Genomic DNA, 43,800 nt, shown 5'->3' on the forward strand with positions numbered 1-43,800 from the left:
CGACATCCGTTACGCGACCGTAGACGCTTCCATCTCTCTTCGCGAAGCGAAAGTCGCGATTGTTGCGGACATGGGTTCCATCAACAGACTTCCCGCGATCATCGGACAAGGTCACACGAGAGAATTGGCTTTAACCGGTAAGGACATAGACGGAATCGAAGCCGAAAGAATCGGACTAGTGACTAGGGTTTTTCAAACGGAAGAAGAGATGATGCAGGCCGCGCTTGCGACCGCGAAAGAAATCGCGGAAAATCCGAAGATCGTCGTGTCGGGCGTTAAGGATGTGATGCGCTATGCGGAAGGGAAACCGCTCGAAGCAGGTTTGAATTATGTTGCGCTATGGAATTCGAGCTTTCTCGATTCCGCGGATTTTAGAGGAGCGATGCAATCTTTCAAGGAGCGCAAACGCCCCGTCTACAATCAAAACTGAAGTTTTGTCTTAAGCGTAAAGGTCCAGGATTCTTCTTTGTCCTTCTTCCTTGGAATTCTGGACACCCGCTTCCACAGCGAGATGCAACATCTTCCGATTTAAGTCGCTTTGAGCCTGAAAGATTTCCTTAGGTAGATTCGCTACCCTTTCCAAAAGTAAACTCTGGTTTGTGTTTCCGTTGATATTCATAAATTCCCTCTTCCGAGAATTTCGGGGTTTTCTTTCTTTTTCCCCCAATTCTATTCTCGGTTGATAAATAGAAAACTTGATTATTTTTTGAAAATTTTTAACCTGTCCAAACTGTGAGTTTCCCTACACTGATCAGATCTGCGATTCAGAGGGAGAATCAAAGAGAATTCACGAAAGCTTTCAACCTCTACAAGGAAGCTCTTTCCTTCACCAAAAGCCCGAAAACGATCCTTAAGATCCGCAATCGTCAAGCTTGGTGCCAATATCATATCGGGAACACGCGGGAGACGTTGAATCTCTTTCACGAAATCATCACTCAATATCCGAACGAACCGGGCAGTTATCTTTACTATTCCAATTATCTCATCAAGGTTTCCAACTTCAAACAAGCGAAGAAGATTCTGACCAAAGGAATCGAACTTTATCCGGATCAACTCGAGCTGTATCTGACCCTCGCTTCCCTATTGAAGGACACGGACCGTTCCAACGAAGCCATCGCGGTTTTAAAGCAGGCATTGGCTCAGGAAAAACTTTCGAGAGGAAGAGGAATTCTCCGCAAGGATATCTGGGCCGAACTCGGACATCTTTATTATCAAAGAGGCGATTACAACTCGGCTTTGGTTTCTTTGAAAACTTCCATGAGAATGGACAGCGACGAGAACTTTCTGCACTACGACATGATCGCCCAATGTTATCTGAAAGTCGCCGATCATAAAAACGCGTTGAAGTTCATCGACTTATACATACAATATTTCGGAGAGTCGGATTCGGACATTCTCATCATCAAAGCGAGAGCGCACGCGCAACTCGGAGAAAGTCATTTGGCGTGCGCCTCCCTTTTACAGGCGTATTCGATGGAAAACGGCCTGAAACTGAACGCGGAAGATATGGTGGACTTTGCCCCTTTGCTCCAGACCGGATTTTTTGATACGTTAGAGAACGTTGAAATAGAGGAACCCTGACCGTTTTTCCGAGAATTTCTTGACTCCATTCTTCGTTCATGTCTCATTTTAGGTCCGGTCCGGATACAATAATCCGAAGTTTGCGGAACCGGAAAAATCGGAATTTTTCCTTTTAGGAACCTCATGAAATCATCGGCCGATCGCAATACGAAAAAACCGAATATACTTAAGAAAATTATACTATTCTTATTTTTCATCTTCGCGTTCGCACCGAACGTCCTTGCCGAGGAACTCACACCGGAACAGGAAAGACAGATCAAGACGGTTCACCGGATTCTGGACGATCTGGAAGCGCTCGTTTTGAAAAAATCGAATCCGGAAAAGGACGACGTTCAGGTTTTGGTTCAGGAAACTCTGATCAAACTTAGAATGGGCGCGCTTCGAGTCGGAATTCGGGAAGATCTCGAACGGGATATTTTCGGTTCGGCCGCCTTTTCCATCCGTTCCAAAGAGGACCCCGATCCGAGCATTTACTTAAGTCCGTATATTTTGGACCTGTATCAAACGCATCCTTCGATCGTATTATCCGCTTTCGTTCACGAATGCCAGCATTCCAAAAGTTATTTCGACGATCCGGAGCGGTTCATTTCCCTGAGCACGACGAGCGCGCTTGAAAAATATCTCTACGAATTGGATTCTTATAACCGGGAGTCGCAGTTCATTCTAAAATATCTAAAGAAGAATCCCAAATACAAACTGACTCCGTTCGAAGCCCTCCTTTCCACGAGTTTCGAAAAGGACAACCTCGGTTATTTTTCGTACGCGGCCCTCGGCCACGACATGTCCCTCGCCGGTTATCTTTACAACGTCTCGAACTTTAAACTCACTTACGAAGAAAAGATTCAGCTGATCTCCAAAACTTTGGAACAGATTTTGGCGGAACCGATCAACGACAAAGCGGAAGCATGGGAACAATACAAACAAGTCGTTCCTATGTATTCGTTTTTACAGTTCGCGCCGCAGGCGATCCGGAACGTGGATACGTTTCACGATAAGATCGCCGATCAATCCAAATACGATCTGCCGAAACAACATCCGGATTTATACGCACGGCTCTTGGCTCTTGAAAAAGTTTTCGCCGATAATATCGGGAAATACAGGTATTTGCAGAAAACCTTGGACAAGCTAAAGCAGATCGATTAGCCGAAACGTTTTAAATCAATCCACGCGGGAGAATTCTATGAAATTGAAAATCACGGCGACGATTCTACTTTTCTTATCCTTCGGGTTGTTTGCACAACCTAGTCCGGAAGCGATCAAGATCGTCAATTCTTTGAAATACAAAACCGGAAAGGTGACGTTGGGAAACGGGCTCGCAACCTTGAACGTTCCCTCCAACTTTCGATACATCGACGGGGCACAGAGTAAACTCGTTTTGGAAAACGTATGGGGGAATCCTCCCGGAGCGGAACCGCTCGGAATGTTGTTCCTAAAGAACGAAACGCCTATCAGCCAAAACTTCTCTTATGCGATCAGCATCTCCTTTTCCGAAGAAGGTTATATCAAGGACGACGACGCAAAGGACATGGACTACGACGACCTTCTCGACGAAATGAAAGACGACATGAAGGAAGCCAACGAAGCCCGCAAAAAAGAAGGCTACGAAAGCGTCGAATTGGTGGGTTGGGCCTCTCCTCCGTTCTACGATGCAAAGACCAAAAAACTCCACTGGGCCAAAACGTTGAAGTTCGAAGGTTCTCCGATCGATACATTGAATTATAATATTCGAATGTTGGGAAGAAAGGGCGTTCTGATCCTGAACGTAATCGCCGACATCGACAAACTCTCCCTGGTCAACGGAGAACTCGACTCGATCGTAAACTCGACCGAGTTCAACGAAGGACATCGTTACGCCGATTTCGATCCGGGTCTGGACACGGTGGCCGCTTACGGGATCGGAGGTTTGATCGCAGGAAAGGTTTTGGCAAAGGCGGGATTCTTCGCTCTTTTATTAAAATTTTGGAAAGTGATCGCGTTAGCCGTCATCGGCGGTTTAGGCGTTTTGAAAAAGTTCATCTTTCGGGAAAAAGATTCGTCGGCGGCGGCACCTCCATCGGACAACAATCCGAGCGCGTGACGAAGAGACCTTAGATGCAAATTGCGGTGGATGGAAGCAAAACCGGAAACCGCTTTTACTGAGGAATTTTCGGTCCGAGTTCGATCACGAGTTGTTCTTCCGGAACGGTAAGATCGATCTTATCGATCTTTTCCGGCATTCTTCCGGACAAAACATCCTCGGTAAGATTTTTGATCTTGGGAAGAATCGTCTCGTCCGTGCAGTTCGAAATCGAGATGATATTCGGAAGATCTCTTCCCCAAGAAAAACGAATCCCGGGGCTATCCACGAAAAAGGATTCGGTAATACCGTCTCCTTCCTTATCGATCATGGTGAATACAGTGGAATCTCCGGTGACGACCACTGCCTTTTTGCCGTTTTTCATTTTCTCCGCTTTGACGCGCGTGTTCGTCATCTCGCGGTTCCAAAGATAATAGTATAATTTTCTAATTTGAGAATCGATCAGCTTGTCTCTCGCGGACTTATATAATTCCCCGTATTTTTTGCCGACCTCTTCCTCTCCTTTCATCTGACCGTCGAGTTCGCGCGGAGTCGTGGAATGAAGATAAAAATCGGGAACGCCGTTGATCGTATTCGTATAAAACGCCTGATCCTTTCGATCGCCCGGATACGGATTGGTGGCAGAGCCCGGATTCTTTAAGAATTGAATGAGAACGTTCCTTCTTTCGTTTACTTTCTTGCGAAGTTCCTCCGCGCGGAAACGAATCGAAGCCGTTTTGGGAGAATCCTTTCCGTAAAACCGTTCGGACCGTTCCAATTCTCCGCTGACCGCACGTTCGGAAGAATAACTTTTCAGAAGTTCCTCGTCGTATTTCAAAAGAAGATCGAGTTCTTTCGTCTTTTTCAAAGGCTCCGCGGAAGCCTGTCCCGCCTCGGCTCCGTTAGGCGATCCCCCCCCGATAGCGGAGGATGAAGGAGCCGCGGTGTTCGATCCGGAAACGTTCTGCGGGACGGAACCTTGCGAACCTTCGGAGGATTTGTTCGGATTCACCGTTCGTTCCGCTTCGGGAAGTCTGTAGTATTCCGATTCCAATTCCCGGAGTCTGGCATAATTAGAAATCTTCACGAGATATTCCTTTTCCTTCTCCCGTATCTTGTTCGGATCGTCGTATCCGTCCTTAAGCAACGTTAGTTGTCCTTTGTAGATGATCATCAAAGTCGCTTCGGAAGAATCTCGGTTGGGATTGGTCTGCGGAAGGGATTTTCCCTCTTTGTCCACGAGCTGTATAAAATGAAATGCGAGTCGATCGGTCCGAAAATCGGTGATATTGAGCAGATCGGGAGAGATCTGCAGATCGGAAGAAGACGATACGCTTCCCCCGAAAAAAAATAGGGCGAGAAAACAAATCGTGAGCGGCTTAGTTTTGCCGATCGGAAACAAGCGACCCATAAAATCGGATTTCATCTTGTTTCTAGTATCGGCTAAAAAACGTACGGAAAGAGGGGATCAGTTCCTTTTATGGGTTAAATTGAGAGAATATTCCATTCCGGGAATGCTTTCCGATAAACCGTCGAGCCTATATTCTAGGCTTTGAATATCATGAAAATTCTCGAAAACGGTTTTTTCCAGAGCGAGAAACGTGGAATCCAAAAGGGCCATCTTTTTACGGGCGATTTCCTTTTGTTTTTCTTCTTCTTTCATGTTCTGTTGAACGTAGGTATAATCGATTCTAAACTTCATTCCGGAAAGGATTTCCTGAAGAGTCGATTTTCTGAAATCCAGGATCAAAACGTTTCCGGTCTTCCAGATCGCCTTTACCGCGTATTGAATCTCGGGCAAACGCTTTAGGTTTTTATAATGTTCTCCCTTTCCGCTTTCGAGAGTCTTATCGAAATACGAGGATTCGCTGATCTCTCCGATCAAGGTCATCGTCTTGTGACGGTATTCCTCGTCTTCCAGAAGAACCTTTCTTTGTACGGGAAATACCTGACGTTCTCCGTCCGATCCGTAGATCGTGATCGTCGTTCTCGGATCTCTGTTTCCTACGTCGTAAAGGGAAAACGGAACGAGCGTGACGAAAGGGCTGTTGCCCGCGAGTATAAAGGACGTAAAAAATAAAACGACTCCGATCCAAGCGTAGGTTAGAAAGAGGGTTTTTCTGGAAACTCCGTCTTCGGTGGCGGTGCGGAACAGCCAAAGATATCCGAGATTGATTTTCACTCCCGCGGCTTTGATCGCTTCCCAAGCCGCGTCTCTGATCGCGATTGCAGATTCTTTAATTTTTTGCCAATTCATATCCCCGGATTCCTTCTACGATGCTTTTCGCTATCTTTACTTGCAGACTCTTGCTTTGCAAAAGTTTGGATTCTTTTTCATGAGAAAGATAACCCATTTCCACGAGAACCGCGGGCATGAGACTTCCTCGGAGGACCGAAAAATCCGCCTTTTTCACTCCCCTGGACAGAATTTGAGGCTGGAGCTTTTTTTTCATCTCCGATTCCAAGGACCTGGCCAAGATTCTGCTCCTTCTTTGGATGAGGGAGGACATCATTCCCGCCTGGATTCTTTTGACGGCCGAAGTTCCTTTGGGCTTAAGAATCCGGTTTTCCAATAAGGCCGTTTCCCGCGCGGATTCTGTGGATGCTGTCTGCGAAAGATAATAGATCTCGAAACCGTTCACATCCTCGTTGATGGAGGAATTACAATGAAGACTGATGAACAAAGCGCTTCCCTTTTTTTTGAGTTCCCGATTGGCGATCGCGGATCTTTGTTCGAGTTCGACGAACGTGTCGTCCGGTCTTGTTAATACGACTTCGATTTCCGGATAAACCTTCTCGAAGAACTTCTTGAGAATTTTGGCGACTTGAAGAGCGACCGACTTCTCGTTCGTTCCGTCGTTCGAGGCGGTTCCCGGGTCCTTTCCTCCGTGCCCGGCGTCGATGAGAACGGTTTTGATTCCGAGCGTTTCCGCGCCCGGAAGAACCTCCAACTCCAACACGTTTTCCTTATATTCATACCGCACGTCCTCGGACATGAGCTGTACGAACAAGGCTTCCACGATTTCGGGAGGAATCAGAAAATCCTTTTCCTTATACAATATCGGAACGGAGATCTTTTCGATCGTTTGGTTGAAGGTGTAAAAGGAGGAGCCGACTCGAAAACGGATTTCTCCGGAAGGATGTTTGATCGAACCGACAAAGGTCGCGGGATTGAACGAGGACTTTAAGGAAGGAAATTCCTTTTGAACGTCCTCAAAGCGCACATAACGTTCGGAAGCCTGCGTGGGGATGGAGACCTTGGCCGCAAGCCCCCACGCGTTGGAAAAGAATAGGATCAGCCCCCAAAGATAGATTTGATTTTTTGCCAAATCGAACCTTTTTTCTTTTTGCCGTCTTCTCGAACCGTATCGTTGATATCGAACAGATTCCGTTTGCTCTTATCGTAATTCTGACTTTGCTGATTTTGTCTGTTGCGGTTCTGTTGTTGATTGCGCTGCTGATTTCCGCCTTGCTGCGGACGTTGTTTGTCCTTATTGCCTTGGAATCGATGCTGATTCTTGTTTCCGCCTTTGTTGCCTTTCGGTTCCGAAGATAAAACGGAATCGGCTTTTTGCAGAAAGAATTCCGCTTCTTGAATCGCGGCGGCCGGTTTTTTCTTTTGGGAAGAATCTCTTGCGGGAGAATGAGAACGGGTGTGAGTTGCGTGACGTTTGTCCCCTCTTCTGTCCCGATCGTGTTTGTGCGGAGCGCGTTCCCCTCTTTCGTGAGGACGTCTTCCGTTTTGTTTGAAGTGGGTTTCCTTTTCCCGATCGTAGGAATCCCCGCCCACGAAAGGCTGAAAATCACCTGCAGGAAATTGAATGTATTCCTCTTGAACGTCCAGAACGTCGATCTTTTGTTTCAGATACTTTTCGATCTTTTCGAGTTCCACGTAATCGGACTCGGAACAAAAACCGATCGCCTTTCCTTTTCTTCCGGCTCTTGCAGTACGTCCGATTCTATGAACGTAGTTTTCCGTGTCTTGAGGAAGATCGTAGTTGTAAACGATGTCTATGTTTTCGACGTCGATTCCGCGCGAAGCCACGTCGGTTGCGACCATATAACGGTATTTGCCCGATTTGAAATCCCGGAGAAGTCTCAGCCTTTTTTTCTGATCCAGCTCGGAAGAGATTCCCGTGACGGGAATTCCGTATTTGCGGAGAGTATGAACGATCTTGGGAATATTCGCTTTATAATTCGTGAATATGATTCCCTGACCTTCTTCCTCCGAGTTGACGATCAGATTGGTCATATAAGGAATTTTTTCTTCGCGTCCCAAGTGAACGATTTTCTGATCGATTCTTTCGGTGATGATCTTTTCCGGATTGATCTGAATTTCAACGGGTTCGTTTAAGAAGCGATAGGCGAGACGCATCACTTCCACGGACAAGGTCGCGGAGAACAGCAAGGTCTGCTTGCGATTCTTACATTTATGAAGAAGCCAACGGATGTCCTGGATGAATCCCATGTCCAACATACGATCCGCTTCGTCGAGAACGAAGAACTCTACGTTGGATATGTCGATGGAACCGGACTTGATCATGTCGATCAATCGGCCCGGAGTCGCTACGATGATTCCTTTCAGTCCTTCCAAATCCTTGTTTTGGGATTTGTAATCGGTTCCTCCGATGATCGGCACCGCGCGGATTCCTTCCGAATGTTTCAGAAGTTTTTTGGCTTCGTCCGAGATCTGCATCGTAAGTTCTCTTGTGGGAGCCAATACGAGAGCGGAAACTCCCGGTATTTCTTTGGTAAGAATGGTGTGAATGACCGGCACTAAAAAGGCCACGGTCTTTCCGGTTCCCGTTTGTGCGAGACCGGTGATGTCTTTTCCTTCCAGCCCGTGAGGAATCGATCGTTCCTGGATCGGAGTGAGTTCGGTATAACCGATCTCTTGAATGGCTGAAAGTAATTTAGGATGTAGCGAAAGTTCTTCGAATTTCATGTGTGCAGCTTCTGAGCGATTAAGTGGAATGTATCACCGTAGCAGGTGAGGTCTGAGAGACGTACAAAAAGGCGGTGACTCAGTGTTTTTCCTCTCCAGCCCCGATCACGGGACGGGTGGTAGGACATCGGTTTCTTATACTCAGTCTTAAAACCGTATCCTTTCAACATTTTTTTCAAGGAGGCTGGGCTGTAATCCCAAAAATGGTCCGACGGATGCGTGCGGAACCATTCTTCGGGATTGGTTTGAAAGGTCGGACCGTATAAAGAAGGCAATCCTAAGAACAGAAACCCTCCCGGTTTGACAAGACCGGTTAACTTTTCGAATACGAAGTCCGCGTCCGGAAAATGTTCCACTACGAAGAAGGCCGCGACGACGTCGAAGGAACGGCCTTGTAGAACCTTCTCCCCTAAAAAAGAATCACAGAGAACATCGAGCCCCAAAGTCTTCCGGGAATATTCTACTTCTGCCGGAGAAATTTCCAAACCGGTCACTTGATAACCGACTTTCTTCGCTTCGTCCAAAAAGAAGCCTGCGGCCGAACCGAGTTCGAAAAGAGTGGAGCCTTTCGGATCGTGGAGCTGACCCAACATCCCGAGCCGTTTTTGGGCGAGCGCGCGGAGAGAAGCCTCGTCTTCGTAGTAGGTCTTTTGATACTGATTTTTATATTCTTCTAAAAAGTAAGAATCCTTGTATTCCCGGGTTTTGGCCGGTTTGTAAAAACAAACTCCGGTTCGTTTGCAGATCTGATATTGTTCGGGATACTGCGGATGAGGAATCAGCTCGAGTTTCGGATACATTCTCTGGATCTAGTGAAACCGGAGGGGAAAAGAAAGAAAATTCCTTTTTTCGAAACTGCTTGAAAAATCGAGTATGACAATCTTTTTGGAAGGATCTTCCCTATTCGGCAAGAAAGAAGCACATGAGCATTCAAAGCAAAATCGAATCCTTAGGTTACAAACTTCCTCCCCCTCCGCAAGCGATCGCGGCGTATATTCCCGCAAACCGTTCGGGAAATCTCGTATTCACTTCGGGACAACTTCCTCTCAAAGACGGTCAGCTGATGCAGGTCGGAAAACTGGGAGAAGGACTTTCCGTGGACGACGTCAAGGAAGCGACGATCCAAGCGAGTCTCAACGCGATCGCCGCCGCGGCTGCGGTTTGCGGAGGTCCGGACAAACTCGTCAAGATCCTGAAGATCGGAGTCTTTGTCGCTTGCAGTCCGAATTTTACCGAACATCATCTTGTCGCGAATCACGGAAGCAACTTTCTGCTTTCCGTTTTCGGAGAAGAAGGACGTCATGCGCGCTTTGCCGTGGGAACTCCTTCGCTTCCGCTCGGAGCGCCCGTGGAAATGGAAGTCGTCTTTCAGGTTGCAGATGCTCCGTAATCTTTGGAGAGACATTCAATGGAGTTTGCGTTCCGTTCCTCTTCTATTGAGAGAATGGCTCGCCTTTTATCTTTCGTTTACGGGAAGATTCACCGAGTTTTGGAAAGAAAAATCGGCCTCGGAAAAAGCGCTCTTTGTCGCGGTAACTCTTCAGTTATTATTCAGTCTTTCGACTTGGATCGAATACACGATCAATTTAGGCGGAGAAGAAACGGAAGGACTTCGTGTTTCGTCTAACTTCTATTTTATCTTTTTGTCGGCCGGGGTTTTCTTTTTCGGATCGTTCTGGCGTTCTCATTGGCTCGGTTCGTTATTGTTGAGCGTTCAATTTCTTTTGGGTTTGGGCGCGCTCGTGGGAATTTTTTTTCCGGAAGCCTTCTTTGTCAGTTTTCTCCGCGAAGAAGATTACGTTTTCAGTTGGAAGTTCTACGCGTTTTTGGGCGCCTGGGGAATTACGACTCTTCTTTCGCTCAATCAATTCTTTCAAAAAGATTAAAGTTGCGGGAGATCCTACATGGGGTGTTGCCGCGTTGCGGCCCGGGCTCGCAGCTTCGGTCAATAAATTGAATCCGTTTTTGAATTCGCGAAATGATTCGGGAATATCAATTTATTGACCACGCTTTGATCCCTAACACTTCCCCGTAAGGGAAGTGTTGCTGAGTTATTGCTGAGTTGTTTCTGAGTTCCGCTTCTCCGTAAGAAAAGCGGTATTGAGTTCTGCCGAGCTATTCCGGGTATGAGTTCCTACATTTGTGGGTATAACAAACATTCTCTTACGAGAAAAAGAATCCGCGCAAGTTGCACGACCCGTATGAGTTCCCACAATTTAAAATTTCACGACTGTTCCGACAAGAGATCCGGAAAAAGCTTGCATCAAACGGTTTTCGTACACTCACGCATTCACGAACAGATTTTGAATCACCGAAACCGAACGCAAACGAATCGCTAAAACGTCGACGCAATCCATTAAGGAAAGCTAATGTAATCCCAGGCGGCCTGTTGGGAAGAAAGCATCGTACAGTTGTGTTTGCTGTTCTCATCCTGACCTGCGCAGCGATTCGTAGTCAATCGTTGCGTTCCTCCGAACGGGGTGGCGCCACTATCCGCGTCGGTCAGAGCGCCGTTCATCCCGAAAGCGGTTTGCCAAGTATCCGTCACCTGATTCGAATTTCCGGAAATGTTAGCAACTCCGTCTCCGATATGAATCAAACCGAAAAATAACGTAGGAGAGGTCAGACCGTTCTGAGCCAACCAAGTCGCAGGAGTGGCCGAAGAGATATGATAATCCGAAACACCGCTGTAAATCGAAACTCTCCCGAGGTTCTTTAGCTTTCCTTGATACGCTGCGTGTCCGCTTCCCTGCGAATGACCGCCGAAATAAACCTTGTTCCAGTTTACCGAATCTCCGCTTAAGAACTGTCCCCAACCGTCGTTCGGACGTTTGACGACGAGATATTGAAGTAGTTTCAACAAGCGGCCGTCGATGGAATTGTTCGTATCGACGGAGACGACGTTCGTCTTATCGACTCCCGTAATAATTTCTTCTCTTGCGTTCCCGAAACAAGCGGGAGAACTTCCCGCACCGTTGCAAAGAACATTGATCGGTTCGCCGTTCGGATACATCAAACCGATGCTGTGATAACCTCGGGCCGCGCCTTCCTGAATGAGTTTGGAAACGCCGATCGGAGTTCCTCCCGAACCCGGTAAAAACACGGTAAGAATATTTTTTGCGGAGGAAGAAGGGACAAAAATCAGGTGGGGATCGTTGTATCGCGGCACGCAGGGAAACGTAAAACTCGGCAGAACGAAGATCCGGGTCAAACCGTCGACCGTATCCACGCGGGGCGCGTTCTGATATTGAGTGCATCCCAATACGCTCAACAATGCGTAACCTGTGAAAAGATCGGCATTCGGGTCTTCTTCTTTGTCTTGGATCCGTTTGCAGGCGATCGTCGACGAAAGAAAAAGAAAGGAAGACAAAAGAAGGGTTATGATCGTTTTTTTATATTCTAAATGATTCATATAGGCAAGTTGTTAAATCGACACTCCTTTTGAACTAAAAATCGTATTTTCGTTTGAGAATCGGCCCTGTTAAATCGCTCAGCCGGACTTTTTGAAGCCCGTTCTCGTCGAAATTATCGGGGTTTAACCATTTCAAAAACGCTTCTTGAATCGCGGGCCATTCCTCGTCGATGGCCGAAAACCAAGCGGTATCACGGCTATGACCCTTTAGAACATTCGCCTGTCTAAAAATTCCTTCAAAAGACAATCCGATCCTTTGTGCCGCGGTCGCGGAAGGGAAGTTGAGAGCGTTGCATCTCCATTGATATCTTCTGTATCCGAGTTCGAACGCGTTCTTCATCATAAGATACATCGCTTCCGACGAAACCGGAGATTGTCGCATTAACGGAGAATACGCCAGATGCCCGACTTCGATCGAACCGGCTTTCGGAGAAATCTCGGCGTAACTCGCAAGGCCGACCGCCCGATCGGAAGACAAGTCGAAGATCGTGAAAAACAACGGGTCTTCCGTCAGACAAGTATTCTTCATCCATTCCTGGTATTCGCCGAACGTTTTAAAAGGTCCGTAGGGAAGATACGTCCACATCGCTCCTCCGGCGTCCAAGGAATTGGCCGAGTAGAGCGATTCGGCGTGGCGTTCCGGATCGAGAGGTTCCAAGCGGCAGAATCTTCCCTGCATCGTTTCCTTTTTCGGAAGCGACGCAGGTTTCCAATCGGGAAGCGGGGTTCCGATCGGTTGGCCTAAAGAATTGGCAAATCGCGCTTCTGATTCGGAGGTTCGGATTTCTTTCATTTGGAATCGGCGAGGTTTCTTCTCCTTTCCTTCCATCCAACATTCAAACTTTATGATATTTGCAGTTCAGTCGAAAATTCCGAGATCCATCTTGGCTTCTTCGGTCGCCATTTCGCGCGGATCCCATTTCGGAACCCAGACCACTTCGACTTCCGCGTCGGAGATTCCTTCCACACGAAGCGCGTGATCCTTGACTTGTTGTTTCATTTGAGGTCCGGCGGGACAAGCCATCGAGGTGTACGTCATGTCGATTCTGGCCTTATCACCTTCGACTTTGATTCTATAAATAAGACCGAGTTCCGCGATGGAGATTCCGATTTCGGGATCTTCCACTTTTTTTACTTCTTCGTAGATCTGTTCTTCCAATGCGTTTGTAGGAGCTTCTAACATCTTCTCATTCTCCGTTTCTCTTTTTCATTTTCCCGACAAACCGTGTGGGAACTCATACAACTTACGTGGAAACTCAGGCGCTTCGTTTCGACGCTCGTTCCAAGGCGCGTTCCAAAGTGTTCCAGGGAAGAACCGCGCATTTGATTCTCGCGGGAATCTTTTTTACCGACTCCATCGATTCCAGATCCTCGAGTTCTTCTTCGAACTGCGGATCCTTATCTTCCAAAAACATATTCTTAAATCGGGAAAGAATATTCTCCGCTTGCGCCACCGTCTTTCCGCGAATCGACTCGGCCATCATGGAACCCGAAGCCTGCGAAATCGAACATCCTTTTCCGGTCACGCGAACGTCCGAAATCGTTTCTCCATCGAGATTGATCGTCAACTCAAGTTCGTCGCCGCAAAGGGGATTGATTCCGTGTTCGAATAGATCGGCCGGTTCGAGTTTGCCCCGAAATCTCGGATTTTGATAGTGATCGAGAATGACTTCTTTGTAAAGACTATCGCTTAAGGACACGGGAGAAAATCTCCTTTACCTTAATTAGACCCTCGATCAATCGATCGATGTCGTCTTTTGTATTGTAAAGGTAAAGACTCGCGCGGCAAGTTCCCGGAATATTCTTAAACGCCATAAAAGGCTGCGCGCAGTGATGTCCGACTCGGATCGCGATTCCTTCTTCGTCGAGAATCGTTCCCACGTCGTGCGGATGAACTCCCGGGAAATTGAAGGAAATCACTCCGCCTCGTTTGGAAAGATCTCTCGTTCCGTAAAGTTCGAGTCCGCCGAAATCATCGAGTCGATCGAGAGCGTAGGTCAACAATTCGACTTCGTGATTTCGAATCTCCTGCATCCCGATCGTTTCCAAGTATTCGATCGCAGATCCGAAACCGATCACCCCGGAAATATTCGGAGTTCCCGCTTCGAGTTTGGAAGGAAGTTCCGCGTATGTGGATCGTTCCTTATAGACTTGCGCGATCATATCGCCGCCGCCCATCCAAGGAGGCATCTCTTCCAAAATTTCTTCTTTTGCGTAAAGAACTCCGACTCCGGTCGGACCGAGCATTTTGTGCGCGGAGAATACGTAGAAATCGTAATCCATTTCCTTCATGTTTACGGGAAGATGGCATACGCCTTGCGCTCCGTCTACGAGCAGTTTGGCGCCGACTTCCCTTACGCGTTTTTGTATGGGGAGAATGTCATGAATCGTTCCGGTCACGTTCGACATTTGCGAGACCGCGACGAGCTTCGTTTTGTTCGTGATGATTTCGTCGATCCCGCTCAGATCCAACGTGCTGTCCTCGTTCAGAGGAATGAATTTTAATACTGCTTTCTTTTCCTGAGCGAGCATCTGCCAAGGAACGATATTGGAATGGTGTTCGAGTTCGTTGAGAACGATCTCGTCCCCTTCTTGAATTTGGGTTCTTCCCCAGGTTTGTGCGACGAGATTGATCGACTCGGTCGCGTTTCTCGTAAAGATACAAACCTTCGCGCATTGCGCTCCGATAAAACGGGAAAGACGGATTCTACTCAGTTCGTATTTTTCCGTCGCTTTTTGAGAAAGATAATAAATGCCCCGGTGAATGTTCGCGTTTTCTTCGCGATAATACTTCTCGATCGTATCGATGACCGTAAACGGTTTCTGAGAACTAGCCGCGCTGTCCAAAAAGACGAGAGGTTTCCCGTTCATCGTGGTTCCCAATATCGGGAAATCGGTTCTAATTCTTTCGGCTGAGAAACTCATATATGTCAATCCTCCAAGTCCACCTCGACGGAGTCACCCACGATTCTCACCGGATACACGGGAAGATCCTCGACCGCGGGCATACAAAGCGCCTTTCCCGTTTTTACGGAAAATTGAGCCTCGTGTCTCGGGCATGTGATTACGTCTCCACACAGTTCGCCTTCGGAGATCGCCTCTCCGTCGTGTGTACAGACGTCTTCGAATGCATATAGGTTTCCGTCCAAACTCGTGATCCCGATTCTATTATATCGGGTCTCCACTACTTTGACTTTCCCGTTTTCGATTTCGGAACGATTTGCGACCTTGCGAAAGCTCATGCGGAACCTTCCACCTTACGGACGATCAGCTCGAAAAGCTCTTGTTGTATAGAATCCGATTCAATTTCCCCAATCACTTGGCCCAAAAATCCGTCCACGATCATTCTTCTCGCCTCGTCTTCGTCGATTCCGCGGGAAGCGAGATAAAACAACTGTTCTTCGTCGATCTCTCCGACGGTGGCCCCGTGTTCGCACTTTACGTTCTCCGCATAGACTTCGAGTTTCGGAATGGACTCGGCTCTCGCGGATCGGTTGAGCAGAAGGTTGTTGTTGATTTGAATCGCGTTTACGTCTTTGCAGGAATTCGGGATATGAAGATTTCCGGTAAAGATATGATGCGCCTTGTCCTTGAACGCGCCTCTGTAAAGGATCGAACTTTCGGTATGACTTTCCTTGTGAACGATTTTCACTTCGGAATCTTGGAATTCTCTTGCGGACATCGGAGCCAATCCGATCACTCTGGCTCTCGCGCCTTTGCCGGAAAGCTGCACGTTGAGAAGATTTTTTCCCTTGTAACCGCCGGGAGTTACCTTTGCGATCTTTACGTCCGAATCCTCTTTTTGATCGGAGAATAGATTCTGAAAATGGAATACGCTCGAGCCGAAGGACTCGATTCCCACGTAGGAAAGTTTTGTTCCCGCGCCCGCATGAATCACGGTTAAACCTTGGAAGAATTTAAAGTCTTGCTCTTCGGGACATTCGTATCGTTCCGCCAGAAACGCTTTGCTGTGGTTGCCGATCTTTGCAACGACCAACGGAAGAATTCGATTCTCTTTTTCCAGACGAAACTTCACTTCGATTTCTTCTTTGAGAACTCGATCGGATTCGACTTCGAGATAGATCCCGTGCGTAAAGGAGGAAAGGCTCAACAATGTAAACCATTCTTCATTCTGTTTTTGGAATATAGTTTCCAGACTTTCGAGAAAGAATTCGAGTTCTTTTCCGGAAAGGGATTCTGCCTTTTGCAGTTTTACGGATTCGGGAAGTTTCCACGTAACCGCGTCTGCCGCGTCCGGAGCTTCGGTGAATTCTTCCGGATGAAAATTGGATAAGGGGATTTTTCTCCAAGACTCGTTTTCGGATCTCGGAATTTTTAAGGTTTGAAACTTTGCGAATACCTTCTTGCGAAAATCCTTTAGTGCCTGGGGTTCCCCGCTGCGGGAAAGCAGGTTTGAAAATTGAGTTTCCAAAGACACTTGGTTTTTAGTCTCCAGATTCTGCAAGGATCCAGTCATATCCTTTTTCTTCCAGTTCCAACGCGAGTTCTTTCGTTCCGGTTTTGAGAATTCTTCCCTTTGCGAATACGTGAACGAAATCGGGCGTGATGTAGTTTAGCATTCTTTGATAGTGCGTGATGAGCAGAATCGATCTCTCCGGAGTTTTGTTCCGATTGATTCCTTCGCTTACGATGCGGAGCGCGTCGATGTCGAGTCCCGAATCCGTTTCGTCCAACACGGACAACTTCGGTTTCAGCAAACTCATCTGGAGAATTTCGTTTCTCTTTTTTTCTCCGCCGGAAAATCCGTCGTTCACATAACGCGAGATAAACGACTCGGGCATGTCGAGGGCAGCCATGGATTCTTTGAGTTCTTTTCTGAATTCCTTGACGGGTAGTTCTTTTCCTCTTACGGATTTTACGATTGTCTTTAAAAAGTTTCCGATCGTAACTCCGGGAATGCTCGTCGGATATTGAAAGCAGAGAAAAATTCCGAGGCGCGCGCGTTCGTCGGTCGGAAGATCGAGGATGGATTTTCCTTCGAATAAAATATCTCCCGACAATACTTGGTATTTCGGGTGTCCCATGATGACGTTGGATAAAGTGCTTTTTCCGGAACCGTTCGGGCCCATGATGGCGTGAACTTCTCCGGGAAGAATCGTAAGATTTACGCCTTTTACGATCTCCTTGATTTCTCCGGAATCTCCGACTTGGATTCCCGCTCGCAGGTCCTGGATTTTTAGAATCTCGGTCACAAACGCACCTTCCCCTATTCTACCAGTCTTTTTTTTCGAAAGCAGAGATCAATAGTTATCGAGTAGTACATTGCGATCTATAATTTTTAAAACTCGGTAAATTGCTTCTACGAGACGCCGTTTAAGAAGAGATCAATAGTTATCAAACGATCCATGAAGAAGCATACTGAAGCAAAGATAATCCATACGAATCGTCGGAAGTACGACAATCCGTCCGTGAAAACGGCCGCCCCACCCTGATTGGGCGGTGGAGGAGAGGTGGCGGGAAAAAATCCGGAGAATTTCCTATATCACGGAATTCTCAAATTTCAAGCGCAATCTTTCCTGTCGAAATTTGTCGGAGGTACGACAACCAGACATAAGCGGGGAAACAAAAACGGATCTTATACCCGTTCCCAGTCCATCTTGATCACGAGAATATAATTATCGCGAAGGGTGTAGGTAAAGATTACGACTTGTTTGTGAAGATCCATGTCGTAAACCGGTTCGGTCACGGTCCATTTAGCCCCGCTTTGAACCACCTTAGCCTTGTGTCGGATAAAGAACGGTCTCCAAGCGTAATTGTTCCCGATCTCGGTCAGATCGGAATCCCATTCGTCACCCGGATGCGAACGGAAATACGTTGGAGTGATCTGATAACCGAAGATATCGCAGGCAAACACGGACAAAATTTCCGACGGCAACTCGGACAACATTAAATGGAGAACGAGAGGCAGATCCTCTTTACCGTTGTGACGAAGGGCTTCGAGTTTTTCACCAAGGGCGTCGATGACCGCTTGGCCTTTTTGAAACTCTTCCAAAAGTTCCATAAACCGAAGGCCGGAAAACTTCTCCAGCGTGTCGCGAAGAGTTCGGTTGAACTGCTTCTTATCCTGAAACTCCACCTGAGGTCTTGAAAAATAAAATCCTTGGAGAAGGTTCGCTCCCATCGAAAGAGCGAGATGCAATTCTTCCTCGGTTTCGATTCCTTCAAAGAGAAGATCCGATCCGAGTTTTTGCGACATGTCCGCGATCGCGCTTAGAACGTTCTTGAACGATCTCCTGTTCAAGCTTTCACGCATGATCTTGATATCGACTTTCATGATATCAGGATGAATATAACCGATTCTTTCCAAGTTGGAGAAGCCGACTCCGAGATCGTCGACCGCAATCTTGAACCCGTAGTCCTTGAACACGTTTACGATCGAGAGAAGTTTTTCGATGCTTCCGTCGAACTTGTCTTCCGTGATTTCCAACACGACTTCGGAAGGGGATATATCGTATTTTTCGATCAGATTGAGAACGTGAAGCCTCTTCAGATCCAGAACGTCTCCCGTATGAATCATCGAGAGGAAGTTCGGCATCATATTGAGGAACAACTTCGTTCTGAGTCCCGTATCTTTGAGATGGCGAATCGCCTTTTCGCGGATCAGCCGATCGATCTGAATCAATCGAATCGTATCGAGTTCGGGATTGTGGAATTGATAACCGAGGGAACGATATTCGTTCTTTTCAGGAGAATAAAATCTTCCGAGAACCTCGTAGCCGATGATGTTGCAGTTCGTAACTTCCAGGATCGGTTGGTAATGAGGTTGATAATAATTCTCCCCATACGAGAGAAGATTGCTTGTATCCTGGCTGTACAACATGTTTTTTTAAGAGTCCCTATACTGGAATCCACGAAGCAGGGTCCGGCAAGCAAAATTCCGAACAAAAAGCGCCAAATTAAGGAGAAGAGAAGACTACATTCTTCTTTTTTTTTTGAAACCTCTGGAAAAACTGACAATCCTAAAGGTATTCTTCATGAAAGAGGCGATCGGCCATCTTCTCAACCCCTCCACATTAGAACCCAATCTCGGTCTCTATTCAGGAACTCTTGGAATCGACAACTCCAGAGAGTATAAAACTTCTTTTTTCTCTTCCTGGAAGAAAATAGACTCCGTTTTAGTCGATTTGATTACAGAAGATTTTCTTCTCGGGTTGCGAATTTTCCGGGGTCCGGGGGCCTGTAAGGCCCTTCTCCATCTTTGGTTTTTCGAATCCGAGAATTTCAAGGACTTCGAATGGATCGGAAGTCCGGGCAAAGAATACCTATCCCGCGGCACGTTCCGCAACGGATATTGGAGTTTTACCCAAGGCAATCAGAGATTCAACTTTCGTTTGGACGATACGATCCAACAAGGGTATACGCATTCATCGATCTTAGCTTCGAACCTGAATCTTCAGCTCGACGCACTCGTAAGCACCGTTGAAAAAACGCATAAGCCCGTTTCTTCTTTGGAAGAATCCGGCAAGGACTGGCTCTTTCGTTTGATTTCGCCCGATCTCAGCGTGCGGGGACAACTCGCCTTCGACGATCAGACTTGGAATTTGGAATCCTCGGAAAAACTTTCCTACAGCATCACCACGGGTTTTGCCAACCAATCCTTTTTTCCGGAATCGAGAATCTACGGATGGGGCGCGGGGAAGAATTCGTTTCGTTTGAACTACAACAAGAACACCGGCATTCTACTTTGGAGAAACGGAATTCCCACGTTTTTAGAAACGGCGAGTTTCAAAAAAGAATCCTTATCCTATGTCCTTCATGATCCTTCCGATCAAATCGAACTTACCGTGACTCCTGTGCGGACTACGCATTCGACGATCGCCGGTTTGTTTGGGAAGAAGATTCCGATGGAACGGATCGAAGGAAAAATTTCCGGTAAGATTCGCATCGGAAATAAAAAGGAAACGATTAAGAAAGGATTCGCGATCTTAGAAATCTGATTCTCGCTTTGATCGCGGCTCTCGAATCGGTTCGGTCAATTCTTCTTTTCCCGTTTTGAAACCTTCACGATAGCCGTTCGTTTTTTACGCGTCCGTGTCCGTGCTTTTAGATTCCGAACTCTCGTAAGAATCGCCTCTCTAAATACGGGATAATCGTTCAAGGCGTTTAGAAAATCACCCTTACTCAGAGTGTATGCCTGAGAAATTCCCACGGATCGAACCGTAGCCGATCTTCTTTCCTCGGTAATCAGAGCCAACTCTCCGAAAAATTGTCCGCCTTCGGCTCTCGCGATCACTTCCTGATCGTTTTCTCCGAGAATTTCAACCGTCCCCTCGCTCAGAATGTACAGGTTATGACCTATATCACCTTTTCTGAATATAATATCGCCCGGAAGAAAAATCTGATGTTTGAGGGAAAACACGAGCGTGGTGATGAAGGAAGGCTCCGCGCCCTTCAGAAACGGAACTTTTTCTAAAAGTTCCCGATGAAGTTGGATCTTGACTTCCCTTTGTAATGGAATGGGCAAGTCGCTTAACAATTCCTTTTCGTTTTGACCGAAACCTTTCTCGATGCTGTAAAGGTAGAACTCGCGGATTTTCATCCTTAAATCCGAGGAAAGATTTCTCGCCTTTAAAAAGGAATCCACTTGCGACATTCTTTTGATGCGTGCGGACCGTTCCAAATCCAGATTCCCTAGAATACTCGCCACGTTTCCGATGATCGTGGCGTATACGGCCGCTCCGATCATCATCACCAAAATCGAATAGATCCTCTGCTCTGTAGTTGCCGGAAGCACGTCACCGTAACCTACGGTGGCGAGCGTCATCACGGACCAATACAGCGCTTTGATATATTCGTTCCATCCGGTTTTCATCCTTTCCAATTGGTCCATATAGAGCCAACCGACCGCAAACCAATGGGCGACGATCGTGATCCAAAAGCCGAGCAATCCTAAACGAAGAACTCCCGGCGACGGCTGGAATGCGAGATTCAACCTGCGAATGATTCCCGGAATCCGAACCACCTTAACGATGCGAGTGATCCCGAATAAAAGAAACAAATAGGGATGAAAAGTGAGTTCGATACCGATCACTTTCTGAGCGACCAATTCGAAAGGGAACGCGGCGATCAAATCGAAAACGAACCAGCTTTTCAAATAAGGAAGAATCATCTCCTTTCGGAAAGGAGGTCTCCGTTCCGTCCGCGCCGATTCGGGAAAGAATAAATTCACGAAAATATCGCCTAAAAACAGAAGGTCGACCAGAACGTAAATACCGCTCAAAGCAAGCCCCTTTTCGTAAAAGAGAACGATTCGAAGCGGAGACTCGACGGCGGCAAACAAAATACAAAAGAATATTATAATATCCCAAAGTATTCTGGTTTTATTTTCGGTATAAATAAGGCTCAAAGATCGTCTCTCTAAAAGGTCGCCTTCAAAGGAAGGCGTATAGTTTAGACGACGATACGATTGCTCCGGTTCCAAAGGAGGCAAACCCTTTTTTATTCAAAGAAAGGATCCCTTAAGTATTTGAACGAGCCGAGGTAAAGTGATTTCTGCTGATCGCGTTCATTCAGCACGAACTCGTGCGACCCCTTTGCGGAAGATTTAACTCAGTTAAAGCTTTCTGTGGAAAGCCTTAACTCAGCGACTCACTCTCTACGATCGTTCGTCAGATCGTAAATTTTTCCATCAGTCGTTTGACCTTTGTCGATTGTTCGTCTATCTTTTTCGCGCCCTCGTTGATTGCCTGCGAACCGGAAGAAATTTGAAGCGCGCCTTGAGAAAGTTTTTGCACCGATTCTTGAATCGAATCGTAAGCGCTTTTATTTTCCAAAGAAGAGGATTCCAAATCCGTAATATTCGATGCGACTTCGTGCATTCTTTGAGAACATTGGTTGAGACCGGACTCCTGGACTCTCATGTCGTCCAAAAGACGGAGACTGAACTCCGCTACGTTCACGGCGTTCTCTTGAATGATTTTGAAAAAATCGGAGAATTGATCCATCTCTCCGTTTCCGGAATCGATATTCGTCCGCGTAAATTCGATCAGTTCTGTGATTTCTCTCGTATTTTTCATCGTATGTTCGGCGAGTTGAGAAACCTCTTCCGCGACGACGGAAAAACCTTTTCCGTGTTCTCCGGCTCTTGCCGCTTCGATCGCTGCGTTGAGCGCAAGCATATTCGTTCTTGTGGAAATTTCTCCGATCTTGACGAGCGCGCCCTTGATTTTTTGTACGGTTCGTTTGACTTCGGCAAACGACTTCTGAACCGCGTCGACCTTCTCCCTTCCTTTCAAAGCGGTTTCGGAAGATTCCTTCGCGCGCACGGTCAAAGAGTTTAGGGACTCGGTGACGCTCGCCAAAGACATTAGATTTCTTTGAATTTCCCGTTCCAAGTTGCGGAGATGTTCTCCCGAAAGCAAAATCGTCTGCGTATTTTTTTCGACCAAACGACTCAGGCGATCGATATGATCCGCCACCTTTTGAGAATCGAAGGCCTGCGTCTCCGATGTTTGTAAAAATTCCTGAGAAACTTTCGCGAATTCCTGACCGGCCCTCTCCGAACTTTCGACCGAGTTGCGCGCTTCGATGATGATTTCGCGCAGAGACGTTTCCATTCTTTTCAAGAATTCGAGCAGCTCGCCCATTTCATCCAGACTATCGATATCGATTTGATTGTTCAGATTTCCGTTTTGAATTTCGGACGCGAAGTCGATCGCCTTTTTTAAAGGAAACATCACGGACTGAATGATGGATCTGGAAAACCACACGCCTGCGATCAGGGAAAGAAAGGAAAGAATGCTGATCGTATATAAGGACAACGTTAGTTGTGCTTCCGCGGTTTCCTCGCTTTTGCGCGATTCCAAGGCTTCGAACTCGATCAGCTCCTTGATAACGCCGCGCATCGACGCGCTCAAAGGATGAATTCCCCGAACGTAAAGGATCTGAGCTTCCTGTCTGCGGTTTTCCATTCCGAGAAGATGAATCGTATCCGTGTATCGCAGAAGATCGTTCAAACCTTCCCTCAAAGAATTCAACTTTTCGACTTCCGTTCTTTCCAGATAATAACCGTTCAAACGAGTCAGGTTCGCTCGGATCTCGTCGATGAGAACCTTCACCTTCTTGTATTCTTCTGCGGATAAGACAGAGTCGATCGTGGAAACTTTGGAAGAAAGCGTAAGTTCCGCGAGAATCAGTTTTTCCAAGGTCAGGTTCATCAACTGAAACTTAGGTTGAGAGTGGTCGATCATGGATCGAATCGCCTTTCGATACGTGAACGTATTGTAGACGATCAACGCGGACGAAAGAATGAATACGCCGATGATCGCCCCGAAGCTGAAGCGCAGTCTCGTTTTGATACTGATACGATTGAGTAGGTTCACCGATTACTTGTTTTTGGAAAGATAATTGATATACGAGATCACGTCTTTGATCTGCTCTTCCGAAAGTTCGTCCTTCCAAGGCGGCATAAACGGAGAACGGTTCACGCCCGCTCCGCCTTTTCGGATGATTTCTTCCTTTTGAGAATCGCTTAGCTTCGTGATCGTCAAGTTTGCCGGGGGAGGAACCTTGCCGGTGGCGAGTCTTCCCTTTCCGTCCGCGGATTCACCGTGACACAAAACGCAATACGTGCGGAACACGATGCTGCCTCGGATCACGGATTTATCCTTGGGATTCTCCGCATTCACTCCTGGATGTGCGGAAACAAGGAGCAATAATATCAAAATATTCGAATATACTTTCATCATTGAACGTCGATCGTCATCTTCATATCGGGATGAATCGCGCATTGAACCGTAACCTTTCCGGCCTTTTCGAATTTCACCTTTTGCGTCTGTCCTTTGGCGTACGATCCCAAGTCGAAAATCTTAACCGGAGAAAGAGAATAGACGTTGTGGTAAAAGGAATCGTAATTCGGAAAACTTACGATATCCCCCACTTTGATTTTAAGGGATTCCACCGTGAAATTTTTATTCTTTTGTCCCACTTCGTGTTCCGCTGCGGACAAAGTCCCCGCAAAAAAAATTAAACCGAACAGAACAACGCTCCATCGAATCGACATATAAAACTCCTCTGATATTTTTTTACTGTTATCTCGGCAACTCGGGAATGGAGATGATCCGTTTCTTCCCGGTCAATGATTTCATAAACGCGACCAAGTCCGCTTTTTCCTGAAAGTTCAGTTTGAGCGGGGCCATATTCGGATCGAGATTCGACGTTTCGTCCCCTCCCCGATCGTAGTGCTCCACGACTTCTTCCAAGGTCGCATAACTTCCGTCGTGCATATAAGGCCCCGTAAAATCGACGTCCCGCAATGTGGGAGTTTTAAACGCGCCTTTCATGGATTTAACCGGAACGATCTTAAATCTTCCGACATCCTTTCGATTCGATTTCAGACCGATGTTGTGAAATCCGTTGTCCGTAAAATGATCCCCTTGATGGCAGGACGCACAGTTCGCCTTCCCGTTAAAGAGCGCGAAACCGCTTTGCGCCGATTTAGAGATCGCGTCCGCATCCCCTTTTTTCCAACGATCAAAGGGAGAATCGGCCGAGATGATCGTTCTTTCGAAATTCGCGATCGCTTTGGCGATCGTATTCGCGCTGATTCCTTCTCCCGGATAAGCCTTCGCAAAGAGGTCCTTGTATTTTTGAATATTCTTTAATTCTAATACTGCTTCGTCCAAATTCTGATTCATTTCATCGGGAGAAGCGATCGGACCGAGGGCCTGCGCCTCGAGATTGTCCGCGCGCCCGTCCCAGAACATCTTATTCCCGAAAGCCCCGTTGAGAATGGTCGGAGTGTTTTTTCCTAAAACCTTCATTTTATGGCCGACCGCGGTTTTGAGTCCGTCCGACCAACCGAGTCCCGGGTTGTGACAAGTCGCGCAACTGATCCAGTTGGAACCGGAAAGAATCGGATCAAAAAACAATGTCTTCCCCAGAAGAATCCGATCGGGCGTCGGTTGATTGTCCGGAGGGAACGGATAGGCTACGGCTTCTGCGGGATTCGCTGTTGTTTCACCGGGTTTATCCGTCGCCTTAGAAATTGCCGATTTCTTCTGCTGTTCCGTTTCGGATGTGCAATGCGTGAACGTAAAAAGACTGAAAATAAGAATCGGAACAAACAGAATGGAAGACAAGACATACCTCGAAAGGACATTTGTTCGAGAAACGTCCTACTTTTTCGTTGTTTATATCATACAAGAAATGTTGGAACTCCTTCCACTTGGTTTATAATTTGAAATATTCTCAGTTATAACTGCAGGGGAATTCGCCGATTCTATCGTTTCGAATGAAATATTATCCTTTTCTACTATTCAACGAATCGAATTTTTATGTCAAACACACTCAAACAGGGGATAAAATTCGCGCTAACCCGCGAAATACGTATTCTTAAAATATAATATAGGAGTTCACTGGAGAATTCCTCATAAACCCGAAAAGAAATTTCTTATTTCTTAGGTTTTTGTTTCGATCGGTTTGTCGTTTTTTTCTTCGGCGTTTTGGAAGAAGAGTTTCCGTTCCATTTGAGTTTCAGCCGCTTTAATCCGGACAACATCGCGTCTCGAAAGGCCGGATATAAGTCTAAAGCCTGTAAAAAATCCTGTTTGCTCAGAGTGTACATCTGGGAGATTCCGACGGAGCGTATCGTTGCGGATCTGCGTTCTTCCGTGACCAAAGCCAATTCTCCGAAAAACTGTCCTTCCCCCAGCGTTGCGATCACTTCCGCGTCATTCCCGGAAAGAACTTCCACCTTTCCTTCGCTCAGAATGTAGAGATTATGACCGATATCTCCTTTGTGAAATACGATGTCACCCGGTAAAAAGATATGATGTTTTAAGGAGAACACGAGATTTGTAACGAGAGCGGGATCGGCTCCCTTCAAAAAGGGAACCGTTTCCAGAAGCTCTCGATGGAGATGAATCTTCACTTCTCTTTGCAGCGAAATCGGCAAGTCGTTTAACAATTCTTTCTCATTCTCCCCGAATCCCCGTTCCATGATATACATGTAATAGTCGCGGATTTTTCTCCGGAGAAAATTAGGAAGATTTCTCGTTCGCAAAAAGGAATCGACCTGCGACATCCGTTTCAACTGGGCCGCGCGTACTAAATCCAAATTTCCTAATATACTCGCGATGTTCCCGATGACGGTCGCGTATACGGCCGCTCCGAGCATCATGACGAGAATAACGTAGATTCTTTGGTTGGTCGTTACCGGTAGCACGTCTCCGTAACCGACCGTTGCGAGCGTCATCACGGACCAATAAAGCGCTCTGACATACTCGTCCCAACCCGTCTTTGCGGAAACGATATCGTCCATATACAACCAGCCCACCGCGCACCAATGGGCGACGATGCTGATCCAAAATCCGAGTAATACCAAACGCAAAACTCCGGGCGCTGGTTTGAATGCAAGATTGAGTCGATGAAGAATCGCTGGAATCCGCACGACCTTCACGATTCTCGTGATCCCGAATAAAAGAAAAAGATACGGATGAGAATTCAGTTCGATTCCGAACAGCTTTTGTGCGGCGATCTCGAACGGAAACGCCGCGATAAGATCGAAGACGAACCAAGTTCGAAGATAACGATCGATCTTTTCACGCCGGATATAAATCCATTTTCCGCGGAAATATTCGGGCGAGAATATGTTTACGAGTATGTCTCCGAAGTAGAGAAGATCCACCAGGACATACAGGCCGTTCACCGCAAAACCTTGTTCGTAGGTCAATACGATCCGCAACGGAGATTCTATCGACGCATATAAGATGCAAAGAAAGATGACGATGTCCCAGAGGATTCGCAGTCGGCTATCCGCATTCAGCAAACTCATGCACGAAAGAATAGCTTAAGTTGCGCCGCTCAGAAAGCAACTTTTGAGTTTTGTTGCGAGCTTTAGAAAGAAATTATTTTCGATCGGTTGAAGTTGCGAACCGAAATCCGATCCGCAACTTGTTTCGTATCAAGCGCCGAGGATCAGATCCAGAACGACCTTGCCGTCCACTTCTCCGGTGATCGGATTCATGGCGCGCTCGGGGTGAGGCATCATACCGGCGATCTTGAAATTCTTAGAAGTGATTCCGGCGATCGCGTCGAGAGAACCGTTCGGATTTTCACCGTAATAACGGAACAGAATTCTTCCCTCGTCGTCCAATTGTTTGAGAACATCGGATGTCGCATAATAACAACCGTCCGCGTGTGCAATCGGAATTCTCAATTCTTTCGAAGCGTCCAAGGAAGTCGTGATCGGGTTGTTTGCAGAACCTTTTTTCAAGGTCACGGTTTTGCAGATGTATTTCAGGGTTTTGTTTCTTGTGAGAGCGCCCGGAAGAAATTCCGCTTCGGTTAATATTTGAAATCCGTTGCAGATCCCGAACAGTTTTCCGCCCTTATCCACGTGTTCCTTCACCGACGTCATCACGGGAGAAAAACCGGCCATCGCACCGGAGCGGAGATAATCTCCGTAAGAAAATCCTCCGGGAAGGATCACGAGTTCGTATTTCTTATCGAGTTGATCCCTGTGCCAAACGCGGTCGACTTCGGCGTTGTATTGATCTCTCAAAACGCGGTAGATGTCCGCGTCGCAGTTGGAACCGGGAAACGTAATGACCGCAACTTTCATAGTTTTTGAATATTCGCAGAATATGTTTCTATAACGTGATTTACGAGAATCTTATCGCAAAGTCTTTCCACGTCCTTTCTCGCGGCGTCTTCGTTCGGAGCGTCGATCTTGAGTTCGATATATTTTCCGACTCTCACGTCTTGCACCGATTTTTCGCCGACTTCGGAAAGAACTTTTTTCACCGTGCTTCCCTGAGGGTCGAGAACGGATTCTTTGAGGACTACTTGGATTTTTGCGATGTACATGAAAGAATGAGATCCTCTATCTTCTGATATTTTTCTCTCAGCTCCTGAATCAATCCGGCCGGGAGATCGGGCGCAGGCGGCATCTTGTTCCAGCTCGTAGTTTCCAGATAATTCCGAAGGATCTGTTTGTCCAAACTCGGCGGAGAAATTCCCACCGAATACGTATCCGCAGACCAATACCGGGAAGAATCCGGGGTGAGAAGCTCGTCGATCAGAATGACCTGTCCGTCCAAGATTCCAAACTCGAATTTGGTATCACAAAGAATGATTCCGGCCCTATCTACCACTTCAGAGGCCCGGTTGAAAATGGAAATCGATTTTTCCTTTAGAATTCCGAACAGTTCCTTTCCGATCCGATTTTCCATTTCGGTTTCGGAGATGTTCTCATCGTGGCCTTGATCGTTTTTGACCGCGGGAGTAAAAACGGGTTCTGGAAGTTTTTGGGATTCTTTCAAACCCTTGGGAAGAGTCACGCCCGCGAGAGTTCCCGCGTCCTTGTATTCTTTCCAACCGGAACCCGCGATATAACCGCGGACCACGCATTCATAATCGATGCGTTTGCACTTCTTTACAAGAACCGAACGTCCTTCCAGATCCGGATGATTTTGAAACGGAGCGGGAAACTTCTTCACATCGGTTTCCAAAATATGATTGGGAATATCCCGAAAGAATTCGAACCAAGAAGTCGAGATTCGGTTGAGAACCTTTCCCTTATCGGGAACAGGCTGCGGAAAAACGACGTCGAACGCGGAGATACGATCCGTGGAGGAAAGAATCAACTTGTCCCCGAGATCGTAAATGTCCCTGACTTTTCCCCGGTAGGAAGGATTCGGTAAATTCATAACTTCAGCACCATCATAGCGATATCGTCATCATTCGTTCCGCGGTCCGAATGCGCAAGAATGGATTGCATCATCGACGCGAGAATGTCCCCGCCTTTGGAAACTCCGTCCTGAAAAATTCTCTTCAACTTTTCTTCGCCGAGAATGTTCATTGTTTTGTCCGCGATCTCGGTGGCGCCGTCCGTGTATAAAAGAAGATACGAACCTTTTTCCAATTGTACGGTTTTGAATTCTTCGCTTACGTTGATTTCGATCGGGATGATAAGAGGTCCCATCCCCGGAAGAGTCGTAACGACCCCGTCCTTAAAAAGCATCGGAGAAGGATGACCTCCGTTCGAATATTCGAAGTGCAGATCCTTGTGAAGAATTCCGTAAAAGAAAGTGATCGAAAATTCTTCGGGAAGAATTTTTTCGAGATTGTGACGCAGCGTCCGCACTTTCTCCTGCAACGTTTGATCGGGAGAAAGACTGGAAACCTGCATCTTCAACATCGCCGCGAGCAGGGCCGCGGAAGGACCGTGACCCGAACAATCCGCGATGAAGATATGAAGACAATCGTTTTCGATCCAGGCGTCCGTGTAATCTCCGCCGATCTGCATCAAAGGTTGGAAGATCGTGCTTAGACTTACTCCGCTCCATTCCAATTCCTTTTCGGGAAGAAGTTCCTGTTGAACCTTCCGCGCCATGATCAGTTCCTTTTCGTAGTTCCGCTTTTGTTCTAAAACTTCGTCCTGAAGAATTTTAATCCGAATAAAGGCGCGGATCTTTGCGATCAATTCCCTCGGCTGAAACGGTTTGTGGATGAAGTCGTCTCCTCCGTGAGAGATCGCTTCGTCGAACCCGAGTTCGCGGTTGATCGCGGTGATAAAGAGTATGGGAAGAAGTTTGAATCGTTCGATTTCTCTGAGTTCCTTGCAGAACGAAAAACCGTCCTGCCCCGGCATACTCACGTCCAACAAAAGAATATCGACCCGATTGGTCAAAAGCACGTTACGCGCATCGGCAGCGGATTCGGCGGTGAAGATCTGAAACCCCAAAGGTTTGAGAGTATGTACGATCAGCTTTAAATTGATCTCGGAATCGTCTACGGCGAGAACCGTATAAAGACTGTAATTCGTAGCCGTGGACAATGCCGATTACTCTTCCCTTTCCGGCAGGCTTTCTCTAAGATCCTCGATCTTAGCTAAACGATAAGCGAAGCGGATCAATACCAAAAACAGAACATGATACGCAAGAACTCCGAGCCAGAAACTCATGCGGATATCCGAGTCCATTCCTCCCTTGCCGAGAACCGATTCGGGATGATTTCCGGGATTGTCGATCCAACGGATCGCTCCCCAAGTGATGACCGCGTTCACCGCGCAGAGAATACTCAAGAACGCGGAAAAAAGTTTTTTCTTGGTCGCGTCGGTAATCAATATTCGAAAAACGAAATATGCGATCAAACTGATAAACAAAACGGTGAAGGATTGAAGTCTCGCGTCCGTTTTATCCCAAGCGACTCCCCAGGCGCTGAAAGCCCAGATTCTTCCGGAAAAGATAACTCCGATCGCGAACAAAAGCGCGACCTGATTTGCGGCGAGCGAAAGAAGATCCCATTTGGATTCTTTGCGGATGAGATAAACGACCGCGAACACGAGGGAAAAAACGGGACCGTACAACGCAACCCAGGCGACAGGAACGTGAAAGTAGAAAATTCTGTGCGCGGTTCCTTGTTGTAAAATCACGTTCGGATAATTGAGCGAAAATAAAACGGCGGTCGGAAAACCGATCAAAAAGATTGCGGATAAAACCCAGTCCCAAATCGGATGAGCGATTCGAATTTTCATACGAAATAGAGTATTCGCGGGAATGTCGGTGGAATCAAGAAGATTCTTCAGGGTTCGTCGCCGGAAAGTTCCAAAAGTAGAATTCCGATTCCCGCGTAAAAGGCGCAAAACGAAAGTAAGATGGCGAGACCCGGAATCGGATCAAAGACAGGCATACGTTCGAGCTTTCGTTCGGCTTCCATTCCGAAAAGAAGAATCGGAATCGTAAACGGAATCATCAACAAGGGAAGAAGAATTTCCTTCAACCGCGAAGAATCGCTGATATGACTCAAAGCCACTCCCAAAAAGGAAATACAAAGAACTCCCGGCAAAAGAAAAATCAGATTCACCGTAAGGTCTTTCCAACCCAAAGGAAACGCCTGAAAAAAAACGGATAATAAAATCATTAAGTAGATCGCGGCTATCGTCAATCCGGTAAACACGGCAAGAGACTTTGCTAGAAAACGCATCCAAATCGGAAGAAACAGAGAACTGATTCTCCCTCCTCCGCTTTCCCGTTCCTCCCAAGCGGACTGACCGATAAAAACGTACGAGGTCAAAAACAGAACGGACCATTTGATTCCGATCAAAGTCTGACGATCGAGTTTACCGGTCTGCTCTAACGCATAATTAAAAATGAATACGATCGAAGTGATCAAAACGAGAACGGAAAGAATTCCGTTGATCGCCCTTCCTAAAAGTAGAAACTCCTTATGAAGCAGAGAGAACAGTTGTTTCAAGATTTCCCTCCCGAATCGTCAAAGTTTTCGTCGCGCGTGAAAACGGAATTCCCGGATCGTGCGTCACCATCAACACCGCGGAGTTCGCGGAATGTTCCTCCAAAAGACGAACGGCGGTTTCCAAACCCGATCGATCGAGCGCGGTAAACGGCTCGTCCAAAAGAATCAAATCTCCTCCGGTCAAAAGTGCGCGAACCAGCGCGGCCTTTTGTTTCATTCCTCGGGAGAACGTAAAGATCGGATCGGCTCTTCGAGTCCAAAGTTTGAACGAACGCAAAAGAGTTTCCACCTTCTCCTTGGGAAATTCCATTCGTGCGATGGAAAGAAAGTAACGAAGATTCTCCTCCAAGCTGAGGGAAGTATAAAGTCCGAGTTCGTGACCGAGGTAAGAAATCTGCGGCGCGCTTGTGACGACGGAATCGGATTTTAGAGTCGTTGCGGAACTCCGATTTTCTCCAACACCGGGAAACGAAATACAATCCTTATGATGACCGTGATTTAAAATCGCGCGAAGCAGAGTCGTTTTTCCGGCGCCGTTGTCGCCCCGCAGCAAAGCGAGTTCTCCTCGGAAAAGGGAGAATGAGATCTGTTTGAGAATCCGTTTTTTTCCGATAGAATAAGATAGGTCTTTGCAGACGAAGAGCGCTTGTTCTTTAGATGGCAAAGCCGGTTCCTCTTATGAAACCAGAGTCCTCTCCGAAACGGAATTTACAATGCGTTTTTTATGCGCGGTTCGGCAGAGTTGCGACATTCTTCTTTAAACAGCGAAATTCTTTTCCGTTCGTAATCGCATTCTTAATCGAAATCCTTTTGAACACCGCGCTTTCCGCGCAGATCCAAATCGGAGGTCAATATTATACGGACCTTCTCTGGGGTGAAAACGAAATCCTCTCTCCCGAATACTACAACGACGGATCGTTTTTAAGAACGGATCAGGACTTCATTCTCGCGGCGGGAAGAAACTGGAAAGGAAATCCTCCTCCATCCAAAGGAAGTTTCCGGTTTGAAGAAAAGGAGATTCCGAACTGCGGACTTTTCAACAACGAAGCGGTCAAACTTTTGGAAACGGGAAAAAACGAAGAACGACAACGCGCGATTTTGATGCTGGAAGAAGGGGTTCGTTTCGATCCGAAATTCTTTCCGTTCCGTTACAACTTGGGGCGGGCGTATCATCTCGAAAAGAAATACCGGAAGTCGATCACACAATTCGAATATGCGAGCGCCGAAATTCCCGAATACTACCGAACGTACATCCATCTCGGAACGTTGTATGAAATCATGCGCGAACCGATCAACGCGACGATCCTCTGGAGAAAGGCGGTTTCACTTAACAAATTTCATACGGAAGCGTTATTGCTTTTGGCGGATCATTATATCCGAACCGATCTCCGGAACCGGGCGCTTCTGTATATCAAGGAAGCGTCTCGAATCGACGAACAAAGTCCGGACGCGAGAATGGGAAGAGCGAGAATCGAACTTCTTTCCTCCAAGGATCTCTACGCGTATCGAATCTTCAAGAACACCGAACTCGTGGACGACCTCGGACAAAAGAAACAATACAACAAGAAGTTTCACTTCTTCTACGCCGAAACGGCTAGTAAGGTCGGCGATTATGTCACGGCCGCCGATCAATACGAACAACTTTTGAAATATCCGAACGATCCTTTCTTTTCGGAATTTTCCTATAAGGTCATAGAACGAAGAAGGGATCTCGCCAAACGATTCGCCGAAATCAAGTCCCTGGAAGAAGAAAACAAAACCGAGTGAAAAAGGTTTGCTTTTTTCAATTTTCTTCCGTTATCTTGAACCTTGGAGGAATCTATGAAAAAAATCACCTGGCTCACAATCCTGCTTTTCCTCCTTAGCATTCCTGCGTTCGCGCAGAATAAAGAGAAAGGGCAGGACGACCTGAGTCGTTCCGATGTTTTTTCTGAACAGGGAAGTTCTTACACGAAGTCCCTCCAGAAAATCGTCAGAGATCTGGAAAGCACGATCAACGAAAGGCTTACAGATTTGGAGAAGAAGCACTCTCTTCTCGTAATTCTGAGACCGGAACTGGAAAAGGTGCAAACAATCGTCACGGAAGACATTCCTTTTACTTTCGACGAAGGATACGAGAGCAACCTGCTCAAGTATGTTCGTTTCAAGTTTGAGGGCGGCAAAATCAAGGAAGTTGAACTTGCCTCTGAGAAAAAAAGAATTCAGTACGAATTCGCTTTTGAAAACAAAAGACTGATTTTCTCTCCTCCGGACGTATTAGCATCTCAGGTCAGACTTGAAAGATTCGACAAAATAGAGAATACGAAAGTGGGAGATATCTCTCTGGAAAATCAGATCAAAGCGCTCAGACTTTTAGAGTCCAGCCTCAGATCTTCGATTTATCGGATCGATATCATGATCGCTTTGTATAAAGACAAAAAAGACAGAAAAAATCTCTATCAAATCGATATCTGATCAAACGCGGAGGGAGCTCAAGTCGGTCGCACGGATGAGTTCCCCCGTAAAAACGCTCTTGTAATTCGAAAAAACTTCCTTCGTTTTTCCAAAATCCAACAATTTACCCTTTTCTAATATTCCAATCTGATCGCAGAATCGTTTCGCCGTTCTCAAGCTGTGTGTGATGAGAAGAATGGTGATTTTCCGTTCCTGAGCGATTCTTTTTAAAAAGATCAAAACCTCGTTTAACAAAATCGGATCGAGTGCGCCGAGAGCCTCGTCCAAAAAAAGAATCTTCGGTTCCGCAAGAAGAGCGCGTAAGATCGCGGCGCGCTGAAGTTCGCCGCCGGAAAACGAAAGAACGTTTCGGCTTAGGTCCTTGTTTGCGAGTTGAAAGGACTCGAGAAGATCGGCAAACGATTCCTCCCCTCTCTTAGCGATTTCCCCTCCGAGAATGCGAAGCGGTTCCTTGAGGGCTTTTTCCAAGGACCATGTCGGATTAAAAGTCGCGGAAGGATCTTGAAACACCGGTTGCAATTGATGAATCGGAATTTCTTTCCGTTTCTTCCCGAAAAAGAAAATCGATCCGCTTTGTTCGAAATCTTTCGAAGTCGGAATTCCCAAAATCATTCGAAAGAGAGAGGTTTTGCCCGAACCCGATCTTCCTAAAATTCCGAGAATACTTCCGGGTTCCACTTCGAACGAAACGGAATCCAAGATCGTTCTTGAACCGAATTGCAGATTCAGTCTTCGAACTTCTAATGCTTTACTTGGATCGGGCATTTTCCCAGACTCGTGGAGTCCGTCTTTCAAGACAAGAATTTTGAATCACAACAACTCTCCTCGATCGCGCAGAGACGCGATCAACTCGCGGAGCGCGCGTTCCCTTTGATACGAAGAATCCGTCCACTCGGAGTAAAGATTCTCGCGAACGCTTTCGGTCCAGATGATTCTTCCGGTTTGAACGTCGATACAACGGATCGAAAACGCGAACTTACCGTCGTATGTCTGACGGCTGTAAGGAACGTATTCGAAGTGATCCATCAAAATCAAACGATCCGCTTCCAGAAGTTTACCGAGTTTCAATCTCGAGTTTTCGGTGATTCCCGATAAGGACAACTGAATCTCGGAGAGAACCTTATCCAAACGGTTCCGTTCCACTAAAAGAATTCCGTGTTTGATGAATTTTTTTTCCAACTCCGAATACATGTCCGTAAAAATCCGCGAACCCGGCTCGTCCGTTTTCGCAAGGGAAACGAACGCGAAACGATGCGCTTCGTCCTGCGTAAAATGAGCGGACAATTCCTTCAGATGACCGAGATCCGCTTTGAGATCCTGTTCGAATTGCTGAAACGCAACGCGCATGATCGCGAAATTCTTTTTATTCTGCGAATGATCGAACCGATCGCTGAAGATCGGAACGATCGGTCCCAAAAGCAACGGAGCGATTCCGAAGATGGATCGATGTTCGATCGGATACTTGTAACTTTTGAGAACCTTGTTCGTTTCCTCTTCGTACAATTCGAACTCCACTCTTCCGTTCGTTCTTTCGATCATCGGAAACAAACCGATCGTAACGATAAACGGAATGATGGACAACACGGGAGGTTTGACTTCTTCCGCGGAGGAACGGATTCGGATCTGAATGTGCGCGTTCGGATTGAGAATGAACAAAGAGCTCTTGCGGAACTGCGAAAGAATCTCGGAGGAATAATAACTTTCCACGTCTTGAGAAGCGACGGAAACGTTCAGGCCTTTTCTATGCATGTCTTGCGCGGCCGTTTCTCTTCCCGAAGGATCGAAATCGATCCGAACGGGAACGCTTCCGTGAAACCGATATTCCCTCGGATTGATAAGCGACTTGGCTCCGAAACCGTCCCCGCTTACGTTCGCGTGATGCAGATAACATCGAAAAAACGGAACGGTAAGAAAAACCGCGAAGAGGAATTTCCAGATATGCGAACGAAGTAAGAACGGATTTTTCATAATTCAAAACCTAACACGAAATAACGCGGATCAAAAAATAATTTCCGCAAAAAAGATCTCGAAACTCTAACGAGCCGCGAACGAAAGTCAAATCAATTCGGAAACAGTCCAACGGATATAGGGCAAAGAACGTCGATATTTGACTTGCCCGCACGTCGCAAAACGGTGGAATCAGAATAGAATGAAAGTAAAAATCACGGAAGTAGGTCCGAGAGACGGACTTCAAAACGAGAAACGTCCGGTTTCCACGGAGATCAAAGCGGGTTATATCGAGCGGCTCGTCAAAGCGGGTTTGACGCATATAGAAGCGACTTCCTTCGTAAAAAAGGACGCGATTCCTCAGTTGGCGGACGCGGCCGAACTTTCGGCCTTATTGGATTTGAACGGAAAAATCCGTTACTCGGCTTTGACTCCGAACGTAAAAGGATACGAAGCGGCAAAGAACGCGGGTTACAAAGAAGTCGCGGTTTTCACCGCGGCGTCGGAATCATTCGTGAAAAAAAACATCAACCGAACGATCGCGGAATCGATCGAAGGGTTCAAAGAAATCTTTCAACTCGCTCATCGGGACGGAATCCAAGTGCGAGGCTATGTCTCGACCGTGATCGATTGTCCTTACGAAGGAAAAATCAATCCGACAAAGGTATTGGAAGTTTCCAAAATTCTTTTGGATCAAGGCGCGTATGAAATCTCACTCGGAGAAACGATCGGCACGGGAGTTCCCGCGGAAGTGGAGAAGTTGTTGGAACTCCTACTGAAAGAAATCCCCGCGGACAAACTGGCCGGGCACTTTCACGACACGTATGGAATGGCGATCGCCAATGTGGAAAAGTCATTTTCTATGGGACTTCGCTCCTTCGATTCTTCATCGGGCGGATTGGGAGGATGTCCCTACGCAAAAGGCGCCGCCGGAAATTTAGCGACCGACGACCTCGTATATTTTTTGGAAAAGTCGGGAGTTCCCACGGGAATCGATCCCGGACTTCTCTGGGAAGCGTCCGCGTTTATGGAGAATGCGCTCGCCCGAGAATTGCAATCCAGAACGTATCTCGCCACCAAAAAGAAACGAGAGTCTTGAGCTCCCCTTCTTCTCCCCAAAAAATGAAGAAGGTTCTGGAAAGAATCTTCTTCGAATACGAAACTCCCGAATATCTAACGACGGATCCGATCGAGTTCCCGCATTCGTATTCCGATTTGAAAGATCGGGAAATCGTCGGACTTATATCCGCGCTCTTCTCGTATGGGAACGTCGTCGCGATCAAAAATCATCTCAAACATCTTTTCGAACTCTGCGGGAACTCCCCGGTTCGATTCCTCTTAAACGAAGAACTCGAAGGTATCCGCAAAAAACTCAAACCCTATCGATTTCAAAAATCGGCCGATACGTTTCTCTTTCTGCAAACGATCCAAGAGGAAATTCGAAAAACGAAATCGAATACGTTGGAGCCTTTATTTTCTCTTCCGCAACCCGGAGAATTCTCCCTTTCCGCAAAGGAACAAAGATCGCTCGATCAAAGCGGAACCTTACGACAAAGAATCGTCGCCTTCCAGCTTCGATTTCTCGAAACTTCTAAAAAAATCAACCGACAACAAACGCAAAGTTACGGATATAAATTTCTGATCGGACAAGGACCGAGTTCCTCTTCGTTAAAACGATATTCCATGTATCTGCGCTGGATGGTTCGGAAAGAATTTCCCGACCTCGGAATTTATACTACGATCGATCCGAACGAACTGCTCTATCCCTTGGACGTTCATATTCAAAGAATTGCAAGTGTTTTGAAGATCAGCTCCAGAAGCACTCCGGACTGGAAAAAAGCCGAGGAAATCACGAACTTCTTTCTAAAACTTTTCCCGAACGATCCCGTGCGGGGAGACTTTGCCCTCAGTCGATTGGGTATATTACGAAAATGTAAATCGAAATACGCGAAGGAATTATGCGAAACCTGCAGAATCAATTCGATCTGCAAGGTTTACGAGAAACGGCCCGGAGCAAGCCGGGATCGGTTATTCGACAAACAAGCCCGGACCTGAAAGGCTTTTCCGGATTAAGGCAGTTTTTTCAATTTGCAAGCGGAAGCCGCGATCAAACCGGAATCCGTATTTTTTGTCAAAATGATCGCAGAAGAAATCGAATCCGCACAATCCTTCACTTTGGATTTTTCATACCTTTCCGACTTATCACTCGCTGATCCGGTGATCCCCGCCGCCGAAGTAATCAAACTCAGCGTGAAAACCGACGAACTGGAAGAACGGGATGAACTGCTCGAAGCGCTGGTCGGTAAACTAAGCAGCCCAAGGAGCACGGCCATATCGATTTCGACGATCGCCTCACCCGCAGTCATCGTATCTTTTCCAGCCAATTGATAATAAGAAGAACAAGAAGTCTGAGTCACAATCAAAAAGACCGAAACGATCATAACGTTGAAAAAACGAAATACAAAATTCATACAATCCTCGCTGTTTTTAATATCCATCGGACGTCCCGACTAGGACACGGCGTCCAAAAAAAGTATTTTAAGAATTCCTAAATTAGGAAAAACGCAAGTAGCGAACGATCGGCGCCGACTCGTTGCATGAATGATAAAAGGAAAAATATCGAACCGAGTTTTAGAAAAGAAACGGTGAGGATTTTTGGAAAGTTTAAGAGTGGTACCGCCAAGGGGAATTGAACCCCTGTTCCAAGAATGAAAATCTTGTGTCCTAACCACTAGACGATGGCGGCTTGTAAGAACGTTCCATTGAGTCGTCGGGGATTCGAACCCCGGACCCATTCCTTAAAAGGGAATTGCTCTACCAGCTGAGCTAACGACTCGAAGCGTTACGAAATACACGATATTTTTCGAGTGCGGTGGGTCAATCAAAAACGATGAAAAAAACTCCCGATTCTTAAAAAGAATCTCCGTGAATCGTATCCTTTCGATCAGGTCCCGTTGAAACCAAATTGATCTTCACTCCGATGAATCTTTCGAGAGTAGAAATATAATCCTTACACTTTTCGGGAAGTTTTTGAAATTCGCAGATGCCGGAAATGTCGGATTTCCATCCGGGGAATTCTTCGTAGACGACTTCCACTTTATCCAAACCTTGCGAAGGAAAACAATCCAGCTTCTTTCCGTTCAACTTGTAGCCGACCGCGACGGGAATCTTATCATAATCGGAAAGAATGTCGATCTTCGTCAAAGCGATGGAAGTGATTCCGTTGATACGAACGGAGTGACGCAGCATTTCCGCGTCGAACCAACCGCAACGTCTCGGACGTCCCGTGGTCGCGCCGAATTCTCCGCCTTTTTGACGAAGAGCTTCTCCCGCTTCTCCCAAAAGTTCGGTCGGGAAAGGCCCCTCTCCGACTCGAGTCGTGTAAGCTTTCGTGATTCCGATCACGTGTTTCAGATGTTGAAACGGAATTCCGGTTCCGATCAACGCGCCGCCCGTGGTAGGATTGGAACTCGTAACGTAAGGATAAGTTCCGAAATCCACGTCCAAACCGGTTCCCTGCGCTCCTTCCAAAAGAACCCGTTTTCCGTTTCTGAGTTCGGAATCCAAGTAATATGCAGTATTGATAATATTCTTTTTAACTTTCGAAAGGAAGAATTTCAAACCCTCGTTGATGTCGTTGTAGGAAACGGGCGGCATTCCGTAGAGTTTGTCCAGTTCGCGATTCTTTTCTTCGACGAGATGTTTCAAACGGGCCTGGTAGGAATCGTCCAAAAGATCTCCCACTCTCAAACCCATTCTCATCATCTTATCGGCGTAACAGATTCCGATTCCCTTTTTGGTCGTTCCGATCTTGTGTTCTTGGCTTACGGTCGTTTCTCTCGCTCCGTCGATCTGAGAATGATACGGAAACAGAAGATGACACGCGTCGCTTAACAAAAGCTTGTCATAAACCGGAAAACCTTCCTTTTGAAGCCGATCGCATTCTTCGATAAAGAAAAGAGGATCGAGAACGACGCCGTTTCCGATCACGCAAATCGTCTGATCGTAGATCACTCCGGAAGGAACGAGGTGAAACACGTATTTTTTTCCGTGAACTACGACCGTATGTCCCGCGTTCGCTCCGCCTTGATAACGAACGATGATGTCCGTGTCCTTGGAAAGAAAGTCGATGACTTTGGCTTTTCCTTCATCCCCCCATTGGGTTCCTACTACTAACGATGCGGGCATAGTTTTTCCTCAAATAGATGCTTGGTAAGATTGCGTTTCATGATTTGGAATCGGGAAGAGGCGTTTTCAAAGAAGCTTCCAAAGTGTTGACCACGATCGCGTAGCCGCTCGCGTTTCTTTGCACTCCCGAAAACATTTCGTAAAGATGATCGTACGCTCCGCCCGTCAAAACGGGATCGGGAGAACCTTGCAGATAACCTTGAAAAACGAAACCGGTATAATAATTCAGATCCCGCAAAAGGGAGAAGTCGATACAAAGATCGATCCTTCTTTTTTTGGATTCCCAGGCTTTTAGGATCCAGGAAGTTTCTTCGAGAACGACGTTTAAACTTTTTTGAAGTTCGGATGAAAGGGAATTCAGGTTCAAGGATTTCTTCAGCGAATCCAGATCGAAGTTCAAAACGAGTGCGTTTAACAAACGGATGAATACGGCGCTGTTTTTCTTTTCTCCGAAAATCCGTTCGATCTCGTTTCCGTTTTTCTGATACAGCAACGCCGAAAGAATTTCGATCTCGTTCGGATTCAATTCGAACTCGCGGACGATGGAATGAAACAGATTCACGTTTCCTAAAACGAGGGTCAACGGATCTTCCAATGGAAGAAGCGAAACGATCTCGTCCAATTCTTCCAAAATTTTGAATGTGTTTTCCTTTCCGGAAGCCCCGAGCGATTCGGCGCCGATCTGAAGAACCTCTTTACGGGAAACGCTTCCCTTAGCGCTCTCCCGAAAAACTCTTCCGACGTAGAAGATGTTTTGATTCTCCTTTTGATGGGAGAAACCGGCCATACCTTTGACCGCCTGAACGGTCAGGTCGATGCTCGGAGAAATCTCGTTTCCGGAAAGATCACGAATTCTGAATAAAGAGGAAGAATCGGGAGCGGAAACGGTCTGAAGAAACGTGGAACTATAATCGAATGCGGGAAGGAAAACTTCCGAGTAGCCTTTTTTTTTAAGAACACCGGATACGGTTTCGAGTAAGATCCTTCTGTCCTTGCTGTCTTCGGGGCCGAGAAAGTGAAACCCGTCGGGAATCCATTTTTTCTGGCTGGGTTCTGGGAGATTTTGATTCATGTTTTGGAAGACTTCGATTCCAAAATACAGTTCAAAACCGAGACGCCAGATTTCAAACCTTTTTAAAAAAATAGAATGACAATTCCCATTGCAAACGGATGATTATCAACCTAATCAATGGATTCTTTCCATCGCAAGATTTCTATCCATGACATCGATAAGTCCTTCCAAAAGGCCTTTCCGGGCGGTTCCCGGCGCGGTGAGAATCCAACCCGACGCGAAAATTTTCTTTTCGTTCGGAGCAACCGAAAACGATCCTAACTCCGATCCCTCTTTCATAGAACATATCGGAATGCGAAGAATCCGGATTTCCGTTTTAGGAAAAACACCGGCTGTTAAGAACTTATTTTTGAACGGACCAGGAAGGTATTTAAATGGCTGAGAAAGAATCCAGCGTCGGTAAATGGCAGAAAGAATTTTTTGAAAACATCCACTTATTCAAACGTTCCGGAATGACGGAAGAAGAAGCCAAAAAGATTCTTCAGAAATTCTTATATCTCTCTTCGGTAACACCGATGCCTCCGGTAATGGACGTGTTCAAAGAGCCGAATCTTTTGGAAACCGTCGGGGTCTACACTTCTCCGGAACAAAGATCGAGAGAATTTATGATGGAGTTTCTTTCTCCGATCATGAAGCAGTTCACCGTGGAAGGTGTGGACAATCTCAAGGCCGTCAAACCTCTCATCGGAAAATATCCGATCACGCTGATCTCGAATCACTTATCGCATCTCGACGCGCCTGCGATCTTTCATCAGTTATACAATTGTTCTCCCGAAGGAAAGGCGATCGCGGAACAACTCGTTTTTATCGCGGGAAGATTGGCGTATGAACCCGACTTTACCCGTCTCGGTCTTTATATGTTCGGAACCCTTCTCGTTTGTTCCAAAAGGGATATGGCGGATAATCCGAGTCTTTCGGACGTGATGACCAAGATCAACATGAGAGCCTTCCGTCATTCTCAAAAACTTCAATCCGAAGGAAAGATCGTCGCGATCTTTCCGGAAGGAACGCGTTCCCGAGACGGACGACTGATGCCGTTCGTGGAAACGGTCTATCACTACGTCGCCAACAAAGTCATCATTCCTATCTCCCTCGAAAAGACGGATAAGATTCTCCCCACTACGAGTTTACTGTTCAATCAGGTGAACGGAAAACTCGTAATCGGCAAACCTGTGTTAGTCGGCGAACTTTCCCGCAAACAGATGGAAACCTTTCCGAAGGAAGTGGAGCAACTGCAATTCCCCGAACACGGAGATAAAAAGCAGTTCCTCATCGACAACCTCGCGTTGCTCGTCGGTTCCAACCTGAACAAACACCAACACGGAACGTATCGAAATCTTTATAAAGGCGACGTCGCCGGAAAGAACATTCTCATCAAGGTTCCGAAAGAACCGGAAGAAAAGATCGTCGTTATCGGAGCGAGCAGCATGTCGATCGCGGTCGCGACTCTTCTTGCAAACAACGACGTTTTGGTTTACCTCTATCATCCCGATCAGGCTTACACAGAACAATGCAATACGGAAAGAAGAGAACTGAAATACTACCCTCTTTACAAACTTCCGCCGAATTTGATTTTTACGTCCGATCCGGAAGTTTTAAAAACGGCCACTCTCTTTATTCAAGGAACCAACCCTTGGGAGCTCATCAACGTTTATCCGGAGATTCAGCCTTTCTTGAACAAGAATAAGGCTCCGTTCTTCAACGTTGTGAAAGGGTTCACCAGTACCGGTTTGATCTTGGACGAAGTGCAGACCGCATTCGGTTTGGAGGACGATCGTCTCGGCGTGATCGCGGGGGCTTGTTATCCCGATCAGATCATGGAACGGAAAATTTCCGGTTTCGAGATCGCCGCATCCAACGCGACTCTCATCCCGAGAGTTCAAAAGCTGTTTACGACCGGTTACATCTTCCCGCGCCCGGCGAGAATCCCGACCGACATCAAAGGGGTTCAGTTAGGCGGTGCTTTGAAAACGATCTACGCACTCGCAATGGGAATCGTGGAAGGTTATTTCACGCAAACCCTCGGCGGCAACGTGGATAATTCCCTCTTTCATTTATCGAATCGTTTCTTTTCCGAAATGACTGCGATCGGAACGAAGATGGGCGGACAACCGGAAACCTTTCTCGGACTTTCCGGACTTACGGACTTTATGCTTTCCTGTTTCGGAACCGATGCGAAGGACAGAAAAACCGGATACGATATCGCGTATGGTTCTCCTTCGGAAAGAATGTCCAACGGATTTTACGGTTTGAAAGTGATGCCGAATCTGATGAGCATCACTCCGGAAACTCCTGTCCTCGCGGCCGCGTATGAAATCGTGATCAACAAAAAACCGATGCAGCAGGTCATTGAAATGATGGAAGGAAGACTTTCGAGAGTTTGAAGAGAAACGAGCGAGCTAAACGTTACAGGTTTGGCTCGCGCATAACAAAACCGATCGACATACGGCTCTCAAATTCTTGAATCTCAAGAAAGAGAAAAGAAGGTCGTATATTGCAAATCCGTTCTTAAACGCAAGCCTATCCCGCAAAAACTACAATCTACTTCGGTTTATAGTCAGAGTAACTTAGTTGCAAGTATGGGGAACCGTTAGACTATATTTGAAAGCCAGATAACATTCCGCTTTCACTCGATCCGCAGCGCTGAGTCCCTGATTGTAGATCAAAGTTTCCGCAAGTCTTCCGTCAAAACCCGATCCACCGGAATAAACGCCGAGATACGTTAAATTATTTCCGACCGCATTGTACACGTTCGTAGTGTTTTTCTGCAAACTTCCGTTCAGATACAGAGAGGTTCCGGTTCCGGAAAATTGCATCGTAAGAATATGAGCCGCGTTGGTAGCATAAGCGTTACTTTGAAAATCTCCACCACTGCTGTTGATCAAAAGCTGACCGTTGTAGAATTTCAGATACAAGGTCACGCCTCC

The 43,800-nt window shown here is 46.7% G+C and carries 46 protein-coding genes, 2 tRNA genes and 1 pseudogene (2 of these 49 running past the window's edge); 12 read left to right on the plus strand and 37 right to left on the minus strand.

The features are described from left to right. Positions 1–430, plus strand: the 3' portion of a protein-coding gene (locus DLM76_RS01910) for a crotonase/enoyl-CoA hydratase family protein (protein WP_118964233.1). Its footprint begins 398 nt before the window's first position; 430 of the gene's 828 nt are visible here — the last part of the coding sequence; the start codon falls outside the window, past its left edge; the stop codon is at positions 428–430. Between the two features lie 9 nt (positions 431–439). On the opposite strand, the gene DLM76_RS01915 is transcribed toward DLM76_RS01910, so the two are convergent. Continuing rightward, the gene (locus tag DLM76_RS01915; RefSeq protein WP_118956466.1) at positions 440–619 is read right to left on the minus strand and encodes a hypothetical protein; all 180 of its coding nucleotides are present in this window, start codon (positions 617–619) and stop codon (positions 440–442) included. A gap of 113 nt (positions 620–732) precedes the next feature. On the opposite strand from DLM76_RS01915, the gene DLM76_RS01920 reads away from it, so the two are divergent. From DLM76_RS01920 to DLM76_RS01930, 3 genes are all read left to right on the plus strand, one after another. Then, on the plus strand, positions 733–1,581 hold the full coding sequence (locus tag DLM76_RS01920; protein WP_118956133.1) for a tetratricopeptide repeat protein: 849 nt from the start codon (positions 733–735) through the stop codon (positions 1,579–1,581). Positions 1,582–1,704: 123 nt separating this feature from the next. Next, a complete protein-coding gene (locus tag DLM76_RS01925) occupies positions 1,705–2,724 on the plus strand; it encodes a hypothetical protein (protein ID WP_118956132.1) in 1,020 nt (339 codons plus the stop codon). Between the two features lie 37 nt (positions 2,725–2,761). Beyond that, positions 2,762–3,658: a DUF2167 domain-containing protein gene (locus DLM76_RS01930; protein WP_118956131.1), complete on the plus strand. Its 897-nt coding sequence runs from the start codon at positions 2,762–2,764 to the stop codon at positions 3,656–3,658. A 55-nt stretch (positions 3,659–3,713) separates the two neighbouring features. Here DLM76_RS01930 and DLM76_RS01935 read toward each other — a convergent pair whose 3' ends face one another. The 5 genes from DLM76_RS01935 to DLM76_RS01955 are packed head-to-tail and all read right to left on the minus strand — an operon-like array spanning position 3,714 to position 9,382. Then, on the minus strand, positions 3,714–5,063 hold the full coding sequence (locus DLM76_RS01935; protein ID WP_118964234.1) for a hypothetical protein: 1,350 nt from the start codon (positions 5,061–5,063) through the stop codon (positions 3,714–3,716). A 42-nt stretch (positions 5,064–5,105) separates the two neighbouring features. Beyond that, entirely contained in the window at positions 5,106–5,894 is a 789-nt protein-coding gene (locus tag DLM76_RS01940) for an LIC_10740 family protein (protein ID WP_118956129.1), read from the minus strand. Continuing rightward, positions 5,875–6,966: an N-acetylmuramoyl-L-alanine amidase family protein gene (locus tag DLM76_RS01945; protein ID WP_118956128.1), complete on the minus strand. Its 1,092-nt coding sequence runs from the start codon at positions 6,964–6,966 to the stop codon at positions 5,875–5,877. Before DLM76_RS01945 ends, DLM76_RS01940 begins: the two co-directional genes overlap by 20 nt. Next, positions 6,933–8,582, minus strand: a complete 1,650-nt coding sequence (locus tag DLM76_RS01950; RefSeq protein WP_118964235.1) for a DEAD/DEAH box helicase — start codon at positions 8,580–8,582, stop codon at positions 6,933–6,935. The genes DLM76_RS01945 and DLM76_RS01950 overlap by 34 nt, the downstream gene beginning before the upstream one ends. After that, positions 8,579–9,382, minus strand: coding sequence for a class I SAM-dependent methyltransferase (locus tag DLM76_RS01955; RefSeq protein ID WP_118956126.1), 804 nt, complete (start codon positions 9,380–9,382; stop codon positions 8,579–8,581). The genes DLM76_RS01950 and DLM76_RS01955 overlap by 4 nt, the downstream gene beginning before the upstream one ends. Before the next feature lie 122 nt (positions 9,383–9,504). On the opposite strand from DLM76_RS01955, the gene DLM76_RS01960 reads away from it, so the two are divergent. Together DLM76_RS01960 and DLM76_RS01965 are read left to right on the plus strand one after the other, a co-directional pair. Next, positions 9,505–9,972, plus strand: a complete 468-nt coding sequence (locus DLM76_RS01960; RefSeq protein ID WP_118964236.1) for a RidA family protein — start codon at positions 9,505–9,507, stop codon at positions 9,970–9,972. Continuing rightward, on the plus strand, positions 9,962–10,468 hold the full coding sequence (locus DLM76_RS01965) for a hypothetical protein (RefSeq protein ID WP_118956124.1): 507 nt from the start codon (positions 9,962–9,964) through the stop codon (positions 10,466–10,468). Before DLM76_RS01960 ends, DLM76_RS01965 begins: the two co-directional genes overlap by 11 nt. Before the next feature lie 470 nt (positions 10,469–10,938). On the opposite strand, the gene DLM76_RS01975 is transcribed toward DLM76_RS01965, so the two are convergent. The 9 genes from DLM76_RS01975 to DLM76_RS02015 all read right to left on the minus strand — a co-directional run bounded on the left by DLM76_RS01975 (position 10,939) and on the right by DLM76_RS02015 (position 18,835). Continuing rightward, a complete protein-coding gene (locus DLM76_RS01975; protein WP_118964238.1) occupies positions 10,939–11,994 on the minus strand; it encodes a BPSS1187 family protein in 1,056 nt (351 codons plus the stop codon). 34 nt (positions 11,995–12,028) lie between these two features. Then, positions 12,029–12,787, minus strand: a complete 759-nt coding sequence (locus DLM76_RS01980; protein WP_118964239.1) for a GNAT family N-acetyltransferase — start codon at positions 12,785–12,787, stop codon at positions 12,029–12,031. 66 nt (positions 12,788–12,853) lie between these two features. Continuing rightward, the gene (locus DLM76_RS01985; RefSeq protein WP_118964240.1) at positions 12,854–13,177 is read right to left on the minus strand and encodes a metal-sulfur cluster assembly factor; all 324 of its coding nucleotides are present in this window, start codon (positions 13,175–13,177) and stop codon (positions 12,854–12,856) included. Positions 13,178–13,250: 73 nt separating this feature from the next. Beyond that, a complete protein-coding gene (sufU, locus tag DLM76_RS01990; protein ID WP_118956120.1) occupies positions 13,251–13,694 on the minus strand; it encodes a Fe-S cluster assembly sulfur transfer protein SufU in 444 nt (147 codons plus the stop codon). Further along, positions 13,678–14,919 (minus strand): cysteine desulfurase, encoded by a 1,242-nt coding sequence (locus DLM76_RS01995; protein WP_118956119.1) that lies wholly within the window; start codon positions 14,917–14,919, stop codon positions 13,678–13,680. Before DLM76_RS01995 ends, sufU begins: the two co-directional genes overlap by 17 nt. Positions 14,920–14,924: 5 nt before the next feature. Then, complete coding sequence (locus DLM76_RS02000) at positions 14,925–15,236, minus strand: non-heme iron oxygenase ferredoxin subunit (protein WP_118956118.1); 312 nt, start codon at positions 15,234–15,236, stop codon at positions 14,925–14,927. Next, positions 15,233–16,471 carry a Fe-S cluster assembly protein SufD gene (sufD, locus tag DLM76_RS02005; RefSeq protein WP_174714630.1) on the minus strand — a complete coding sequence of 413 codons (1,239 nt, stop codon included), beginning with the start codon at positions 16,469–16,471 and terminating at the stop codon, positions 15,233–15,235. The genes DLM76_RS02000 and sufD overlap by 4 nt, the downstream gene beginning before the upstream one ends. Continuing rightward, on the minus strand, positions 16,440–17,207 hold the full coding sequence (gene sufC / locus DLM76_RS02010; protein WP_118964242.1) for a Fe-S cluster assembly ATPase SufC: 768 nt from the start codon (positions 17,205–17,207) through the stop codon (positions 16,440–16,442). Before sufC ends, sufD begins: the two co-directional genes overlap by 32 nt. A 383-nt stretch (positions 17,208–17,590) precedes the next feature. Continuing rightward, positions 17,591–18,835: an EAL domain-containing protein gene (locus DLM76_RS02015; RefSeq protein WP_118956115.1), complete on the minus strand. Its 1,245-nt coding sequence runs from the start codon at positions 18,833–18,835 to the stop codon at positions 17,591–17,593. A 154-nt stretch (positions 18,836–18,989) separates the two neighbouring features. Here DLM76_RS02015 and DLM76_RS02020 point away from each other — a divergent pair, with 154 nt between their 5' ends. Next, positions 18,990–19,952, plus strand: a complete 963-nt coding sequence (locus tag DLM76_RS02020) for a hypothetical protein (RefSeq protein ID WP_118956465.1) — start codon at positions 18,990–18,992, stop codon at positions 19,950–19,952. A gap of 35 nt (positions 19,953–19,987) precedes the next feature. On the opposite strand, the gene DLM76_RS02025 is transcribed toward DLM76_RS02020, so the two are convergent. The 13 genes from DLM76_RS02025 to DLM76_RS02085 form a co-directional block, all read right to left on the minus strand. Further along, positions 19,988–21,361: a cyclic nucleotide-binding domain-containing protein gene (locus DLM76_RS02025; protein WP_118964539.1), complete on the minus strand. Its 1,374-nt coding sequence runs from the start codon at positions 21,359–21,361 to the stop codon at positions 19,988–19,990. A gap of 262 nt (positions 21,362–21,623) precedes the next feature. After that, entirely contained in the window at positions 21,624–23,336 is a 1,713-nt protein-coding gene (locus DLM76_RS02030) for a methyl-accepting chemotaxis protein (protein WP_118956113.1), read from the minus strand. A 3-nt stretch (positions 23,337–23,339) separates the two neighbouring features. Further along, entirely contained in the window at positions 23,340–23,699 is a 360-nt protein-coding gene (locus DLM76_RS02035) for a c-type cytochrome (protein WP_118964540.1), read from the minus strand. Then, the gene (locus DLM76_RS02040) at positions 23,699–24,016 is read right to left on the minus strand and encodes a methylamine utilization protein (protein ID WP_118956112.1); all 318 of its coding nucleotides are present in this window, start codon (positions 24,014–24,016) and stop codon (positions 23,699–23,701) included. The genes DLM76_RS02035 and DLM76_RS02040 overlap by 1 nt, the downstream gene beginning before the upstream one ends. A gap of 28 nt (positions 24,017–24,044) precedes the next feature. Beyond that, positions 24,045–25,001, minus strand: a complete 957-nt coding sequence (locus tag DLM76_RS02045; protein WP_241548182.1) for a cytochrome-c peroxidase — start codon at positions 24,999–25,001, stop codon at positions 24,045–24,047. A gap of 404 nt (positions 25,002–25,405) precedes the next feature. Continuing rightward, on the minus strand, positions 25,406–26,788 hold the full coding sequence (locus DLM76_RS02050) for a cyclic nucleotide-binding domain-containing protein (protein ID WP_429946396.1): 1,383 nt from the start codon (positions 26,786–26,788) through the stop codon (positions 25,406–25,408). A gap of 129 nt (positions 26,789–26,917) precedes the next feature. Further along, entirely contained in the window at positions 26,918–27,577 is a 660-nt protein-coding gene (gene purQ / locus DLM76_RS02055; protein WP_118964243.1) for a phosphoribosylformylglycinamidine synthase subunit PurQ, read from the minus strand. Continuing rightward, the gene (gene purS, locus DLM76_RS02060) at positions 27,574–27,822 is read right to left on the minus strand and encodes a phosphoribosylformylglycinamidine synthase subunit PurS (RefSeq protein WP_118956110.1); all 249 of its coding nucleotides are present in this window, start codon (positions 27,820–27,822) and stop codon (positions 27,574–27,576) included. Before purS ends, purQ begins: the two co-directional genes overlap by 4 nt. Beyond that, the gene (locus DLM76_RS02065) at positions 27,798–28,664 is read right to left on the minus strand and encodes a phosphoribosylaminoimidazolesuccinocarboxamide synthase (protein WP_118956109.1); all 867 of its coding nucleotides are present in this window, start codon (positions 28,662–28,664) and stop codon (positions 27,798–27,800) included. Before DLM76_RS02065 ends, purS begins: the two co-directional genes overlap by 25 nt. Next, complete coding sequence (locus DLM76_RS02070) at positions 28,661–29,794, minus strand: PP2C family protein-serine/threonine phosphatase (protein WP_118956108.1); 1,134 nt, start codon at positions 29,792–29,794, stop codon at positions 28,661–28,663. Before DLM76_RS02070 ends, DLM76_RS02065 begins: the two co-directional genes overlap by 4 nt. Positions 29,795–29,800: 6 nt before the next feature. Beyond that, complete coding sequence (gene ccsA / locus DLM76_RS02075) at positions 29,801–30,493, minus strand: cytochrome c biogenesis protein CcsA (protein ID WP_118956107.1); 693 nt, start codon at positions 30,491–30,493, stop codon at positions 29,801–29,803. 47 nt (positions 30,494–30,540) lie between these two features. Beyond that, a complete protein-coding gene (locus DLM76_RS02080) occupies positions 30,541–31,212 on the minus strand; it encodes a heme exporter protein CcmB (protein ID WP_118956106.1) in 672 nt (223 codons plus the stop codon). Continuing rightward, positions 31,184–31,876, minus strand: coding sequence for an ABC transporter ATP-binding protein (locus tag DLM76_RS02085; RefSeq protein ID WP_118964244.1), 693 nt, complete (start codon positions 31,874–31,876; stop codon positions 31,184–31,186). Before DLM76_RS02085 ends, DLM76_RS02080 begins: the two co-directional genes overlap by 29 nt. Before the next feature lie 14 nt (positions 31,877–31,890). On the opposite strand from DLM76_RS02085, the gene DLM76_RS02090 reads away from it, so the two are divergent. Beyond that, positions 31,891–32,979: a tetratricopeptide repeat protein gene (locus tag DLM76_RS02090; RefSeq protein ID WP_118956461.1), complete on the plus strand. Its 1,089-nt coding sequence runs from the start codon at positions 31,891–31,893 to the stop codon at positions 32,977–32,979. Then, a pseudogene (locus DLM76_RS02095) lies at positions 32,976–33,666 on the plus strand (hypothetical protein). Before DLM76_RS02090 ends, DLM76_RS02095 begins: the two are co-directional and overlap by 4 nt. Here the strand turns inward: DLM76_RS02095 and DLM76_RS02100 are convergent. Together DLM76_RS02100 and DLM76_RS02105 are read right to left on the minus strand one after the other, a co-directional pair. Continuing rightward, positions 33,667–34,431 (minus strand): ABC transporter ATP-binding protein, encoded by a 765-nt coding sequence (locus DLM76_RS02100; RefSeq protein ID WP_118956104.1) that lies wholly within the window; start codon positions 34,429–34,431, stop codon positions 33,667–33,669. Between the two features lie 45 nt (positions 34,432–34,476). Beyond that, entirely contained in the window at positions 34,477–35,634 is a 1,158-nt protein-coding gene (locus DLM76_RS02105) for a hypothetical protein (RefSeq protein WP_118956103.1), read from the minus strand. A gap of 181 nt (positions 35,635–35,815) precedes the next feature. Between DLM76_RS02105 and DLM76_RS02110 the strand changes: the two genes are divergently transcribed. Beyond that, a complete protein-coding gene (locus DLM76_RS02110) occupies positions 35,816–36,712 on the plus strand; it encodes a hydroxymethylglutaryl-CoA lyase (RefSeq protein ID WP_118956102.1) in 897 nt (298 codons plus the stop codon). 23 nt (positions 36,713–36,735) lie between these two features. Next, positions 36,736–37,668, plus strand: coding sequence for a TIGR02757 family protein (locus DLM76_RS02115; RefSeq protein WP_174714635.1), 933 nt, complete (start codon positions 36,736–36,738; stop codon positions 37,666–37,668). Between the two features lie 14 nt (positions 37,669–37,682). Here DLM76_RS02115 and DLM76_RS02120 read toward each other — a convergent pair whose 3' ends face one another. From DLM76_RS02120 to DLM76_RS21520, 6 genes are all read right to left on the minus strand, one after another. Beyond that, complete coding sequence (locus DLM76_RS02120) at positions 37,683–38,084, minus strand: hypothetical protein (RefSeq protein ID WP_147455772.1); 402 nt, start codon at positions 38,082–38,084, stop codon at positions 37,683–37,685. A gap of 200 nt (positions 38,085–38,284) precedes the next feature. Further along, positions 38,285–38,359 (minus strand) — tRNA-Glu (locus tag DLM76_RS02125). Between the two features lie 17 nt (positions 38,360–38,376). Continuing rightward, positions 38,377–38,449, minus strand: a tRNA-Lys gene (locus tag DLM76_RS02130). A 74-nt stretch (positions 38,450–38,523) separates the two neighbouring features. Continuing rightward, positions 38,524–39,801 carry an adenylosuccinate synthase gene (locus tag DLM76_RS02135; RefSeq protein ID WP_118956099.1) on the minus strand — a complete coding sequence of 426 codons (1,278 nt, stop codon included), beginning with the start codon at positions 39,799–39,801 and terminating at the stop codon, positions 38,524–38,526. A gap of 37 nt (positions 39,802–39,838) precedes the next feature. Further along, positions 39,839–40,873 carry an ATP phosphoribosyltransferase regulatory subunit gene (locus DLM76_RS02140; protein WP_118964247.1) on the minus strand — a complete coding sequence of 345 codons (1,035 nt, stop codon included), beginning with the start codon at positions 40,871–40,873 and terminating at the stop codon, positions 39,839–39,841. Positions 40,874–40,987: 114 nt separating this feature from the next. After that, on the minus strand, positions 40,988–41,152 hold the full coding sequence (locus tag DLM76_RS21520) for a hypothetical protein (protein ID WP_158586052.1): 165 nt from the start codon (positions 41,150–41,152) through the stop codon (positions 40,988–40,990). Between the two features lie 95 nt (positions 41,153–41,247). On the opposite strand from DLM76_RS21520, the gene DLM76_RS02145 reads away from it, so the two are divergent. Then, positions 41,248–43,257, plus strand: a complete 2,010-nt coding sequence (locus DLM76_RS02145) for a 1-acyl-sn-glycerol-3-phosphate acyltransferase (RefSeq protein WP_118956097.1) — start codon at positions 41,248–41,250, stop codon at positions 43,255–43,257. 183 nt (positions 43,258–43,440) lie between these two features. On the opposite strand, the gene DLM76_RS02150 is transcribed toward DLM76_RS02145, so the two are convergent. After that, on the minus strand, positions 43,441–43,800 hold the end of the coding sequence (locus DLM76_RS02150; protein ID WP_158586361.1) for a LamG-like jellyroll fold domain-containing protein. The gene runs 792 nt beyond the window's last position; 360 of the gene's 1,152 nt are visible here — the last part of the coding sequence; its start codon lies off the right edge, out of view; the stop codon is at positions 43,441–43,443.

Source organism: Leptospira yasudae (assembly GCF_003545925.1).
GTDB classification, from domain to species: Bacteria; Spirochaetota; Leptospiria; order Leptospirales; family Leptospiraceae; genus Leptospira; species Leptospira yasudae.

Bases quoted from the DNA above. Each gene is read 5' to 3' on its own strand.
- DLM76_RS01985 (WP_118964240.1), bottom strand. From the start codon at position 13,177: ATGTTAGAAGCTCCTACAAACGCATTGGAAGAACAGATCTACGAAGAA.
- DLM76_RS02015 (WP_118956115.1), bottom strand. From the start codon at position 18,835: ATGTTGTACAGCCAGGATACAAGCAATCTTCTCTCGTATGGGGAGAAT.
- DLM76_RS21520 (WP_158586052.1), bottom strand. From the start codon at position 41,152: ATGAAAGAGGGATCGGAGTTAGGATCGTTTTCGGTTGCTCCGAACGAA.
- DLM76_RS02050 (WP_429946396.1), bottom strand. From the start codon at position 26,788: ATGAGTTTGCTGAATGCGGATAGCCGACTGCGAATCCTCTGGGACATC.
- DLM76_RS01930 (WP_118956131.1), top strand. From the start codon at position 2,762: ATGAAATTGAAAATCACGGCGACGATTCTACTTTTCTTATCCTTCGGG.
- DLM76_RS01925 (WP_118956132.1), top strand. From the start codon at position 1,705: ATGAAATCATCGGCCGATCGCAATACGAAAAAACCGAATATACTTAAG.
- DLM76_RS01955 (WP_118956126.1), bottom strand. From the start codon at position 9,382: ATGTATCCGAAACTCGAGCTGATTCCTCATCCGCAGTATCCCGAACAA.
- DLM76_RS02040 (WP_118956112.1), bottom strand. From the start codon at position 24,016: ATGTCGATTCGATGGAGCGTTGTTCTGTTCGGTTTAATTTTTTTTGCG.
- purQ (WP_118964243.1), bottom strand. From the start codon at position 27,577: ATGAAAGTTGCGGTCATTACGTTTCCCGGTTCCAACTGCGACGCGGAC.
- DLM76_RS02120 (WP_147455772.1), bottom strand. From the start codon at position 38,084: ATGAATTTTGTATTTCGTTTTTTCAACGTTATGATCGTTTCGGTCTTT.
- sufD (WP_174714630.1), bottom strand. From the start codon at position 16,471: ATGACTGGATCCTTGCAGAATCTGGAGACTAAAAACCAAGTGTCTTTG.
- DLM76_RS01915 (WP_118956466.1), bottom strand. From the start codon at position 619: ATGAATATCAACGGAAACACAAACCAGAGTTTACTTTTGGAAAGGGTA.
- DLM76_RS02000 (WP_118956118.1), bottom strand. From the start codon at position 15,236: ATGAGCTTTCGCAAGGTCGCAAATCGTTCCGAAATCGAAAACGGGAAA.
- DLM76_RS02115 (WP_174714635.1), top strand. From the start codon at position 36,736: ATGAAGAAGGTTCTGGAAAGAATCTTCTTCGAATACGAAACTCCCGAA.
- DLM76_RS01975 (WP_118964238.1), bottom strand. From the start codon at position 11,994: ATGAATCATTTAGAATATAAAAAAACGATCATAACCCTTCTTTTGTCT.
- DLM76_RS02105 (WP_118956103.1), bottom strand. From the start codon at position 35,634: ATGAAAAATCCGTTCTTACTTCGTTCGCATATCTGGAAATTCCTCTTC.
- DLM76_RS01940 (WP_118956129.1), bottom strand. From the start codon at position 5,894: ATGAATTGGCAAAAAATTAAAGAATCTGCAATCGCGATCAGAGACGCG.
- DLM76_RS02135 (WP_118956099.1), bottom strand. From the start codon at position 39,801: ATGCCCGCATCGTTAGTAGTAGGAACCCAATGGGGGGATGAAGGAAAA.
- DLM76_RS01965 (WP_118956124.1), top strand. From the start codon at position 9,962: ATGCTCCGTAATCTTTGGAGAGACATTCAATGGAGTTTGCGTTCCGTT.
- DLM76_RS01980 (WP_118964239.1), bottom strand. From the start codon at position 12,787: ATGAAAGAAATCCGAACCTCCGAATCAGAAGCGCGATTTGCCAATTCT.
- DLM76_RS02090 (WP_118956461.1), top strand. From the start codon at position 31,891: ATGAAACCAGAGTCCTCTCCGAAACGGAATTTACAATGCGTTTTTTAT.
- DLM76_RS02110 (WP_118956102.1), top strand. From the start codon at position 35,816: ATGAAAGTAAAAATCACGGAAGTAGGTCCGAGAGACGGACTTCAAAAC.
- DLM76_RS01960 (WP_118964236.1), top strand. From the start codon at position 9,505: ATGAGCATTCAAAGCAAAATCGAATCCTTAGGTTACAAACTTCCTCCC.
- DLM76_RS01935 (WP_118964234.1), bottom strand. From the start codon at position 5,063: ATGAAATCCGATTTTATGGGTCGCTTGTTTCCGATCGGCAAAACTAAG.
- DLM76_RS02145 (WP_118956097.1), top strand. From the start codon at position 41,248: ATGGCTGAGAAAGAATCCAGCGTCGGTAAATGGCAGAAAGAATTTTTT.
- DLM76_RS01995 (WP_118956119.1), bottom strand. From the start codon at position 14,919: ATGAGTTTCTCAGCCGAAAGAATTAGAACCGATTTCCCGATATTGGGA.
- DLM76_RS02100 (WP_118956104.1), bottom strand. From the start codon at position 34,431: ATGCCCGATCCAAGTAAAGCATTAGAAGTTCGAAGACTGAATCTGCAA.
- ccsA (WP_118956107.1), bottom strand. From the start codon at position 30,493: ATGAAAATTCGAATCGCTCATCCGATTTGGGACTGGGTTTTATCCGCA.
- DLM76_RS01950 (WP_118964235.1), bottom strand. From the start codon at position 8,582: ATGAAATTCGAAGAACTTTCGCTACATCCTAAATTACTTTCAGCCATT.
- DLM76_RS02065 (WP_118956109.1), bottom strand. From the start codon at position 28,664: ATGAATTTACCGAATCCTTCCTACCGGGGAAAAGTCAGGGACATTTAC.
- DLM76_RS02035 (WP_118964540.1), bottom strand. From the start codon at position 23,699: ATGAAAGTATATTCGAATATTTTGATATTATTGCTCCTTGTTTCCGCA.
- purS (WP_118956110.1), bottom strand. From the start codon at position 27,822: ATGTACATCGCAAAAATCCAAGTAGTCCTCAAAGAATCCGTTCTCGAC.
- DLM76_RS02020 (WP_118956465.1), top strand. From the start codon at position 18,990: ATGAAAGAGGCGATCGGCCATCTTCTCAACCCCTCCACATTAGAACCC.
- DLM76_RS02140 (WP_118964247.1), bottom strand. From the start codon at position 40,873: ATGAATCAAAATCTCCCAGAACCCAGCCAGAAAAAATGGATTCCCGAC.